This window comes from Tractidigestivibacter sp. (genome assembly GCF_050946515.1).
Lineage (GTDB): Bacteria > Actinomycetota > Coriobacteriia > Coriobacteriales > Atopobiaceae > Tractidigestivibacter.
In genome coordinates this window covers 1-57,099 of the sequence record NZ_JBMNUX010000010.1, presented here as the reverse complement: position 1 = coordinate 57,099, position 57,099 = coordinate 1, and the positions used below count along the sequence as shown (strand labels likewise).

General features: G+C 61.1%; 51 protein-coding genes, 2 tRNA genes and 1 other RNA gene (1 of these 54 only partly in view). 10 read left to right on the top strand and 44 right to left on the bottom strand.

What is annotated here, in order from left to right; all coding sequences use genetic code 11:
- Together ACOYJL_RS07335 and ACOYJL_RS07330 are read right to left on the bottom strand one after the other, a co-directional pair.
- Positions 1–14 carry the 5' portion of a 4-(cytidine 5'-diphospho)-2-C-methyl-D-erythritol kinase gene (locus ACOYJL_RS07335; protein ID WP_433569564.1) on the bottom strand. 832 nt of this gene lie to the left of the window's left edge, so only the first 14 of its 846 coding nucleotides appear in the window; it begins with the start codon at positions 12–14; its stop codon lies beyond the left edge, outside the window.
- Positions 15–68: 54 nt separating this feature from the next.
- The gene (locus tag ACOYJL_RS07330; protein WP_433569563.1) at positions 69–371 is read right to left on the bottom strand and encodes a Veg family protein; all 303 of its coding nucleotides are present in this window, start codon (positions 369–371) and stop codon (positions 69–71) included.
- Positions 372–603: 232 nt separating this feature from the next.
- Between ACOYJL_RS07330 and ACOYJL_RS07325 the strand changes: the two genes are divergently transcribed.
- On the top strand, positions 604–1,680 hold the full coding sequence (locus tag ACOYJL_RS07325) for a M24 family metallopeptidase (RefSeq protein ID WP_433569562.1): 1,077 nt from the start codon (positions 604–606) through the stop codon (positions 1,678–1,680).
- Positions 1,681–1,774: 94 nt separating this feature from the next.
- Here the strand turns inward: ACOYJL_RS07325 and nagB are convergent, their stop codons facing one another.
- The 4 genes from nagB to ACOYJL_RS07305 form a co-directional block, all read right to left on the bottom strand.
- Positions 1,775–2,512, bottom strand: a complete 738-nt coding sequence (nagB, locus tag ACOYJL_RS07320; RefSeq protein ID WP_433569561.1) for a glucosamine-6-phosphate deaminase — start codon at positions 2,510–2,512, stop codon at positions 1,775–1,777.
- A 166-nt stretch (positions 2,513–2,678) separates the two neighbouring features.
- Positions 2,679–3,302 carry an RdgB/HAM1 family non-canonical purine NTP pyrophosphatase gene (gene rdgB, locus ACOYJL_RS07315; protein WP_433569560.1) on the bottom strand — a complete coding sequence of 208 codons (624 nt, stop codon included), beginning with the start codon at positions 3,300–3,302 and terminating at the stop codon, positions 2,679–2,681.
- Between the two features lie 25 nt (positions 3,303–3,327).
- Positions 3,328–4,065, bottom strand: coding sequence for a ribonuclease PH (rph, locus tag ACOYJL_RS07310; protein WP_433569559.1), 738 nt, complete (start codon positions 4,063–4,065; stop codon positions 3,328–3,330).
- Positions 4,066–4,126: 61 nt separating this feature from the next.
- Positions 4,127–4,202 (bottom strand) — tRNA-Val (locus tag ACOYJL_RS07305).
- A 132-nt stretch (positions 4,203–4,334) separates the two neighbouring features.
- Between ACOYJL_RS07305 and ACOYJL_RS07300 the strand changes: the two genes are divergently transcribed.
- Positions 4,335–5,885 (top strand): Mur ligase family protein, encoded by a 1,551-nt coding sequence (locus ACOYJL_RS07300; protein WP_433569558.1) that lies wholly within the window; start codon positions 4,335–4,337, stop codon positions 5,883–5,885.
- A gap of 107 nt (positions 5,886–5,992) precedes the next feature.
- Here ACOYJL_RS07300 and ACOYJL_RS07295 read toward each other — a convergent pair whose 3' ends face one another.
- The 8 genes from ACOYJL_RS07295 to ACOYJL_RS07260 form a co-directional block, all read right to left on the bottom strand.
- Positions 5,993–7,318, bottom strand: coding sequence for a pyrimidine-nucleoside phosphorylase (locus ACOYJL_RS07295; protein ID WP_433569557.1), 1,326 nt, complete (start codon positions 7,316–7,318; stop codon positions 5,993–5,995).
- A complete protein-coding gene (locus ACOYJL_RS07290; protein WP_433569587.1) occupies positions 7,315–7,764 on the bottom strand; it encodes a cytidine deaminase in 450 nt (149 codons plus the stop codon). Before ACOYJL_RS07290 ends, ACOYJL_RS07295 begins: the two co-directional genes overlap by 4 nt.
- Positions 7,765–7,825: 61 nt before the next feature.
- Positions 7,826–8,746 carry an ABC transporter permease gene (locus tag ACOYJL_RS07285; protein WP_433569556.1) on the bottom strand — a complete coding sequence of 307 codons (921 nt, stop codon included), beginning with the start codon at positions 8,744–8,746 and terminating at the stop codon, positions 7,826–7,828.
- Positions 8,736–10,037: an ABC transporter permease gene (locus ACOYJL_RS07280; RefSeq protein ID WP_433569586.1), complete on the bottom strand. Its 1,302-nt coding sequence runs from the start codon at positions 10,035–10,037 to the stop codon at positions 8,736–8,738. Before ACOYJL_RS07280 ends, ACOYJL_RS07285 begins: the two co-directional genes overlap by 11 nt.
- 23 nt (positions 10,038–10,060) lie before the next feature.
- On the bottom strand, positions 10,061–11,590 hold the full coding sequence (locus ACOYJL_RS07275) for an ABC transporter ATP-binding protein (protein ID WP_433569555.1): 1,530 nt from the start codon (positions 11,588–11,590) through the stop codon (positions 10,061–10,063).
- Positions 11,591–11,701: 111 nt separating this feature from the next.
- Complete coding sequence (locus ACOYJL_RS07270) at positions 11,702–12,793, bottom strand: BMP family lipoprotein (protein WP_433569554.1); 1,092 nt, start codon at positions 12,791–12,793, stop codon at positions 11,702–11,704.
- Positions 12,794–12,901: 108 nt separating this feature from the next.
- A complete protein-coding gene (deoD, locus tag ACOYJL_RS07265; RefSeq protein WP_433569553.1) occupies positions 12,902–13,624 on the bottom strand; it encodes a purine-nucleoside phosphorylase in 723 nt (240 codons plus the stop codon).
- Positions 13,625–13,627: 3 nt separating this feature from the next.
- Complete coding sequence (locus tag ACOYJL_RS07260) at positions 13,628–14,818, bottom strand: phosphopentomutase (protein ID WP_433569552.1); 1,191 nt, start codon at positions 14,816–14,818, stop codon at positions 13,628–13,630.
- Between the two features lie 235 nt (positions 14,819–15,053).
- Here ACOYJL_RS07260 and ACOYJL_RS07255 point away from each other — a divergent pair, with 235 nt between their 5' ends.
- The 4 genes from ACOYJL_RS07255 (at position 15,054) to ACOYJL_RS07240 (ending at position 19,439) form a co-directional block, all read left to right on the top strand.
- Positions 15,054–16,166, top strand: coding sequence for a PfkB family carbohydrate kinase (locus ACOYJL_RS07255; protein WP_433569551.1), 1,113 nt, complete (start codon positions 15,054–15,056; stop codon positions 16,164–16,166).
- 161 nt (positions 16,167–16,327) lie between these two features.
- Positions 16,328–17,068 (top strand): Crp/Fnr family transcriptional regulator, encoded by a 741-nt coding sequence (locus tag ACOYJL_RS07250; RefSeq protein ID WP_433569550.1) that lies wholly within the window; start codon positions 16,328–16,330, stop codon positions 17,066–17,068.
- Positions 17,068–18,582, top strand: a complete 1,515-nt coding sequence (locus tag ACOYJL_RS07245) for a YjjI family glycine radical enzyme (RefSeq protein WP_433569549.1) — start codon at positions 17,068–17,070, stop codon at positions 18,580–18,582. The genes ACOYJL_RS07250 and ACOYJL_RS07245 overlap by 1 nt, the downstream gene beginning before the upstream one ends.
- Before the next feature lie 8 nt (positions 18,583–18,590).
- Positions 18,591–19,439, top strand: coding sequence for a YjjW family glycine radical enzyme activase (locus tag ACOYJL_RS07240; RefSeq protein ID WP_433569548.1), 849 nt, complete (start codon positions 18,591–18,593; stop codon positions 19,437–19,439).
- Positions 19,440–19,495: 56 nt separating this feature from the next.
- Here ACOYJL_RS07240 and deoC read toward each other — a convergent pair whose 3' ends face one another.
- The 3 genes from deoC to ACOYJL_RS07225 all read right to left on the bottom strand — a co-directional run bounded on the left by deoC (position 19,496) and on the right by ACOYJL_RS07225 (position 23,774).
- On the bottom strand, positions 19,496–20,137 hold the full coding sequence (gene deoC / locus ACOYJL_RS07235) for a deoxyribose-phosphate aldolase (RefSeq protein WP_433569547.1): 642 nt from the start codon (positions 20,135–20,137) through the stop codon (positions 19,496–19,498).
- 187 nt (positions 20,138–20,324) lie between these two features.
- Positions 20,325–21,551: an iron-containing alcohol dehydrogenase gene (locus ACOYJL_RS07230; protein ID WP_433569546.1), complete on the bottom strand. Its 1,227-nt coding sequence runs from the start codon at positions 21,549–21,551 to the stop codon at positions 20,325–20,327.
- Between the two features lie 360 nt (positions 21,552–21,911).
- A complete protein-coding gene (locus ACOYJL_RS07225) occupies positions 21,912–23,774 on the bottom strand; it encodes a carbon starvation CstA family protein (protein ID WP_433569585.1) in 1,863 nt (620 codons plus the stop codon).
- Positions 23,775–24,217: 443 nt separating this feature from the next.
- On the opposite strand from ACOYJL_RS07225, the gene ACOYJL_RS07220 reads away from it, so the two are divergent.
- The 3 genes from ACOYJL_RS07220 (at position 24,218) to ACOYJL_RS07210 (ending at position 26,417) form a co-directional block, all read left to right on the top strand.
- Entirely contained in the window at positions 24,218–25,279 is a 1,062-nt protein-coding gene (locus ACOYJL_RS07220; protein ID WP_433569545.1) for a response regulator receiver protein, read from the top strand.
- On the top strand, positions 25,276–26,238 hold the full coding sequence (locus ACOYJL_RS07215) for a hypothetical protein (protein WP_433569544.1): 963 nt from the start codon (positions 25,276–25,278) through the stop codon (positions 26,236–26,238). The genes ACOYJL_RS07220 and ACOYJL_RS07215 overlap by 4 nt, the downstream gene beginning before the upstream one ends.
- A 104-nt stretch (positions 26,239–26,342) precedes the next feature.
- Positions 26,343–26,417: transfer RNA gene (locus tag ACOYJL_RS07210), tRNA-Glu, on the top strand.
- A gap of 83 nt (positions 26,418–26,500) precedes the next feature.
- On the opposite strand, the gene tsaE is transcribed toward ACOYJL_RS07210, so the two are convergent.
- From tsaE to ACOYJL_RS07160, 10 genes are all read right to left on the bottom strand, one after another.
- Positions 26,501–26,983 carry a tRNA (adenosine(37)-N6)-threonylcarbamoyltransferase complex ATPase subunit type 1 TsaE gene (gene tsaE / locus ACOYJL_RS07205; protein ID WP_433569543.1) on the bottom strand — a complete coding sequence of 161 codons (483 nt, stop codon included), beginning with the start codon at positions 26,981–26,983 and terminating at the stop codon, positions 26,501–26,503.
- Positions 26,984–26,985: 2 nt separating this feature from the next.
- Positions 26,986–27,603, bottom strand: coding sequence for a uracil-DNA glycosylase (locus ACOYJL_RS07200; RefSeq protein ID WP_433569584.1), 618 nt, complete (start codon positions 27,601–27,603; stop codon positions 26,986–26,988).
- Between the two features lie 43 nt (positions 27,604–27,646).
- Positions 27,647–28,807, bottom strand: a complete 1,161-nt coding sequence (gene alr, locus ACOYJL_RS07195; RefSeq protein WP_433569542.1) for an alanine racemase — start codon at positions 28,805–28,807, stop codon at positions 27,647–27,649.
- Positions 28,808–28,884: 77 nt separating this feature from the next.
- Complete coding sequence (locus ACOYJL_RS07190) at positions 28,885–30,507, bottom strand: NAD(P)H-hydrate dehydratase (protein WP_433569541.1); 1,623 nt, start codon at positions 30,505–30,507, stop codon at positions 28,885–28,887.
- 2 nt (positions 30,508–30,509) lie between these two features.
- Entirely contained in the window at positions 30,510–31,052 is a 543-nt protein-coding gene (gene acpS / locus ACOYJL_RS07185) for a holo-ACP synthase (protein ID WP_433569540.1), read from the bottom strand.
- Positions 31,053–31,056: 4 nt separating this feature from the next.
- Positions 31,057–32,907 (bottom strand): glutamine--fructose-6-phosphate transaminase (isomerizing), encoded by a 1,851-nt coding sequence (glmS, locus tag ACOYJL_RS07180; protein ID WP_433569539.1) that lies wholly within the window; start codon positions 32,905–32,907, stop codon positions 31,057–31,059.
- 123 nt (positions 32,908–33,030) lie between these two features.
- Entirely contained in the window at positions 33,031–34,368 is a 1,338-nt protein-coding gene (glmM, locus tag ACOYJL_RS07175; RefSeq protein WP_433569538.1) for a phosphoglucosamine mutase, read from the bottom strand.
- Positions 34,369–34,614: 246 nt separating this feature from the next.
- Positions 34,615–35,010, bottom strand: coding sequence for a 30S ribosomal protein S9 (gene rpsI / locus ACOYJL_RS07170; RefSeq protein ID WP_433569537.1), 396 nt, complete (start codon positions 35,008–35,010; stop codon positions 34,615–34,617).
- Positions 35,011–35,013: 3 nt separating this feature from the next.
- Complete coding sequence (gene rplM / locus ACOYJL_RS07165) at positions 35,014–35,454, bottom strand: 50S ribosomal protein L13 (RefSeq protein WP_433569536.1); 441 nt, start codon at positions 35,452–35,454, stop codon at positions 35,014–35,016.
- Positions 35,455–35,659: 205 nt separating this feature from the next.
- Positions 35,660–36,556 carry a patatin-like phospholipase family protein gene (locus tag ACOYJL_RS07160; RefSeq protein WP_433569535.1) on the bottom strand — a complete coding sequence of 299 codons (897 nt, stop codon included), beginning with the start codon at positions 36,554–36,556 and terminating at the stop codon, positions 35,660–35,662.
- 121 nt (positions 36,557–36,677) lie between these two features.
- Here ACOYJL_RS07160 and pfkB point away from each other — a divergent pair, with 121 nt between their 5' ends.
- The gene (gene pfkB / locus ACOYJL_RS07155) at positions 36,678–37,607 is read left to right on the top strand and encodes a 1-phosphofructokinase (protein ID WP_433569534.1); all 930 of its coding nucleotides are present in this window, start codon (positions 36,678–36,680) and stop codon (positions 37,605–37,607) included.
- A 74-nt stretch (positions 37,608–37,681) separates the two neighbouring features.
- Here pfkB and ssrA read toward each other — a convergent pair.
- From ssrA to ACOYJL_RS07070, 17 genes are all read right to left on the bottom strand, one after another.
- Positions 37,682–38,053, bottom strand: a transfer-messenger RNA (tmRNA) gene (gene ssrA, locus ACOYJL_RS07150).
- A 100-nt stretch (positions 38,054–38,153) separates the two neighbouring features.
- Positions 38,154–38,840: a YoaK family protein gene (locus ACOYJL_RS07145; protein WP_433569533.1), complete on the bottom strand. Its 687-nt coding sequence runs from the start codon at positions 38,838–38,840 to the stop codon at positions 38,154–38,156.
- 202 nt (positions 38,841–39,042) lie between these two features.
- The gene (locus ACOYJL_RS07140) at positions 39,043–39,186 is read right to left on the bottom strand and encodes a rubredoxin-like domain-containing protein (protein WP_433569532.1); all 144 of its coding nucleotides are present in this window, start codon (positions 39,184–39,186) and stop codon (positions 39,043–39,045) included.
- 87 nt (positions 39,187–39,273) lie between these two features.
- Positions 39,274–39,933 (bottom strand): flavin reductase, encoded by a 660-nt coding sequence (locus tag ACOYJL_RS07135; protein ID WP_433569531.1) that lies wholly within the window; start codon positions 39,931–39,933, stop codon positions 39,274–39,276.
- 63 nt (positions 39,934–39,996) lie between these two features.
- The gene (locus ACOYJL_RS07130) at positions 39,997–40,491 is read right to left on the bottom strand and encodes a VanZ family protein (RefSeq protein WP_433569530.1); all 495 of its coding nucleotides are present in this window, start codon (positions 40,489–40,491) and stop codon (positions 39,997–39,999) included.
- Positions 40,492–40,505: 14 nt separating this feature from the next.
- A complete protein-coding gene (gene smpB, locus ACOYJL_RS07125; RefSeq protein WP_433569529.1) occupies positions 40,506–40,982 on the bottom strand; it encodes an SsrA-binding protein SmpB in 477 nt (158 codons plus the stop codon).
- Positions 40,966–41,832, bottom strand: a complete 867-nt coding sequence (locus ACOYJL_RS07120) for a hypothetical protein (RefSeq protein ID WP_433569528.1) — start codon at positions 41,830–41,832, stop codon at positions 40,966–40,968. The genes smpB and ACOYJL_RS07120 overlap by 17 nt, the downstream gene beginning before the upstream one ends.
- Positions 41,833–41,932: 100 nt before the next feature.
- A complete protein-coding gene (rnr, locus tag ACOYJL_RS07115) occupies positions 41,933–43,981 on the bottom strand; it encodes a ribonuclease R (RefSeq protein ID WP_433569527.1) in 2,049 nt (682 codons plus the stop codon).
- Positions 43,982–44,077: 96 nt separating this feature from the next.
- Positions 44,078–45,004: a permease-like cell division protein FtsX gene (gene ftsX / locus ACOYJL_RS07110; RefSeq protein WP_433569526.1), complete on the bottom strand. Its 927-nt coding sequence runs from the start codon at positions 45,002–45,004 to the stop codon at positions 44,078–44,080.
- The gene (gene ftsE / locus ACOYJL_RS07105; RefSeq protein ID WP_433569525.1) at positions 44,991–45,992 is read right to left on the bottom strand and encodes a cell division ATP-binding protein FtsE; all 1,002 of its coding nucleotides are present in this window, start codon (positions 45,990–45,992) and stop codon (positions 44,991–44,993) included. Before ftsE ends, ftsX begins: the two co-directional genes overlap by 14 nt.
- A gap of 228 nt (positions 45,993–46,220) precedes the next feature.
- On the bottom strand, positions 46,221–47,168 hold the full coding sequence (locus tag ACOYJL_RS07100; RefSeq protein WP_433569524.1) for a transketolase family protein: 948 nt from the start codon (positions 47,166–47,168) through the stop codon (positions 46,221–46,223).
- Positions 47,165–47,995, bottom strand: a complete 831-nt coding sequence (locus ACOYJL_RS07095; RefSeq protein ID WP_433569523.1) for a transketolase — start codon at positions 47,993–47,995, stop codon at positions 47,165–47,167. Before ACOYJL_RS07095 ends, ACOYJL_RS07100 begins: the two co-directional genes overlap by 4 nt.
- A 2-nt stretch (positions 47,996–47,997) precedes the next feature.
- Positions 47,998–48,684 carry a transaldolase family protein gene (locus tag ACOYJL_RS07090; protein WP_433569522.1) on the bottom strand — a complete coding sequence of 229 codons (687 nt, stop codon included), beginning with the start codon at positions 48,682–48,684 and terminating at the stop codon, positions 47,998–48,000.
- A gap of 158 nt (positions 48,685–48,842) precedes the next feature.
- The gene (locus ACOYJL_RS07085; RefSeq protein WP_433569521.1) at positions 48,843–49,718 is read right to left on the bottom strand and encodes a YitT family protein; all 876 of its coding nucleotides are present in this window, start codon (positions 49,716–49,718) and stop codon (positions 48,843–48,845) included.
- Positions 49,715–50,830, bottom strand: coding sequence for a peptide chain release factor 2 (gene prfB, locus ACOYJL_RS07080; RefSeq protein ID WP_433569520.1), 1,116 nt, complete (start codon positions 50,828–50,830; stop codon positions 49,715–49,717). The genes ACOYJL_RS07085 and prfB overlap by 4 nt, the downstream gene beginning before the upstream one ends.
- Positions 50,831–50,832: 2 nt before the next feature.
- Positions 50,833–53,643: a preprotein translocase subunit SecA gene (gene secA / locus ACOYJL_RS07075; protein WP_433569519.1), complete on the bottom strand. Its 2,811-nt coding sequence runs from the start codon at positions 53,641–53,643 to the stop codon at positions 50,833–50,835.
- A 130-nt stretch (positions 53,644–53,773) separates the two neighbouring features.
- Positions 53,774–56,698 (bottom strand): AfsR/SARP family transcriptional regulator, encoded by a 2,925-nt coding sequence (locus ACOYJL_RS07070; RefSeq protein ID WP_433569518.1) that lies wholly within the window; start codon positions 56,696–56,698, stop codon positions 53,774–53,776.
- Positions 56,699–57,099: the final 401 nt, after the last annotated feature.

Below are 57,099 nucleotides of genomic sequence, written 5' to 3'. Positions count from 1 at the left end.
AGGTGAAGATTCACCTTACAGGGCGCACTGACCATCTGTCGACGGGACGCGCACATCCCAGGGCCTTTCTATAAGTCTTCCTCTTCGTCCGTGGAAAAATCGAGCAGGCGCTCTCCGGTGTCGGTATCGTAAAGCTCGACCGTGCCAGTAAGGACGTCGACATACTGATACGACTGACGTGTGGTGCGACCGCGACGCTCCTCAATCTCAATCACGAAGAGTGAGGGATGGGCATGCACAAGGGTCCCCGTGCGCTCGATGATGCGCGAGCGCCCCATGTTTGCACGCACCCTCACGCGCTGGCCCTCAAGCGACTTGAGCTCATCGCGAATGCGGTCAACGCGGTTGACGGGCGGGATGTCGTTCTCCATTTATTTCCCCCAAAGCCCAAAAAGGGCAAACTGCTTCCATTTCACAGCAGCCTATGTTACGACCCAAAACCAGTGGCATTTGAAAATTATTAAGGAAAGCACAACAAGTACATTGAATCAAGCACATTTTTCCGAAAGGAACCGCTAGTTTGCTGAAAGGTGAACTCCAAGGCAGCAGACGTGCCCGCGCGCTAGTATGGGAAAAAAGTCGCAATCCCCGGGGAGGGTGCAGATGAACGAGGACAAAGTATCGAGCGTTCTCAAGAACATGGAGAAGGGCGGCATCGACCAGCTGCTCGTCTCAGACCCTATGTCAATTTTTTATCTGAGCGGATACTACACGCAGCCCTACGAGCGCTTCTTTGCGCTGTACCTGAGCACCGACGGTCGCGCGGTGCTCTTTGCAAACAGGCTCTTTCCCGATGCGTCCGGCTTCTGCCCTGACGTGCGCGTGTTTGACGACACCGACGACCCGGTGCCACTGGTGGCGGAGGTCTGCGACGCTGCCAAGCCCTTGGGCGTTGACAAGACGCTCGCCGCTCGCTGGCTTGTGCCTCTCCAGCAGAAGAAGGCCGCCTCGTCCTTCGTGCTTGGGTCGTTCGCCGTCGACGATGCCCGCTCGGTGAAGACCCCGCAGGAGCAGGAGCTCATGCGCCAGGCCTCCCGAACCAACGACAAGGCCATGGAATGGCTCGCGGCCCAGGTGCACGATGGCGTCACGGAGGAAGAGATTGCGGGCGGGCTTCTCGACGTGTACAAGTCGCTCGGCGCGCAGGACCACTCGTTTACCCCCATCGTGAGCTTTGGCGCGAACGCCGCCGACCCGCACCACTCCCCCGACGGCACCGTCCTCAAGCGTGGGGACGTCGTGCTCTTTGACGTGGGCTGCCGCCAGGACGCGTACTGCTCGGACATGACGCGCTCGTTCTTCTTCGGCGAGCCGAGCGAGCACCAGCGCGCCGTCTACGAGTGCGTCCGCCGCGCAAACGAGGCCGCCGAGGCCATCGTGAGGCCCGGCGTCACGTTTGCCGAGATTGACCGCACCGCGCGCAAGATCATCGAGGACGCCGGCTGGGGCCCCTACTTCAACCACCGCCTTGGCCATCAGATTGGCCTTGAGGACCACGAGCCGGGCGACGTCTCGTCCACGCACGACGAGCCGGTAAAGCCGGGTCAGTGCTTCTCCATCGAGCCGGGCATCTATCTGCCGGGCGACGTGGGCGTGCGCATCGAGGACCTGGTGATTGTGACCGAGGATGGCTGCGAGGTGCTCAACTCCTACCCCAAGGAGCTCACAGTCCTGGGCTAGCCACGCGTTGCGCGCCGCAGAAATGCGCGCAAAGAAACGGCGCCGCCCGCGCAACGCGAGCGGCGCCGTTATTGTTATCGGTTGGCTCGAGAGGCTACTCGGCGGCAGGGCACTTTGAGAGCGCGGCCTCGTCGGCCATCACGATGCAGTTCTGGTGCAGCTGCAGGATGGAAGCGGGGCAGCTGGGGGCGATGGGACCGTAGCACATGTCGTAGACGGCCTGAGCCTTCTCGGGACCGGAGGCAAGGATCAGCACCATGCGGGCGTACATGATGGTCTGGACGCCCATGGTGTAGGCCTGGCGCGGGACGTCCTCCTTCTTCTCGAACAGGCGGCTGTTGGCCTCGATGGTGCTCTCGGTGAGGTCGACGCAGTGCGTGCCCTTGGAGAAGTGGTCGTCGGGCTCGTTGAAGCCGATGTGACCGTTGCGACCGATGCCAAGAAGCTGCAGGTCGGGATAGCCGGCCTCGCGCACGATCTGGTCATAGTGCGAGCAGGCGGCCTGGGCGTCGGGGTTTGCGCCGTCGGGCACGTGGGTATTGGCGAGGTCGATGTTGATCTTGTCGAAGAAGTTCACGCGCATGAAGTAGTGGTAGCTCTGCGGGTCGGAGTGCGTAAGGCCGCGGTACTCGTCCAGGTTGTAGGTGGAGACGTGCGAGAAGTCGCAGTCGCCCTTCTGGTTCCACTCCGCGAGCTGGCTGTAGGTGCCGATGGGCGTGGAGCCCGTGGCAAGGCCAAGCACGCTGTCAGGCTTGAGGATCACCTGGGCAGAGATGATGTTTGCCGCCTTGCGGCTCATATCCTTGTAGTCCTTGGTGCGGATGATCTTCATGAGACGCTCCTCTCTCGGCAGCGCCACGCGGGGCATGTCCTGCCGAACGCTCGCGTCCACCAGGGCGAGGACGCGAAGACGCAGAGACAATAACGACCGCGTCGAGGCCCCTGCCCGTCCACGGCGTTCGGCGCAATGCCGACCCTTTCAGCATGCCACAAACTTGCTAGAGTTGCGCAGCAAGATCTTCGAGCGCATGGAAACGATGGGATATACGGTTCTTCTCGTCGGGCGTGAGCTCTGCCATGGTCTTGCCGGGGGTGTCGTTTGGCCAGAAGAGCGGGTCGTAGCCAAAGCCGTTTGTGCCACGGGGCTCATGGCCGATGGAGCCCTCGCAGCGGCCGTTGCCCACAAGCACCGTCCCGTCAGCGCGCACAAGCACGACGGTCGAGTGGAAGTGAGCCGTACGCTTCTCGTCTGGGACGTCCACCATCTTGCGGATGAGCTTGTCGTTGTTGGCCTTGTCGTCGCCATGGGCACCAGCCCAGCGCGCGCTGTAGACGCCAGGCTCGCCGCCAAGGGCGTCAACCACAAGGCCGGAGTCGTCCGCGACGGCCGCAAAGCCCGTCTCGTCAAGCGCGGCGCGTGCTTTTATCAGGGCGTTTGCCTCAAAGGTGTCGCCGTCTTCCTCGGGGTCGGGAAAGTCTCCCAGCTGGCCTATTGCAACAAAGCGCACCCCCGGCATGCGCGGCCCCAAGATGGCCTCGATCTCGGTCACCTTATGAGGGTTTCCCGTGGCCACGACTACGGTGGACGCGGGGTCAAGCTCGCTCATCTGAATCTGTTGCATGTCACTAGCTCCTATTCGCATGTATCTACGCAGAATAGCCCGTCGCCTCGCGCTGGATGGCGACAAGGCGCTCGATTCCCGCCTGACCCAGGTCGAGAAGCTCGTTCAGCTGCTCGCGGTCAAAGGTGTCGTGCTCGCCTGTGCCCTGAACCTCGACGATGCGGCCGTCGGCGGTGCCCACAAGGTTGAGGTCTACGTCTGCGTGGCTGTCCTCGGGATAGTCAAGGTCGAGCAAGGGCCTTCCGCCCACGACGCCCATCGACACGGCAGCCACCTGCCCCGTTATGGGGAGGCGGCTCAGCCTATCGGCTTCGACCCACTTCCAGAGCGCATCGTAGAGCGCCACCCATCCTCCGGTAACCGAGGCGGTGCGCGTGCCGCCGTCGGCCTGGATAACGTCGCAGTCAATGGTCACGGTAAGCTCGCCCAGCCGGCGCATGTCAACGACGGCGCGAAGGCTCCTTCCCACAAGGCGCTCAATCTCCATCGAGCGACCCTTGCGCCCCTTGTACTCTCGTGCCGACCTGCGGTTTGTTGATGCCGGAAGCATCGCGTACTCGGCGGTCACCCATCCCAGGCGCTGCCCCGAGCGCCACTTGGGGACGCCTTCCTCGATGGTTGCCGAGCAAAGCACGTGCGTGTCGCCAAACTCCGCGAAGCAGGAGCCGTCTGCGTTCTTCATCACGCCGCGCGTGAGCTTGACGGGACGCATCTGGTTTGCCGCGCGCCCGAAGCTTCTCTCTGGGTTCTGCTCGCCTGCCATGGGTTCCTCCAAACTAAAAAAGCGGCCGGCCGGGAACTTCCCAGCCGGCCGCGGCTTTGCATGGTGGGCGATGACGGGTTCGAACCGCCGACCTTGTGCGTGTAAGGCACCTGCGCTAGCCACTGCGCCAATCGCCCAGACGTGGAGAGTTTATCACACGACCGCCAAGCGCGGCCGCGCCACGGCGCTGATGCGGGTTTTCTCGCCAGAAGCGTGTGGGATCTTTCCTGTGCCCAGGCGCCACAGGGTCGGCTGCTATACTGAGGCGCATGAATACAACAACCATCGCCTCGCTTGCCCAGCTTTTGGACCAAAAGGGCTTGCTTGCAGGCACTTCCAACGTAACGGCCGAAAACGGCGAAACCGTCGTGTGCGGGGTCGACTGCGACTCGCGAGTCGCGGCGCCCGGGCACCTCTTCGTGTGCAAGGGGGCGGCCTTCAAGCCGGCGTTTTTGCGCTCTGCGCTTGACGCGGGCTGCGTCGCATACCTATGCGACGCGTCGCGGAAAGACGAGCTCGCGGCTGTTGCCGACGGAGCCCCAGCGCTCGTGGCAAAGGACGCGGGCACGCTTCGCCTTGCCATGGCCCATGCCTCGGCAGAGGGCTGGGGCCACCCCGACCAAGACCTCACGGTCATCGGAATCACGGGGACCAAGGGCAAGTCGACGGTCAGCTATATGCTGCGCGCAATCCTCGACGCCGGACGCCCCAAGAGCCGCGCCGCGGTCATCGGGTCCATCGACACCTACGACGGCCTCATCGACGAGGAGAGCCACAATACCACGCCCGAGTCCCCCGACCTCTGGCGGCACCTTGCCAACGCTCGCGAGAGCGGGCTTGCCTACGTGGACATGGAGGTCTCCAGCCAGGCCCTCAAGTACGACCGCGTGCTCGGGCTGGACCTTGCCGTTGCCTGCTTCTTGAACATCGGGCGCGACCACATCTCGCCAGTCGAGCATCCCAACTTCGAGGACTACTTCGAGAGCAAGCTGCGCATCTTTGACCAGGCGCGCGTTGCTGTTGTGAACCTCGACTCCGACGACGTCGAGCAGATCCTTGGGCGCGCCTCTCGCTGCGAGCGCACCGTGACCTTCTCGGCAAGCGGCAAGAAGGCGGACGTGTGGGCCGACGGCATTGCAAGCTCCTATGGGACCGTCTCGTTCACCGCGCATACGCCCAGCTGGGAAGGTCCCGTCAAGATTGGCATGCCCGGCCTTTTCAACGTGGACAACGCGCTTGCCGCCATCGCCATCTGCGAGGTGCTTGGCATCTCGAGCGAGCAAATCGTCCCCGCGCTGGCCGCAGCGCGCGTCCCCGGTCGCATGGAGCTTCTCGAGAGCCCCGACCCCAAGGTCACCGCCATCGTGGACTACGCGCACAACAAGCTGTCCTACCAGCGCTTCTTCCCCTCAATCAAGCAGGAGTTCCCCGGCTGCCGCATCATCGCCGTCTTTGGCGCGCCCGGGGGAAAGGCCTACGAGCGCCGCACAGAGCTTCCCGAGGTGGCGTCGCAATACGCTGACCACATCATCTATACCGAGGAAGACCCGGCAAACGACCCCGTTGAGGAAATCTGCCAGCAGATGGCCGACGCGACGCCCAAGGGCACCAGCTTTGAGGTGATCCTAGACCGCGAGAAGGCCATACGTCGCGCCGTGGAGCTTGGCTTTACCGGTGAAGGACCCGCGGTGCTCTGCCTTCTTGCCAAGGGCGACGAGACCCGCCAGCACGAGGGCAACGCCTTTGTCCCCTGCCGCACCGATGGAGAGATCTTCCAGGAGGCTGCCAACGCCTGGCATGAGGGCCATCCGCTTTCGTAGCTCCCCCACACCATCCGCCGGGCAGTGCCGCGCATACATGAAAGCGGGTCGAGAGGCTTATGTGCTCTCGACCCGCTCTTTTCATGCTTATAAGAGGCGCAAATCGCCTACGAAAGGCGCTCGACGCCATCGCGCGTGACTCGCGCGTATATGAGCGGCTCCGGATCGGGGCGCTCGTCTCCCAGCTCGACCGCGTCGCGAAGGATTTTCTCTGCGTCGTCCAGGCGCGACTCCTCAGCCGAGTAGAGCGTGGCGAGAAGGTCGCCCTCAATAAACTCGTCGCCCGTCTTGCGCTCCAGCACGATACCCGCAAGCGGATCGATGGAGTCTTCCTTGCGCTCGCGACCGGCGCCGAGCACGGCGGAGGCGATACCCACGCGCTCGGTGTCCATGCGACGCACCCAGCCCGAGCTTGTCGCACGTACTTCTCGCACGCAGGAGTCCGTGCCGAAGAGCTTGGGGTCGCGCACGTAGCGGGCGTCTCCGCCCTGAGCCGCAACCATCTCGGCGAACTTGTCGAGCCCCTTGCCATTCGCAATCTGCTCGCGCGCCGCGGAGCGGCAGGCGCTGACGTCGCCCACGCCAGCAAGCTCGAGCATGCCTGCGGCAAGCTCCACGCACACATCGGTCAGGTCATCCGGGCCCTCGCCCTGAAGCGTGCGAACGGCCTCCTGAACCTCGAGCGCATTGCCAATGCAGTGACCGAGCGGCCTGTCCATGTTGGTGATGAGCGCGGCGGTCGTGCGGCCAACGTTCTCGCCAATCCTCACCATCACTTGCGCGAGCGCGACGGCGTCTTTGGGGGTCTTCATGAACGCGCCGCTGCCGCACTTCACGTCGAGCAGGATCTTGTCAGAGCCCGCGGCAATCTTCTTGCTCATGATGCTCGAGGCAATCAGCGGCAGGGAGTCGACCGTCGCCGTCACGTCGCGAAGGGCGTAGAGCTTCTTGTCGGCAGGCACGAGGTTGCCAGTCTGACCAGCCACGGCGCAGCCCACCGTGCTCACGATGTCAAAGAAGCGCGACTCGTCGATGGCGGTCTGGAAGCCGGGGATGGACTCGAGCTTGTCGAGCGTGCCGCCCGTGTGCCCCAGGCCACGCCCGCTCATCTTGGCAACGCGGACGCCCAGAGATGCAACGATGGGGGCAACGATCAGCGTGGTCTTGTCCCCTACGCCACCTGTGGAGTGCTTGTCCACCTTGACGCCGGGGATAGAGGAGAGGTCTACCATGTCGCCAGAGTGCGCCATGTCGAGCGTCAGGCGCGCGGTCTCGCGCTCGCTCATGCCGCGATAGTAGATGGCCATACAGAACGCGGCGGCCTGGTAGTCGGGAATGCTCCCCTCCACATAGCCCTTCACGAAGAAGTCAATCTCCTCGTCGGTGAGCTCGCGGCCATCGCGCTTGGCCTCGATGATGTCGTACATCCTCATGCGGCACCACCGTCTTTGGCCGCAGGAGCGGGGTGGCCGAGGTCCTCGGGACCGAAGCCCTCCGGCAAGAGCTCGCGCAGCAGCAGAGAGCGGCGCTCGTCGGTGGAGCGCGCAAGCACGATGCGGAAGCTGTCCGGATCGCAGAACTCGCGCATCACCTGGCGGCAGACGCCGCAAGGGGCGCACCAATCGCTGATGGGCTTGCCCTCAGGACCGCCCACCACGGCGATCGTGCTGAAGCTGCGCTCGCCATCATAGATGGCCTTGAAGAAGGCCGTGCGCTCTGCGCAGTTGGATGGCGTATAGGCAGCATTCTCGATGTTGCACCCCTGATACACGCTTCCGTCAGCAGTGAGCAGGGCTGCCCCGACAGCAAAGTGCGAGTAGGGCACGTAGGCATGCTCGCGTGCCTCGATTGCGAGCTCGACGAGACGCTCGTCAGATATTTCCATATATGATGTCTTTCCTCCAAACGAGCCGGGCGCCTAGGCGCCCGGCCAGGTCACACTAGCGACCGCCCTTGACATAGGGGACGCCATCAGCCTTAGGCGCAACGGAGCGTCCGACAAAGAGAACAAGCACGATGACGGTCATCACGTACGGCAGCATCGCGAGAATCTGCGTAGGAACGATCGAGCTTCCGCCAAGCATTACCGTGAGCGCCTGCGTGAAGCCAAAGAGCAAGCAGGCAAGGTAGCTGCCATGCGGGGTCCACTTGCCGAAGATGACTGCGGCAAGCGCGATGAAGCCCTGACCGCTGATGGCGGTCTGTGTGTACTGCGAGATGATTGCCAGCGTCATGCTGGCGCCGCCGAAGCCGGCAAGGACGCCCGAGAGGATGACGCACACATAGCGGGTGCGATAGACGCTAATGCCGAGGGTCTCGGCTGCCTCGGGGTGCTCGCCCACGGAGCGAATGCGCAGGCCCCACTTGGTGCGATAGAGCACAAACCACATGATGATCATGGCAATGAAGCCGAGGAGCACCGTCACGTCGATGTTCAAGTTGGAGAACGGGGTCCCCGCAAAGAGCGTGGTGCCATCGACGAGCTGCGGGAGCGTCGCCACGATTGAAGACATGGCCGCGCCGTCGAACATGCGGCGGCAGGCGAACAGCGCGATTCCGGGCGCCAGAAGGTTGATGGCGACGCCGGAGATGGTCTGGTCGGCCGTGAAGGTGATCGACGCGACGGCATGCAGCAGCGCCACGAGACCGCCCGCAAGGCCAGCGCACAAGAAGCCAATCCAGGGGTTGCCGGTCACGAAGCTGCCGGCCACGCCTGCGAAGGCGCCGACGTTCATCATGCCTTCGATACCGATGTTCGTCACGCCGGAGCGCTCGGAGATGACGCCGCCCAAAGCGCCGAAGACAAGCGGGGTTGAGTACATAAGCGTGATGGAGAGCGCGAGAATGACCCTACTGAGCATCGTCATCAGCTCCCTTCGTATTGTTTGGCCCCTCAGGGCCGCCTTCATCGCCTTCTGGCCCAGCCGCCTTTCCGCTGGCGCTTCCCTTGTCGACGGGCTCAGATGCCGTCTCGCCCTCGGGAGCGCTGATGGTTGCCGCAGTTCCAGCTCCGCCGGTCGCCTGCGCGGCAAGCTTTGCAGCCTGCTCGGCGCGCTGCTCGCGCTTGTGCTCAATGCGCTCGGCGAGCATAGGAACCACGCCGCCCAGTGCCATGCAGAACACGATGGAGCCAATCATGATGTCGATGATCTCTGAGGGGGCGCCCAGCGTCTGCTGAACCGTCTGGCCGCCGTAGATAAGGCCTGCGAACAGAAGCGACGCAGGGATGCAGCCAATCGACGAGCAGCCGGCGATAAAGGCCACAGAGAGTCCGTTGAAGCCGTTGTTCTCGAATGCTGCGAGCGTCGAGATGCCATGGGGCGAGGTGCCCGTGATGGTGAGGGCGCCGCCCAGGCCGCACAGCGCGCCCGAGATCAGCATGCACAGCACGATGTTGCGCTCGACGTTGATGCCTGCAAAGCGCGCAGCATCCTTGTTGAGACCGCAGGCACGCATCTCGTAGCCCATCTTGGTGCGCTTGAGGAGCCAGCTGATGAGAATTGCGCACACGATGGCGACAACGATGCCAAAGTTGAGGTCGGTCTTCAGAAGGACGTCGCGTAGGATTGGCATGTTCTCCATTGCGGCCAGGCCCTCGTCGGAGAACTTCCACTGCGGCAGGACCATCGTGTATCCAGATTCATTGATCGAATAGGTGCCTGTCGTGTTGGGCTCATGGAAGGCGTCGAGCGAGACGACGTAGTTGCAAAGATAGAGGCTGATCCAGTTAAACATGATGCTGGTGATGACCTCGTGGATGCCAAACTTGGCCTTGAGCCAGCCAATGAGGGCTCCCGAAAGGGCACCGGCGATCATGCCAGAGCCCACGACCAAGAGAATCTCGAGCGGAGCGGGCAGGTTAACCGTGATGCCCACCACCGTGGCCACGACGGTGCCCAAGATGTACTGGCCCTCGGCGCCGATGTTAAACAGGCCAACCTTGAACGCGAAGGCGACGGCAATGCCGCAGAACAGAAGCGGAGTTGCCTTGATTACGACGTTTGCAATATAGCGCGGACGCCCGACCATTCCATAGAAAAGGGCTGAAAACGAGGCGCCGGGGTCGTATCCAGCGCTCGCCAGAACGATCGCCGCGATCAAAAAGCCGATGAGAATAGCGATGATTGCCGAGGTAATGGGCTTCTTTAGCACTTTGACCAAGGTACTGCTGCCATTCACTGCTCGCCACCTCCAGCCATAAGAAGACCAATCTTCTCCTCGCTCACTGTCCCCTGCTCGAAGCTTCCGACAATCTGGCCGTGATGGATGACCTTGATGGTGTCAGCCACGTCCATGACCTCGTCGAGCTCAAGAGAGATGAGCAAGATGGCGGCACCGCGGTCGCGCTCGCGGATAAGCGCCTTGTGTACGAACTCGATGGCGCCAACGTCGAGCCCTCGGGTGGGCTGGACGGCCACGAGCAGATCCGGCTGGCTCGAGACCTCGCGAGCGATGATGACCTTCTGCTGGTTTCCGCCAGAAAGGCCACCCGCGGGACTGTCCACGCAGTCAGCGGGACGGATGTCGTATTCCTCAATCAGACCGTTGGCGAAGTCGCGGACCTTAGCGGCGTCGAGCGTGACGCCCTTTCCAAAGGTCTCCTCACCATGGCGCTCGAGAACCGAGTTCTCCGCCACCGTGAAGGGAAGCACGAGACCCAGACGCTGACGGTCGGCGGGAATCGTCGCGACCTTGTGGTCGAGGACGTTTCTAGGCGTGGTGTTCTCGATGTTGTTTCCCCGCACGCTGATTGTTCCAGACTCGACCTTGACAAGGCCATCGAGCGCGTCAACGAACTCGTCCTGACCGTTGCCCTCGATGCCGGCAATGCCGACGATCTCGCCAGCCCTGACGTCAAGGTTGAGCCCACGGACCTGCTCGATGCCACGACGGTCCTTCACGTGCAGGTCCTTCACGGACAGCACGGTCTCGCCGGGCTTTGCAGGGGACTTCTCGACGGTAAGGTTCACGTGACGGCCGACCATCTTGGAGGCAAGCTCCTCCTCAGTGGTCTCGGAGACGTTCACGGTTCCCATATACTTTCCGCGCCTGATGATGGTGCAGACGTCGGCGGACTCCATAATCTCATGCAGCTTGTGCGTAATGATGATGATCGTCTTGCCCTTGGCCACCAGCGCATGCATGATATTGATGAGCTGCTCAATCTCCTGCGGGGTAAGGACAGCGGTGGGCTCGTCGAGAATCAGCGTGTCCGCGCCGCGGTACAGCGCCTTCAGAATCTCGACGCGCTGCTGCATGCCAACGGTAATGTCCTCGATCTTCGCATCAGGGTCGACGTCGAAGCCATACTCCTCGACGATCTTCTCGACCTCTTTCTTGGCGCGTGGCATATCGAGCACGCCAGCCGCTCCGCAGACCTCGTTTCCCAAGATGATGTTCTCGGTGACCGTGAAGTTCTCAACCAGCATGAAGTGCTGGTGGACCATGCCGACGCCATGGGCGATGGCGTCAAGCGGGCTGGACATCTTGACCTTCTCGCCGCCAAGGTACACTTCGCCCTCGTCCGCCTGATACAAACCGTAGAGCACGTTCATCAGCGTGCTCTTGCCCGCGCCGTTCTCACCGAGGATTGCATGGACCGTCTGCTTGCGAACATCGAGGTCAACGCCGTCGAGCGCGCGGAACGAGCCGAACGTCTTCGTGATGCCATGCATCTGCACGGCGTAGTCGGGACTGACCTCCATATACCCACCTCCTTAGTTGTGGGCGAGAGGGACCGCCCCTTCCCGCCGTGGCAGAAATAAAAAGAGAGGGGACGCCCCGCTGCATGCCAGACGTCCCCTCGACAAGCAAAACTAGAGGCTCGCGACGTAGGTGTCGTACTCGTCCTGAGTGCCAGGAACGTCGATGGTGCCATCCTTGATCTGGTCAGCAACCTCCATGGCCTCGTTGTAGACGTCCTCGCCCATGATTGAGTAGTCCTCGGGGATGCCCACGGCGTCCTCGCTCAGACCAAGCTCGATGTCGGAGCCGCCCTCGAGCTCGCCGGAAAGCAGGCGCTTGGAGACATCGACGATGGCCACGTCGACCTTCTTGAGGGCGGAGGTGAGCACGGTGCCCTCGGCAAGGTAGGACTGGTCCATGTCGACGCCGATGGCATAGATGCCAGCGTCCTTGCAGGCGTTGATCACGCCGACGCCGGTGCCGCCAGCAGAGTGGAAGACGATGTCGGCGCCCTCGGAGATCATGCTCTGCGTGATGGAGCTGCCCAGAGCCGAGTCGCTGAAGCTCTCGGCGTACTGGGTGAGGACCTGGACGTTGGTGCCCTTGACGCTATTGGCGTAGGCGACGCCGGCCTTGTAGCCAAACTCGAACAGGCGCAGCGCGTCGCTCTCGATGCCAAGGACGTGGCCAACCGTGCCAGAGGAGGTCACGCATGCCGCAATGTAGCCGACGAGGAAGGAGGACTCCTGCGCGCGGAACGTGAGGCCCGTGATGTTGGACGCGCCGGTGGGGTTGGCGTTGTCCACGATGGCGAACTGGACGTCGGGGTTCACCTTTGCGGCGTTGCCCACGGCGTCGGCCATGGCAAAGCCGATGCCCCAGACGAGGTCAGAGCCATCGTCGACAGCCTTGTCGAGGTTGGTGGCGTAGTCAGACTCCTGCGAAGACTCGAGGTAGCTGACCTCCCAGCCCTCCTCTTCCTGAAGCTGCTGCAGACCTGCCCAAGAGAGCTGGTTGAACGACTGGTCGTTGACGCCGCCGGTATCGGTGACCATCTCGACCTTGTAGCTAGCCGTGGAGCTGTCCGAGCTGTCCGAGCTGTCGGTGGACTCGTCCGAGGACGATCCTCCGCAGCCGACGAGGGTGCCCGCCGCACCGAGCGCGCACGCCCCCGCGACACCCCTCAGAAAGCCGCGACGAGAGAGACTGCTCTGATCTGGCATTTTGTTCCCCTTTCGTTTGCCCGCCCCCTCTGGACGGAGCACGCCAATCCATTGCTCTTCCGTACGTTCTATCAACAGGGGTCTCCAGCCCCATGTTGCCTGTTGCCCTTACGCGTCCTGAGAGACGGCAAGGCCGAGCGCCACCTCCATCATGCGAACGAGGCCCTCCTGGCGCTCTTCCGACGAGAGGTGCTCGTCGGTTACAAGCTGGTCGGTAATCGTCAGAATCGTAAGCGCACGTTTGCCTGCGCGCATAGCGTTAAGATACAGGGCCGCAGACTCCATCTCAACGGCCAGCGCGCCCATGCGGGCCCAGCGCCCATTGACCGTCTCGTCATCATTGTAGAAGGCATCGGACGAGACGACGTTGCCAACCTGCACGGGGTATCCCAAGCGCTCGGCCTGCTCTGCGGCGCCGCGGAGAAGGCCGAAGTCGGCGATTGGCGCCAGCGTGCCCGGCGCGTTGAACTGGTTCGCATAGTTGGAGTCGGTGCAGGCGCCCTGAGCAAGCACGAGGTCGCGCAGCCTAGCGCGCTCCGAAAGGGCCCCAGCCGTGCCAATGCGCACGATTGACTCCACTCCATAGAAGTTGAAGAGCTCGTAGGAGTAGATGCCGATGGAAGGCATGCCCATGCCCGAGCCCATCACAGACATGACGTGCCCCTGGTAGGTGCCCGTATAGCCAAACATGTTGCGCACTGCATTGAAGCGCTTGACGTCAGTCAGGTACGTCTCGGCAAGCTTCTTCGCGCGCAGGGGATCGCCGGGCATCAGCACGAACGGCGCAATCTGGCCCTCAATAGCTTCGTTGTGTGGGGTTGGTACTGACATTTCCTAAGCCTCCAGAATCTCTCTGACGTGAGAAGTTCCAACGCCCAGCGCGGGCGCTCCAAGGTAATCAAGCACCGTTGCCGAGACGTCGGCAAAGGTGGGACGAGTGCCCAGGTTGACGCCGGCACGCACCCGAGGACCAGCCACCAGCCAAGGAACGTACTCGCGAGAGTGGTCGGTGGAGGGGGTAACGGGGTCGCAGCCGTGATCGGCGCAGATCATAAGCAAGTCATCCTCGCGGAGCCCGTCCATGATGCGGGGGAGGTTCTCGTCGAAGTAGCTGAGCGCGCGAGCGTATCCCACGGCGTCGTTTCTGTGGCCATAGACCATGTCGAAGTCAACGAGGTTGGTGAAGCACAGCCCCTCGAAGTCGCGGCTCGTTGCCTCGACGGTGCGCTCGATGCCCTCGGCGTTGCCCGAGGTAAACACGTGGTCGGTCATGCCGCGATGGGCAAAGATGTCATAGATCTTGCCGATGGAAAGGACGTCTTTGCCCTGCTCGCAGAGCACATCAAGCATCGTCTTTCCGGTGGGCTCGAGCGAGAAGTCATGGCGGCGCGGGGTGCGCACAAAGTGCGGCCACTCCCCCGTGAACGGGCGAGCAATCACGCGTGCCACTCCATGCTTGCCCGTCAGGATGCGGCGAGCGATCCGGCAATAGTCATAGAGCTTCTCGGGGGGCACGATGTCCTCGTGGGCGGCAATCTGGAAGACGGAATCCGCGGAGGTATAGACGATGAGGTCGCCGGTCTTGAGGTGCTCGCGGCCGTAGTCCTGGATTACTTGCGTTCCCGAGTAGGGCTTGTTGCAGAGCACGCCACGACCCGTCTGGCGAGAGAACTCGTCAATCACCTCGGCGGGGAAGCCGTCGGGATAGGTGGGGAATCGGTGCGGCGAGATGACGCCGGCCATCTCCCAGTGACCAACCGTGGTGTCCTTGCCAGCAGACGCCTCCTGCAAGCGCGCAAATGCGCCCTTGGGAGAGTCAACGGGCGCCAGAGAGACGTCATAGGGAGACTCAAGCGCTCCCTCGATGTTGAAAAGACCAAGCGAGGCCATGTTGGGAACGTGGAGCTCGCCCGTGGTGGCGCAGGCGCAGAGGGTGTTGCTGCCCTCGTCTCCCCACTCGGCGGCATCGGGCTCTGCCCCAATGCCGAAGCTGTCGAGAACGATCAAGAAAACGCGCCTTCCCATGTGGGCTCCCTTCGGTCGCAAGCGGCGACCCAGAATCTCTGAACTTCGAGCACAGTATCCATGACAGCGGGGGAACAATTGCCGTAATGGGGTCAATCGGTACGTACAATTCGATGAACGGCAATTGTTTAGAAATACTAAACATTGATTTATTCTACTGGGCAGTCCCCGAAATAGAATCATCCATAGGGTGCTTGGGGAGCGAGCGACTCTGAAAAGCGGGAGGTAGACAGGCATGCTCACAGAACGAGAGCGGCAAATTCTTGAATGGATTCGCCAGAACCCGTCAATATCCCAACAGGAGATTGCGCAAAAGGCCGGCATCTCCCGATCGTCGGTCGCCGTGCACATCTCGAATCTCACGCGAAAGGGAGCAATTCTCGGCAGGCAGTATGTGCTTGCCGACAGGCCTTATGTGGTGGTGATTGGCGGCACGAACATGGACGTTTCCGGCAAGCCCTCGCGCGCGCTCTCGCAGCATGACACCTTGCCCGGAACGGTAAACGTCTCTGCTGGAGGAACGGCGCGAAACGTGGCGCATAACCTCGCCCTGCTCGGAAGCGACGTCAAGCTCATAACCGCATTCGGAGACGATGTCCGAGCCAAGGAGCTCTCAGAGCAATGCCGGCAGCTGGGAATAGATGTAAACCATTCCATCACCGTGCCCGGAGCGCCCACGTCTACCTGCCTGTTCATCATGGACGAGCTGGGAGACATGTCCCTTGCCATTGCAGACATGGAGATGCTTGGGGCCCTCACCCCTGCCGTACTCGAGAGCCGGCTCGACTTGATCTCGCATGCAGCGGCATGCTTCGTCGACGCGAATGTCTCTGAGGAGAGCCTGCGCTTCATCGCGGAGAACGTAGAGGTTCCCCTCTTTTGCGACCCCGTTGCCACCACGAAGGCGGGCAAGCTAAGGGGGCTTCTCGGACACTTCCATACGGTCAAGGCGAACCTGCTTGAGGCGCAGGTGCTTGCGGACATGCCCATCGTAGATGACGCAAGCCTCTCCGAGGCCGCTTCGCGCATGCTCGACACGGGCCTTACGCGCGTGATTGTGACGCTTGGAGCGCGAGGGCTCTATTGCGCGGACCGCGAGGGAGAGCTCCGCATGCCGATAATTGATGCGAAGGTGGTCTCGACGACCGGCGCGGGCGACACAATGATGGCAGCCGTGACGTGGGCCTATCTGCAAGGAGAGACGCGGCTGGGGACTTGCGCCGCAGGGCTTGCCGCAGCCGCAATCAGCACCGAGAGCGCCCAGACCGTCAATCCCGACCTCAGCGCACAGAGGGTGCGCGCGCTGATGGAAGGCGCGCGCAAGCTCGAGGGAGGCTTTGCCTGGTAGCGCCTTGCAACAAGACAAGGGAAATCTCTTGACCGCACGCCGTCTGTAGCTCGCCGTTTACCGACAAACAAGACATGGCGTATCAATGAATAGGACATGTGTCCTTTTTTCTCTCGCCCGTTCCCGCCTACCATATGGTCGAAAACGGACACGGGAGAGAGATGGACGTTCTCGGATACATTGACACTCTCGACGAGGGGCCTCGTCGCCGGCTCAAGCCTTGGGCAGGGCGCATACCGGCCGCGCTTCTCAGCCGCTGCAGCCTTGTCAGGCTCAAGCGTGGCGAGCAGCTTGTCCGAGAGCACGACCGCTCCGAGTCTATCTATGTGCTCACCCGCGGTACTGTCGCCTCGACGAGCGGGTTTTTGGATGGCGGCACCTATGTGATTGACGAATTCGCTGCGCCGACCGTCTTTGGCGAGATGGAGGCAATAGGGGCCAGCCCGTTCTACCACAGCTCGCTCACCGCAGCGACGGACGCCGAGCTCATTCGCGCCTCGAATGCCGACTACCTCGAATGGCTCTCCGGAGACCCGGACGCTCTGCTCGCACGTTCTCGCTGGGTTATCCAGCGCATCTCGGGCCAGTCGAGCCACGAGCGCTCGCTGCTTGGCTGGGAGGGTCGCCGGCGCGTGGCGTTCGAGCTCTGCCGGCTCTACGGCGCAAGCCGAGCAGCCGACGACCGATTTGTCGTGCCCTTCACTCGTCGCGAGCTCGCTGAGCGCGTGGGCGTCAGCGCCAAAACGGTGAGCCGCTCTTTGGACTCGCTCGAAGCGGAAGGCATGGTTCGCCTGGAGGGGCGAAAGATCGTGATTGACCGAGAGGCGTATGCGCTTCTCGAGAGGATGCTTAGCGACGGGCTCGACGGGTCCTCGCAACAAGGAGAAAGGAACGCACGCTGATGAAGACCATTGACAACACCCAAGAGTTCTACGACATCTGCACGGCAAGCAACCTCACCTACAAGCAGAAGCTGCTGCATCTGGCCCAGGCGGCCGAGAACAGCATCGACCCGATCGAGCGTCCCAAGGAGGCGGACTACTTCTTCGAGCACGGCGGCATTGACTACATGTGCGAGGGCAACGCCCCTTACCGTCCGCGCTACATCTGCCCCGACTACGGCAAGTTTCTGAAGCAGGGAAGCGAGTTCCTCCGCCTCGAGCCGGCCAAGACGCTTGACGACGCCCTGTGGAACCTTGCCATGATCTATGACAACGTCCCCTCCGTCACGAGCCGCCCGGTCTACGTGGGCCAGCTTGACCGCATGCTCGACCCCTACCTCGACGGTCTGAGCGACGACGAGATCAAGCAGCGCCTCACCCGCTTCCTCAACTACATTGACCGCACCGTGGCAAGCGGCTACTGCCACGCCAACATCGGACCCGAGGAAACACGCGCTGGCCGCCTGCTGATGGAGGTCGAGCAGGAGGTGCAGAACTCCGTTCCTAACTTCACCCTCAAGTACGACCCCGACATCACTCCCGACGACTTCGCGCGCCTGGCCGTGCGCACCACGCTCAAGTGCGCCAACCCCGCCTTTGCCAACGATCGCATCCATCGCGAGACCTATCCTGGCGACTACACGGTCGTGAGCTGCTATAACGTGCTGCCCATGGGCGGCGGCGCCTACTGCCTTGACCGCCTGCTTCTGCCGCACCTGGCCGACATGGCGTCGAGCGTCGACGACTTCATGGACAACATCCTGCCTTCCGCCACAGGCGCGCTGCTCGAGTACATGAACTCCCGCATCCGCTTCCTCGTCGAGAAGTCCAACTTCTTCGAGACGTCCTTCCTCGCCAAGGAGGGGCTCATCAGCCGCGACCGCTTCTGCGCCATGTTTGGCGTGGCAGGCATGAGCGAGTGCGTGAAGAAGCTTCTCAAGCTGGGCGACGACCGCAGCTATGGCACCGACGAGGAGGCCAACGACCTCGCCGACAAGATTATGTGCAAGGTCTATGAGCAGGTCCTCGCCTTCCCGGCGGTCTACTCCGAGGTTGCCGGCAACCGCTTCACCCTGCACGCACAGGCAGGCTTCGCCGATATGCCGGGCGTCACGCCGGGCGTGCGCATCAAGGTTGGCGACGAGCCCGAGGTGTTCTACGACCACATCCGCCACAGCGCACGCATGCACCGCTTCTTCAACGCCGGCGTCTCGGACATCTTCCCCGTCGAGCCCACGGCCGCCTCGAACCCCGACGCCGTCCTCGACGTCGTGAAGGGCGCATTCGCGATTGACGACAAGTACCTCTCGTTCTACTCCTCCGACGGCGACCTCGTCCGCATCACGGGCTTCCTCGTAAAGCGTTCCGAGATGGAGAAGTTCGCACGTGGCGAGGCCGTGCTGGCCGACACCTCGCATGACGGCGAGGGCAACTGGCGCGCCAACCACCTTGCTGACCGCAAGGTTCGCCTGTAGGGAGTGGAGTGATACCAGTGTCCGCTCACGTGCCGATAAACAACATCATCCCGTTCTCGCTCGTGGACGGGCCCGGCGCACGCTGCTCGATCTTCGTGCAGGGCTGCAACCTTCACTGCGCCTACTGCCACAACCCCGAGACCCAAAGGCTCTGCGTTGCCTGCGGGGCATGCGTAAAGTCTTGCCCTGCGGGGGCGCTCTCCCTTGTCGCAGGAGCGGTGGAGTGGGACCCGGTCAAATGCACCAAGTGCGACACCTGCATCAACGTGTGCCAGCACCGGTCCTCTCCGCGCATCCTGCACATGACGGCCGAGGAGGCGTTCGAGCGTGTGCGCGGCTACATGCCCTTCATCCGCGGCGTGACCTGCTCGGGCGGCGAGTGCATGCTCTACCCCGAGTTCCTGACCGAGCTCTTCGAGCGCTGCCGCGAGGTTGGGCTGGGATGCCTGATTGACTCCAACGGCACCATAGACTTCTCGAAGCACGAGTACCTGCTTGGGATATCCGACGGCGTGATGCTCGACCTCAAGTGCTGGGACGACAAGTGGTTCCGGTCGCTCACCGGTACCGACGGCGTCATGGTGCGTCAGAACCTCGCCTATCTTTCCGAGCACGACAAGCTTGTTGAGCTGCGCGTTATTGTCACAAACGACCGAAACGACCCCGAGGACGCCGTGAAGGGAGCCGCCGGGGTGCTTGGCGAGCGCATCGGAAAGACGCGGCTTCGCCTGATGCGCTTTAGGCACTTTGGCGTCCGTGGCGAGATGGAGAACGCCCCCTCCCCCGACGACTCGCGCATGAACGCAATCGAGTCTCTGGCCCATCAGCTTGGCTATGGAACTGTCGTCGTAAGCTGACAAAAACGGCCCCTCGCTCATAAGGCGAGGGGCCGTCGATTTAGAGCCTTAAAGCCTTATCCCTCAACGATCTTGACGCTGGCGCTGCACCCAAGACGGTCGGCGCCAGCGTTTATCATTGCGAGCGCCTCCTCGCGGGTGTGGATGCCTCCTGCGGCCTTCACGCGAGCACGACTTCCCACCGTCTTGCGCATGAGCTCCACGTCGTGAACCGTCGCGCCGCCCGTCGAGAAGCCCGTCGACGTCTTCACGAACGCCGCTCCGGCGGCAACCGCGTCCTCGCAGCCACGCACGATCTGCTCGTCCGTGAGCAGGCAGCATTCCAGAATCACCTTCACGGGATGGCCTGAGGCAGCGCGCACGACGCCCGCGATGTCATCTTTAACGTAGTCGTCGTCCCCATCGATAAGGGCTCCCACGTTCACGACCATATCGATCTCGGAGGTGCCATCAGAGACGGCCTGGGCGGCCTCGGCGGTCTTCGCCGCGCTCGACGCGGCACCCAGAGGAAAGCCGATGCAGGTGGTGACGCCCACACCGGTGCCAGCAAGGCGCTGGGCGGCAAAGGAAGTCCAGCATGAGTTGATGGAGACGGTCGCAAAGTGGTACTTTGCTGCCTCATCGCACAGCCGCGCAAGGTCGGCACGCGTCGCGTTCTGCTTCAGGTTGGTGTGATCGATATAGGCGTTGAGCTCCATAGTGCCTCCAGTGTCTTGCTTCTCTCATAGTGCCATGGCAATGGTACCTGTCACCATGCGACCGCACGAGTCAAAATCGGTCTTTGGTTACTAGCGGAGCGCGCAGCATGGTCGCGCCCCTCCCGGCATAGAAAAAGGCTGGAGTCCTTTTGGGCTCCAGCCTTGATAGCGATAAGCGGGACAGAGCTTAGAAGTTGACCGGCTCGTCGTAGTAGCAGCAGGTGAGGATCTTCTCGAAGTCCTCGGCCTCGGTCTTGCGGGGGTTCTCGGGCGTGCAAGCGTCCTGAACGGCGTTGGCAGCGATGGTCGGGAGCTTGGCCTTGAACTCGGCCTCGGAGACCATGACGGGCTCGTTGTTGGCGTCGGCCTTGATGCCGCCATTGGCGTAGTTCTTGATGCCCTGCGGGATGTTGAGGGTGTCGTTCATGTCGCGGATGAACTGAACGAGGTTCTCGACCAGCTGATCGTTGGTCTCGCCGGGCAGGTGCAGGATCTCCTTGGCCACGTAGGCGTAGCGCTCGTTAGCACGGGAGTCCTTGGCGTTCCACTGGATGGCCTTGCCCAGATACATTGCGTTGGCGCAGCCGTGGATGATGTGGCCGTTCTCGAAGGCGGCGCCGGTCTTGTGGGCCATGGAGTGGACGATGCCGAGCAGACCAGAGGAGAAGGCGATGCCGGCGATGCACTGAGCCTCGTGCATGTGCTGGCGGGCCTCCTTGTCGCCCGTGTAAGACTTGGGCAGCCACTCGGTGATCTCGCGGATGCCATGCAGCGCGTTGGCGTCGGTGAACATAGAGGCGGAGGTGGAGACGTAGGCCTCGAGGCAGTGGGTCAGAGCGTCCATGCCGGTGTGAGCGCAGAGCTTGGCAGGCATGGAGTAGGTGAGCTCAGGGTCGACGATGGCGACATCCGGGGTGATCTCGAAGTCAGCGATCGGGTACTTGATGCCCTTCTGGTAGTCAGTGATGATCGAGAAGGCCGTGACCTCGGTGCCGGTGCCGGAGGTAGAGGAGATGGCGCAGAAGTGAGCCTTCTTGCGCAGCTCAGGGATGCCGAAGACCTTGCACATATCCTCGAAGGTGCAGTCAGGATACTCGTACTTGATCCACATGGCCTTAGCGGCATCGATCGGGGAGCCGCCGCCGATGGCGACAATCCAGTCAGGCTGGAAGTCGAGCATGGCCTGAGCGCCCTTCATGACCGTCTCGACGGAAGGATCGGACTCGACACCCTCGAACAGCTTCACCTCGAAGCCAGCGGACTCAAGGTCAGACTGAACATCCTGCAGGAAACCGCCGCGACGCATGGAGTGACCACCGGAAACGATGATGGCCTTGTGGCCCTTGAGATTCTTGATCTCATGGCGGGCGCCCTCACCAAAGTACACGTCGCGCGGGTTAGTAAAACGTCCCATAACATCCTCCAATTCTGTGGTCGCCACCGATGGCGACAACTGTTGAGGGGTTGGTTGGTCAACCCCTTGATGCCCTCTCAAGGAACGCGATTGCCAGAAGCTTGGGAAAACCTGAGCCCCTGACGAAACCTCGACCACTCTAGCAGAATGAGAAAGTCAATTCCGCTCAAAAAGGACGCCCAATAGGTACCCTTTAGGAAGCGGAGCGGCCTTCCCGTGACCCAACGTTGCACGTACCCGTGTTGTTTGGCGTAAAACTTTCGACATCTTTTCTACACGCTATCATCACATTTTGTTGGCTCGCTAACAAAAAGGCGCCCGGTCAATGCCGGGCGCCAAGAGCAATTTGTTTGAGAAGGACTAGGCGGTCTGCTTTTCGGAGCTAGCCTCTGCGGCGGCTGCGTTCTTCTTGGCCTCAGCTACGTGCTTGCGGCCAAGCTCGGACCACTGGGGCTCCTCGTCGGGAAGCGAGCCGGGCTCCTTGTGGAACAGCTCGCCAAGGCAGCGAGACGCAACGATCAGGCCAAGGATCACGATCAGGATTGCGACGACGAGCTGCAAGCCTTTGGTGGCGATGACGGCAAACGACTGGTCGGCCGCAACGGCGGTCCAGCAGCTGTAGATGCTCATGCCCAGCGAGGTGAAGGTGCAAACCAGAAGGAAGGCAACGGGCACGTAGAGCATCCAGCCCTTGCGGCCAGTGCACTTGCAGAAGACTGCCAGCGTAATCATGGTCATGCCGCCCAAGAGCTGGTTTGACGCGCCGAAGAGCGGCCAGATGTTGAGGTAGCCGCCAAAGCAAAGGGCGATGCCCAGTGCCAGCGTGACCGCAATGGCAAACCATACGTTGGTGACGACCTTGCGTGCGCCTGACTGCTGCGCGGAAGTGGCGGCGGCGTCGTTAGTCTCGTAGAAGAACTCCTGCCAGCAGGTACGACCGATGCGGGCAACGGCATCGACTGAGGTGAGCGCCAGCGCAGAGACGTTCATGGTCATGAAGACTGTTGCGAAGGTGGCGTTGAACCCCATGAGCTCCATGCCGCGGGCAACGCCAGCAGCAAAGATCTGGAACGGAGTGCTAGCGACGCCATTGTTGAGCGCTCCGGTGCCGGAGGTGTTCATGTCGCCGAACATGATGCCGGCGACGACGATAGCGAGCACGCCGACGAAGGACTCGAGCACCATGGCGCCGTAGCCAACCGGCAGCGCGTCAGCCTCGTTGGAGATCTGCTTAGAAGAGGTGCCAGAGGAGACCAGGCTATGGAAGCCGGACAGGGCGCCGCAGGCGACGGAGACGAACAGGGCCGGGAAGATGTAGTTGCCCTTTGCGGCAAGCGCCTCAAGGGTCTCAGAGCTTACGACCATGGGCGCAGTCATCGTGGCCTGACCGTTGACGCCGAGAGCAATGATGCCCAATACCGCGCAGATGATCATTGCAACCATCATGATCGCGGTGAGGAAGTCGCGAGGGGTCTTGAGGGTCTGGATGGGCATGGAGCAGGCAAAGACAAGATAAAGCGTCACGACCGCAATCCAGCCGTATGTGTTGAGGTAGATGGGAAGCGCCATGCCGCCGGCAAACGTGACGGCGATGAGGGCGATGGCGAGCACGAACTTGGAGACGCCTTGCAGGCTCCACTTGCGGCAGGCCCAGCCAAAGAAGATCGCGGCAAAGGTCAGAAGGATGGAGATGGTGCCTGCGCTGCCGCCAGCATAAGACTTGGAAAAGTCGACCGCGCCGTCAGCGCCCGTGGTCGTAGCGAACGTGCCCGCGACCATCGAGACGAAGGCCGCGATGACGATGCAGCAGAACAGCCAGGAGAATGCGAGGAACATATGGCGGCCGGTCTTGCCAATGTACTTCTCGACCAACTGGCCCAAAGACTTGCCGTTGTTCTTGATTGAGGCGTACAAGGCGCCAAAGTCATGAACGGCGCCAAAGAAGATGCCGCCGACAAGAACCCAGAGAAGGACGGGCAGCCAGCCAAACATCATGGCAACGATGGTGCCGGTAACAGGACCCGCGCCGCAGATCGAAGAGAACTGGTGTGCAAACACGGCGAAGCGAGAGCCGGGAGTGAAGTTCTTGTCATCCTCCATGCGGACGGCAGGGGTGAGGGCGTCCTTGTCGATGCCCCACTTATTGGCAAGCCAACGACCGTAGCAGAGGTAGCCAATAATGAGGACCACCGCCGCTATCAATATTACCGTGATTCCATTCATCTTGGTCATACCTCCTTACTGTCGGCGCGTTTGTGGGCTTCTCCCACGCCTTCGCGCTTGTGGGTCGAATAGTAGGTCTAGCTCGGGATTTCGATTTCAAGATTTCTTGGGTGCCTCGTGAACTGAAATTGAATATCTAGCTGATATTTCAGCTTTTCTTTAAAAATGATGTTTTATTATCGAATAGAATTCATGTTTTCGCATATTCAACAAAATATCAGCCGTTATCTGACTGTTAACAGTTTTAGGCACTTTTTGAAACATTTTTAGACCGTCTGCGGCTGCATTCCTACCGCACGCGACAACTGCTATACAAATATACTTTGTCTTACCGTCCGCGCCTCTGAATGCCCCCTCGGGAACCTCAGGGGGCATGAGCGACCCCATCGGGCTACCATGGAAGAAAGCTCGTTGACCGCAGAATCGGCGATAGAGGAGGCGCAGTGTCATTCGACCCAAGACAAGAGGACTACCAGCGCCTTGCGCTGCGCTTCGCCAGCCAGCTTGACGAGCAAAACCCAAGCGATGCCGCGCACGCCTTCTCGGACTTTGGCCGTCGCTACGCTCTGGAGCGAGACAAGCTTCCTCAGACAAATTCCGACCGTGCCTTCCATCTGGTGGTTAAGGCAACTTCTGACATAGACTACGAGCTTCCCTTTGCCAACAGCGAGAACGCGGCAAAACTCGTCACCCATGCAAGCAAGCTGCTTGATGAGGCCATCTCCATCGACCACAACTGCTACGACGCCATCCGCATGAAGGAGTCTCGCCGCGTCGCCGGCTTTGAGCCGTATTTCCAGTTCTTGCTCGCCGGAGCAGAGGATGTGCGCAAAGGCTGCGAGGAACTTCGAAGCAAGGTTGGCACATCGCTCAGCGTCGAGCGGGCCGCGCTTGCCCGCGACATTGCCATGCGCCCCTATCTGCGATGGATGGGCTCGCTGGCAGAAGAGTCCCTTATCTGCGGTCGCAATCGCTTTACCATCAAAGTTGGAGAAAAGCTCCTCGAGGCAGATCCGGCGGATTCCGCTGATGTCCGCTTCACGATGGCCCTTGCATACGCAAAGCTCGAAGACGAAGCGGGGCTCGATGCCTTCATTGCCCGCGAGCGGGCCATAAACCCCCTTAGGTCCTTCGACGACGCATGGACGCAGCTTGCGCGCATTGCCCTTGCCTACAAGCGCCGCGACTTCCCTGCTGCACGCGAGCAGATTCTTCAGCTCGTGACAACCTATAACGGCTTTGCCGCAGCGCTCATCCATCAAGTAGAGATTCCGGATGGGGTTTTCTCGAGGCTTGATGCCACCCCCTATAGCGAGGACGAGCTGCTTTTGGCCCTCTCTGAGGGAACGGTGCTTCTACAAGAGGGCTACGGAGAAAGCGGGCGCGGATCTTTGGGAACTTGGCTGGCGAACACGGCTTCGGAGCTCTATCCCGAGGCTGCTCGCGAGGCCCGCGAGCTCAACACCGTCTTTCCAAACGGACCGCTAGGGGGCGACGCGCAGTGAGGGCGCACGAAGAGCTTATCCTGCGCTGTGCGCAAAAACGCCGCAAGAAGATTGGCGGGCTTTCCGACGAGGGCTTCGAGGAGTTGCTCTTAGCCGTGAGGGAGAACCCCGCAAACTTCATTGATGACCGAGAAGAAGAGGCCTTTGCCCGGCTTGGGGCAGCTCTCGACAGATATCACGCAAGCTGCACGAACGACGACGCGCTTGACGACACCGAGTTCAAGCTGAGGCACGACAAGCGGCTCAAGGCACTCTCAAGCTCCTGCAAAGAGGCGGCAGCGATATCTCCGGAGTGCACTGACGCGCGCCTCTTGATCATTCTTGTAGAAGAGTCCGATTCGGACAAGCGCCTTGACGACATGTACGAGCTTGCCAAGAGTGCCCCAACCGGCGACAACAAGCACCGCCCCGATGCTTGGGATGATGTTTTCGCCCATCCCAGGCTGCGGCTTCGTGACGCCATCGCGCGCGCCCTGGTGGAGAGCTCTCGCTATCGCATGGCGCAACAGACCTGTGAGCAGCTGCTTAGCGACTCCCCTTCCGATGCGCTAGGCGCGCGACGCACGCTCGCCTTGGTCCTAGCCCGCCTCGAAGATGAGGAGGGGCTTAACGACCTCGACGGTCGCTACCCCGACCAAGACAACTTGTGGATCAACTTTGGGCGTGCGATGCTGCTCTACAAGCTCGGGCGCATGTACCCAGCACAGCGCGCTCTGCGCGGATTTGACAAGCTCAGCAGGGGCGGGGCCTACGCGCTGTTGCGCCCGGTATTTGTCGAGCCATACCTCCCCGACCGCCCACAGACAAAGCCCGGCAGCTTTGACGAGGCAATTCAGCTGATGCACGATGCGGAGACCATCATCGACGACACCCCAGGCTTTGTCGACTGGACGCAGGGTCTTGACTGGCTGGTTGCCTCCGCAAAGTCGTTTGGGCGCGAAAGTGGCTATGGCTGGTAGGGCATGCCGGCAGGGCTGCGATGGGTGCTTTGCGTGTTTATCGTCCATGGGCGTTTGCCATTCAATTCTTCGCAGCTAGGCATATCTGATATACTCAGCCCTGCGTCCCCATCGTCTAGCGGTCAGGACATCGCCCTTTCAAGGCGACGACACGAGTTCGAGTCTCGTTGGGGGCACCATTCCGCAAGAAGAGGGCCCGTCCGGCTTTGCCGAGCGGGCCCTTTTCGTTGGCACAGATTGGAATGCGGCGCAGCTTAACGGCCTAGCTCAGTAGCTCGGCGACGATCTTGTCTCCGCGTTCATCGTGAGAGACAAAGCGAACCTCTCGTGGTGGCTCCTCGCCAGGGTCCGCCTTGTCATCAAGACGCGTAACCAGCACGTCGAGACGGGCGTCGCCAATCTGATCGGAGAATTGCTCGCCCCACTCGATCACGCAGACGCCGTCTGTGCCCATCACGTCAAAGAGCCCCGTGTCCTCGAGCTGGTCAGGATCATCAAGTCGGTAGAGGTCAAAGTGGTAGAGCGGCATGCTCGTGCCCTCATAGACCATCTCAATCGTAAACGTTGGGCTCGTGACGTCGCCCTCGACGCCCATGCCAGCGGCAATTCCCTTGGTGAGCTGCGTCTTTCCAGCGCCAAGGTCGCCGGTCAAGACGAGCACGTCGCCCTCTTGCAAGATCTTGCCGAGCTTGCGACCAAGTGAGATAGTCTGGTCCTGCGAGCTTGTCTCAAACGAGGCCTCCATCGCTACTCCTTTCCGGGACCAGCGGGGTTTGCCGCGAGCCACGCGCCGACCATCGTGAGGTCAGATTCAAGCAGCGGTTCCCAATCGGAGTGATAGATGGTCGCTGCTGGGTGAAACGTTGGGCACACGATGAAATGACCCTTCTGATAGAGCTTTCCGCGCAGCGACATCACGCCCTTCTCGGTCTGAAGCACAAATTGCGAGGCAAAGTTGCCCAAGCAGATAAGTACGTCTGGCCAGACAGAGCGAATCTGCTCGCGCAAGAACGGCGAGCACGCTGCAATCTCTTCGGGCTTGGGGTTGCGGTTTGAGGGAGGGCGGCACTTCACCACATTGGCGATGTAGACCTCGTCACGCGTCAAGTTAGCAAGCGAGAGGAGCGAGTCGAGCCTCTTGCCAGCAGCCCCCACAAAGGGAACTCCTTGCAGGTCCTCGTTCTTTCCCGGACCCTCGCCAATGAACATCACGCGCGCGCTGGGGTTACCGACTCCAAAGACCAGATTGGTCCTTGTTTGCCCCAGTGGACAGAGTTGACAATCGCCCATGAGGCTTCGGATTTCCTCAAGCGAGACCTCTTTTGGACGTGGATGTTCGTGACCGGGTATGTGCAGTGCGGGCATCGATCCGTCATCCCCCATTAGGTACGACCGCTGAACACGGCGCCTAGACATAGATCTTCTCTAGTCGCATGCCGAAGTCGCAGACAACCTCGTAGTTGATAGTGGCGCGCAGGGCTGCCATGTCATCGGCGGTAATCTGCTCGTCGCCATCGGCGCCAATCACCGTTACGACATCTCCCTGCGAGACGGGAGAGGCGGGGCGATAGGCACGAGCGTTGTTGACGTCGACGGCAAACATGAACTGGTCCATGCAGATGCGACCGACCTGACGGCAGCGCATGCCGTTCACGAGGACCTCCATGTTGTTGGAGAGCTCGCGCGCAAGGCCGTCCGCGTATCCTATTGGAACGGTTGCCACCTGCATGTTCTTCTTGGGCACGCGCCAGGTGAGCCCATAGCCCACGCCATCCCCCACCTGCGGATAGATGGCGCGCGTCACGCGGCCGCGAACGCTCATGACGGGCTCAAGCTGGATACGCGGAGCAGTGGTCTCAGCAGGCTGCAGGCCGTAGAGGCCAATGCCCACGCGGCACATATCGTAATGGCACTCGGGATGCAGGACCGTGCCAGGGGTGTTGTCGCAGTGGACCAGCCCCGTGGAAAGACCGGCTTCGCGCACCGCCTGCACCGCCTCGTTGAAGCGGTTCAGCTGCAGGGAGAAGTCCCAGTCGTCAATCACGTCGGCGGTTGCGAAGTGCGTGAACATGCCCGCGCACTCAAGGCCGCGGTGGAAGTCTATCGTGCGACGCAGCTCGACGACGTCCTCGCGGCGAACGCCGATGCGCGTCATGCCGGAGTCGATGGCCAGGTGGTAGCGAGCGACTTTGCCCGCAGACGCAGCGCACTCGCCCAGCGCAAGTGCGAAGTCGGCATCATAAACGGACGGCATGAGGTCGTAGTCGACAAGGGTCTTGACGCAGGTCTCCGGAGGCTCGGAAAGAACCAAGATAGGCTCTTGGATGCCGCCTTTGCGCAGCTCAACGCCCTCTTGCACGGTTGCCACGGCAAACTGGTCAGCACCGGCCGAGCGCATGACCGAGGCGCATCGAACAGCGCCGTGGCCATAGGCATCAGCCTTCACAACGCACATCATCTTGACGCCAGGCTCAAGCAGCCCCTTGAATGCGCGCGTATTGCGCCTAAGAGCGGCAAGGTCGACCTCGACCCATGCCCATCGGTCATCGGGACACACTGATCCAGCCATGAAGACCCCCAAGAAATCGGTCATACTCGGCGCGGTCGCGCCCGCGTCAATCCTACGCGTCTTGAAGCCCGCGCGTCTTACGCGACAGGTTCTTCATCATCAGTCGGAAACTCTATGTGCTCAGCAAGGGCGTCCGAAGCAAGACCAAGGCAATCGATTATGTCGGTTGCCATAACGCCACGCGAGCCATAGCGCTGCTCGGCGAGCGCCGCTGCATAGCCGTGAACCTCGCAGGCAAACGCGCAGAGCACGGCAAGCCCGTTGACGCGCCCATAGGTCTGGGCGAGCTCGGAGGCGATTATTCCGGAGAGCACGTCCCCCGACCCCGCCGTTGCAAGCGAGGCGGGGCCAGGCTTTGGAAGCACGGCGCGCTCGACGCTTACGCATGCCGTCGCAGAGCCCTTGGCAACAACGCACAGCTCAGAGCCGCCGTCGGACCAGAGGATGTTGCGAGCTTCTTCAAGCTGCTCGGAGAGAGAGTCAGGCGGATTGTCCTGACGGCCAACGAGCCGCCCAAGCTCGCGGCGGTGCGGAGTCAGAACAAGCGGGGCATTCCTCCGCAGAAGCTCCGGAAAGTCAGGCAGGGCATTGGAGGTTAGGCGAGAAATGCAGTTGAGGCCGTCAGCGTCCACCACGAGCGGGCGGTCGCAAGAGAGCAGAGACGAGACGACCGCGGTGGTTCCGCTTGTCACGGTCATCCCCGGACCGACGAGGACCGACGTGCTCTTCTCCGCCAGCTCGCTCACCGTCTTGCAGGCCTCCTTCGAGATGGTTCCCCCAGAGTCAGAGGGAAGCCCGACAACGGGAATCTCAAGCACGTGCGACTGGATAATGGGCGCAATGGCATCGGGAACGGCGAGCGTGACGTAGCCGGCGCCGGCGCGCGCGGCGGCGCGAGCCGCCATCACGGGAGCGCCTATGAAGCGAGAGGAGCCCCCCACTACCAGTACGGATCCGCGCGTGAACTTGTCCACCGAATTTGACCGTGGGACCATCACGTCAAGATAGTCCTCCAAGTCGGCGCGCCAGGCCACAGGGTCGGCGTCTACCACAATGCGCTCGGTCTGCTCGGCCAGCGGAGCCACGACGATCGAGCCGCATGCATCACGACCCCTGTCAGCAAGAAGGCCCGGCTTGAGGGCAAGCATGGTTACCGTGATATCGGCCATCACGCAGCCACCCGGCGCATGGCCGGTCTGAGCGGAAAGACCGCTGGGAACGTCTACGGAAAGGACGCGGGTTCCGCAGCCGTTGACGCAGTCGATCCAGATGTCAAAGGGGGCGCGGGGCTCGCCATGGAACCCGGTGCCCAGCATGCAGTCGACAACGACGTCGGCCGCAGAGAGAAGACCCTCGAGCTCGTCGCGCGAGGGCCCTACCAGCGTAGACACGCCCGCGCGCACCGCGCGCTGCGCCATCTGGCGGGCAAGGTCGCCCGAGAGCTCATCAGGGTCAATCGGAGTGACGACCTTGACGTTTACGCCGCGAGACTGCAGCGCCTCCGCCGCGACCCAACCGTCTCCGCCATTGTTGCCCATGCCACAGAGAATGGCGACGTTTGCCACGTCGTCACCCATCTCGAGAGCCTCTTGCGCGGCAGCGTATCCTGCGCGGTGCATGAGCTCCGACACGCTAATCCCAACGCGCGTGAGGGCAACCTCAGCACGCTTGATGTCTTCGACGTTGAGAACGGGCTGCATCTTTACTCCTCGCTCGAATCAGCCGGTCTTGCCTGTGCGGCCGGCACCTCTTCAATTATCCCTTCTTGGGCACGATCGAGCTCGTCGAGGATGGATCGTGCCTCTCTAAATGTTTCGGCGAGCTCACGCTCGGGGTCTGGCTTCTCGTTGGCGCGTGGGCGAACCTCGTCGGTCACCGCCACGGCATTGGCCACGGCCACGTCATGCGTGCAGGAAAGGGACAGGGCCACCTCGCGGACGCCCTGCTTGCGAGCCATCTCTGCCGCACCGCCGGAAAGGATCGCGTGAGGCCTTCCGGAACTGTCATAGCTAACCGATATGTTGGAGAAGCTCACGCCATTCGAGAAGCCCGTTCCCAGTGCCTTGGCGACGGCCTCGCGCGCGGCAAAGCACGCCGCGTAATGCTCGGCGGGATGCGGGCGGCTCTCGCAGTAGTCGCGCTCCTCCTGCGTGAAGACGCGCGTCAAAAAGCGGGGGCGGCGGCGCATGACCGCCTCCATCCGCGCAATCTCGAGCATGTCAACTCCAATGCCGGCGAGCGCCATCGGTCTACTCCACCGTCACAGACTTGGCAAGGTTTCTGGGCTTATCCACGTCGCATCCGCGGGAGCGGGCAACGTAGCGCGCAAGGATCTGCAGGTGGATGACCGCAACGATAGGCACGAGAAGCTCGTCGTCAACGGGCGGAATCCACAGAACGTGCTCGCAAAGCGACGCCACCGACTCGTCGCCATCGGTTGCCACGGCCACGCAGGTGGCGCCGCGGGCGATGACCTCTTGGATGTTTGAGACGGTCTTGTCGTGCACGCGGTCCTCCGGCACGATCGCAACAACCGGAAAGCCCGGCTCAAGCAGGGCGATGGGGCCATGCTTCATCTCTCCGGCCGGATAGGCCTCAGCGTGAAGGTAGCTGACCTCCTTGAGTTTGAGAGCGCCCTCGTAGGCCGTCGTGGAGTTTACGCCACGACCGAGGAAGAGCGCGGAGTGCGCACGGCGGAACACCTTTGCAGCCTGCTTGTCCTGCCAAGAGCGAGAAAGCACCGTGCGGACAAGGTCGGGCAGCGTCATCAGGTCGTCGTAGTGACCTTGGACCTCCTGGAGGCTCATCTCGCCCTTTGCCTGGGCAAGGCGCAGCGCAAGAAGCGCGCTGGCGACCATCTGGGCCGTGTAGGCCTTGGTCGAGCAGACGCAGACCTCGGGACCCGCCTGAACGTAGAGAACGCCATCGGACTCGCGCGCGGCAGAGGAGCCGAGCACGTTGGTCACGGCAAAGACCTTGCAGCCCATGCCCTTCATGCGGCGGGCGGCCGTGAGGGTGTCTGCCGTCTCGCCGGACTGGGTGATGATCACGCAGAGCGTGTGGTCGGTGATGAGGACGTCCTGCTCGTAGTTGAACTCTGAGGCGTACTCGCAGACGACAGGGATCTTTGCCCAGGTCTGGATGAACGTCTTGGCAATAAGGCCCACGTGATAGGACGTTCCGCAGGCAATGAGGAAGATGCGGTCGATCGAGGCGAGCTCGTCTTCTGACATCGCCAGCTCGTCGAGCCTGATGCCCTTCTCGCCCATGCGGTCCTTGAGCAGGCGCTCAAGCGCTTCTGGCTGCTCGGCAATCTCCTTCTCCATGAAGTCTGCGTAGCCGCCGAGCGTTGCCGCAGAGGCATCCCAGTCGATGTCAAAGGTTGCAGGATGCTCAACCGGCGAGCCATCAGCGTCAAAGACATCGACCGATCCAGACTTCTTGAGAAGGGCGAGCTGACCGTTGTCAAGCTGAATCACGTGCGAGGTGACGCTAGCAAGCGGCGTCACATCTGAGGCTGCGTAGGCGCCATCTGGCGTAGAGGCCACGACAAGCGGAGAGCCGTTGCGTGCGACGACTATCTGATCGGGAGCATCGGCGCAGACGACGGCGAGCGCCCATGAGCCCTCAAGGCGGCTCACGGCATTGCGAACGGCGGAGACAAGGTCGCCCTTGCAGGGACCTGCCCACGCGTCCTCAATCAGGTGCGCTATGACCTCGGAGTCGGTGTCAGAGGCGAGCGTGTGACCGTTGCGGGTGAGATAGGAACGAATCTCTCGGAAGTTCTCGATGATGCCGTTGTGCACGATGGCGATGCGCCCCGTGCAGTCAAGGTGCGGGTGCGCGTTCTTGTCAGTAGGAGAGCCGTGGGTAGCCCAGCGCGTATGCGCGATTCCCGTAGTGCCGACAAGGTTTGCCGTGGCGCAGCGATCGACCAACGTGGAAACGCGACCGGCGCACTTTACGCCATGCAGAGCCCCATCGGGAGAAAGCACCTCGACGCCAGCGGAATCATAGCCACGGTACTCGAGCGTTTGAAGCCCCTCAAGCAAGTACTTGACGGCCTGATTCTTTCCGGTATAGCCAACGATTCCGCACATAAGAGTCCTCCGAGATCACGACCCGACCAAAGGGCCTGGCCAAATTCGCTTGTTGCAGTTTAGCAGCCCCGCTTGCACAACCCGTGACAAGGAGCACGGGAGGTGCAAGCGGGACGAGTCGCACTAGGCTTGGAATGGCTCGAGCGCCGCCAAAACGATGTTGTCGGCTTCGGCGCAAAGCTTCTCATCCGGAGCCTCGGCAAGCACTCGGACCACCGGCTCCGTGCCAGATGCGCGCACGAGCACGCGACCGTTGCCCTCGAGGAACTTCTCGGCCTGCTCGACGGCGGCTTTGACCTCAGAGGAAGCCATGGCAGCGCTCTTGTCGGAGACGCGCACGTTTACGAGCTGCTGCGGATAGAGCGTGACGGGGCGCGTGAGCTCGGAGAGCTTCTCTCGCTCGGCCAGGAGCACCTCCATGATTCGCAGGCTCGTCATGATGCCATCACCGGTCTTCTCGAGGTCGCCAAAGATGATGTGACCGGACTGCTCGCCGCCCAGGGTGTAGCCGTGCTCCATCATGCAAGCCCAGACGTTCTTGTCCCCCACGGCGGTCTTCTCGTACTTGATGCCAGCGGTGTCGAGCGCCTTGAAGAAGCCGAAGTTGCTCATCACCGTTGGGACGACGGTGTTCTTGGCAAGGCGACCGTGCTTGGCCATATAGGTGCCGCAAACGTAGATGATGAGGTCCCCGTCGACGACGCGGCCGCGCTCGTCGACGGCGATGCAGCGGTCGGCGTCGCCGTCATAGGCAAAGCCGACATCAAGGCCCCTGCGAACGACGAAGTCCTGCAGGCGCTGCACATGGGTGCTGCCACAGTCCACATTGATGTTGAAGCCGTTGGGCGCGTTGTTGATAACGTGGGTCTCGGCGCCCATAGCGTCAAAGACCGGGCGCGCAACGGACGACGCCGCCCCGTTTGCGCAGTCAAGACCGACCTTGATCCCCTGCATAGAGAAGCCGCAGGAAGAGATTAGGTGAGCTATGTAGCGGTTGCGCCCCTGCATGTAATCAACGGTGCAGCCGATGTTGTCTCCTGTGGCGAGAGGCACCTCAAACTTGTCATCGATGTAGTCCTCGACCTGCTCGAGGACATCCTCGTCCATCTTGTAGCCCTCGCGGTTCACGAGCTTGATGCCATTGTCCGTAAAGGGGTTGTGCGATGCGGTGATCATGATGCCGCAGTCAAAGGCGCCATCGATGACCTCGTAGGAAACGCCGGGGGTAGGGATAACGTGCAGCATGTACGCGTCAGCGCCGCTCGAAACAAGACCAGCGACAATGGCAGACTCAAACATATAGCTGGAGCGGCGCGTGTCCTTACCAATGAGCACGCGGGCCTTTGCGCCCTTGCGCGCTCCGTAGTACCAGCCGATGAAGCGACCGATCTTGAAGGCATGGTCAACGTTGAGCCCCTCATTGGCCTTGCCCCTGAAGCCGTCCGTGCCGAAGTATTTCATTTCTGCTCCTAGTGACGATGCTGCGTTTGTGGAATGGAAGAGCTTCTCGAATGATTCTACCAGCACCTCCCGCGTCATTTCGAAAGGCCACGGAAAGGCCCCGCAATATGGGCGAGCGGCGGGATTGCCAAGGCAGGCGCATCAGGCTTGCACCAGGCGGTCAGCGAGTCTCCAAAAAGCCAAGACAACATAAAAAAGGCCCCCGCAAAAGCGGGGACCCTGCACAAGCAATTTGTTCCAGACGGCCTAGCGCTTGGAGAACTGCGGGCGCTTGCGGGCCTTCTTGAAGCCGTACTTCTTACGCTCGACGGCACGAGAGTCGCGGGTAAGGTAGCCAGCCTTCTTGAGCTCGGCGCGATACTCGCCAGCGCTGAGAAGGGCGCGAGCGATGCCAAGGCGCAGAGCGCCGGACTGGCCATTGATGCCGCCGCCATCGCAGTTGGCGTAGACGTCGAAGCTCTCGGCGGTCTCGGTCAGACGAAGGGGTGCAATTGCGTTGTCAACGAGCTGCTGACGGCCGAAGTACTGGGCGGCGTCGCGACCGTTGACGATGACCTTGCCGGTGCCGGGCACGAGGCGGACGCGAGCGACAGCCTCCTTGCGACGGCCGGTGCCGGTGTAAACAGCGGTGTTATCAGCCATCGGTTAAGCCTCCAGATCGATCTTGACGGGGTTCTGAGCTGCATGCGGATGCTCCGGGCCAGCGTAAACCTTGAGCTTGGTGGCCTGCTTGCGGCCAAGGCTGGTCTTGGGGAGCATGCCCTTGATGGCGTGCTCGACGACGCGCTCGGGGTGCTTTGCCATAGCCTCCTTGAAGGACTCGGTCTTGAGGCCACCGAGCCAGCCGGAGTAGCGCCAGTAAGACTTGTGGTCAGCCTTAACGCCGGTCAGGACGACCTTGTCGGCGTTGATGACAATCACGAAGTCGCCGGTGTCGGTGTTGGGGGTGTACTGCGGCTTGTCCTTGCCGCGAAGAATCATCGCGGCCTTGGTGGCGAGACGGCCGAGCGTCATGCCATCGGCGTCGATGAGCACCCACTTGCGCTCGACTTCGCCGGGCTTGGCGAACTGAGTCGACTTCTTCACTTGACTCCTCCTACGAGAATTACGTGCTAACGGCTCCTGGACGAACCGTTGTGCTTGCTTTTTTGTCAGAGATTACGGGGCTCTGTGGAAAAGCCTTAAAAGTATATACCAAGGCTTTCGGACAGAGCCGAAAAAATCCAGCTCATTGAGCCATTCACATTCCCCACACGCGAGTCGAGCCTTGAGACCCAGCTTGTCTGCGCTGCTACTCGCCCGCAAGAAACGACTTTATCTCGTCCAGCCGGCGCACGGCCTGATTGCGCCCTTGAAGGTAGAGGTCAAGGAGCTTGCCGCCCGAGTGCTCGTTGGTGCCCACTTCGACGGGCTTCTCGGGTGCGATTACGATCACCGGGCTCTTCTCGGAGGCCTCGAGCTTGAACAGGCGCTCACGCTTGGCGTTGTAACGCAGATAGCGCGTCGCAAGAGCCTCCTCATAGTAGGGGTAGTCAGAGTAGCGGCGCGAGCGCACGGCAAGCGCCCCCTGTGCGGCGCTCTTCTCATACGTGCGGTCCTGGGTCACCACAACCAACGCGCGCCTTGCTGGCGCATATCCTTCGACCTGTGGGGCGTCGTTGATTCCCAGCGCCACCTCAAAGGGGATGGAGTCCGTCGTGCCGCCATCCAGATACCGGTGCCCGTCAATCTCGACCACGCGCGAGAGCAAGGGAAGCGACGCAGAGGCGCGCACCTTGTCGACGTCGCGGGGGAACTCCTCGCACGGAAGATACGCCGCGGTGCCAAAGACCAGATCGGACGCAACCGCATACATCCGCAGAGGATTGTTGTTGAACGTGGTGTTGTCGCCAGGATCGAGCCTGTTTTGCACCTCGTCGTAGAGAAACTCGCCGCCCGCGATGTTTCCCGTCGTAGCAAGCGACCAAAAGGACATGAACCGCCTGTCGTCACGAAATGCCAGCATGATGCGCATGGTGCGCCCAATCTGGCGGCTCTTGAAGCTGAAGGCGTTGAGCGCTCCCGCCGAGACGCCCCAGACGCTCGAAAAGTCGTAGACGTTATGCTCCATCAGCACGTCGAGGACGCCGGCGGTGAACATGCCGCGAAACCCTCCGCCTTCAAGCACCAGCGCGTTGTCGGAATCCATGGCCCCTCCCCTTTTTCTGTTTGACGAGAACATCGTACCCGCTGCAAAGAGGTCGGGCACACGCGAGCGTCCACAATTAGAATGGACTCAACCTGTAATCCTTGCGGAAGGGATGGAACCGATGATCTATACCGTCACGCTCAACCCCGCTCTGGACAAGACCGTCAAGGTCCCGAATCTGAAAGTCGATGCCGTAAACCGCATCACTGAGCTTCGCAGCGACGCCGGCGGCAAGGGCATCAACGTTTCGAAGGTCATCGCCAAGCTGGGCGGCTCCTCCGAGGCCGTTGCCGTGCTTGCGGGCAACACCGGCAAGTGGATCGAGGAGGCGCTCGCTGACGCCGGAATCCGCATGCTTGCTTACCACGTCGAGGGAGAGACGCGCACCAACCTCAAGGTCATCGACCCCGAAAACGACACCCACACCGATATCAACGAGCCTGGTCCCAAGGTAACCGACGCCATGCTGAACGAGCTTCTCGACCAGCTTGTCGAGCAGGTTCAGAAGGGCGATATCGTGGTGCTCTCCGGCAGCCTTCCCGCTGGCACCGACCGCGCAACGTATGGAACCTGGACCCGCACGCTGCGCGAGACGGGCGCAAAGGTGTATCTGGACGCCGACGGCGACGCGCTTAAGCACGGCCTTGAGGCAAAGCCGTACTTCACCAAGCCGAACGACCACGAGCTCTCCGGCCTTGTCGGTCGCGAGCTGACCGACGTGAAGGAGATTGCGGCCGCAGCCCAGGAGCTTGTCGAGAAGGGCATCGAGAAGGTCCTCATCTCGATGGGCGGCGAGGGCGGCCTTATTGCCACCGCTGATGGCGCTTGGTACGCCGGCCCCGTGAAGGTGCCCGTTGGATCCACCGTGGGCGCTGGCGACTCCGTCGTGGCAGCGATGGCGTATGCGGAGAGCAACGGCATGGGCATCGAGGACACCATGCGCCTGGCCATGGCCACCGGCGCGGCCAACGTTATGCAGTCTGGCACGCAGGCCGCCGAGCGATCCGTCGTCGACTCCCTCATCGATAGGGTCGAGCTCACGAAGCTGTAAGCGCTGCGCCGCGCGTGACAACGCGAGCGAAAAAAGCGCCGTCGAGAGGCTCTCTCGACGGCGCTTGTTACGTATGGTGGAGGTGCGGAGAATCGAACTCCGGTCCAAGGCACATCCCTGACAGGTGTCTCCAGGCTCAGTTGCCGGTTAGATCTCAGACGACGCGCACCCGGTAACCCGCGCTTGTCGTCCCAGCTGGTTCAGTCTTAGCGCGCGGCATACCAACCACGTCCGCGCGAGCGTCTCCCTCAGATGACACCGCACCGGAGCCGGGAGCGCTCTCCGGATTGGCGCGCTGCAAGCTAAAGCTTAAGCAGCGAGAGCCAGCTGAGGCTCGTAAGAATTGTTGTCGTCAATTCAATTTGACGGTTCCCCTGTTTAACGTGGCGAGGAGACCACGGCCTGCTACCCATCTCAGACATACCTTGTCGAAACCAGTCACCCCCGAGATGAAGTGGGGCCAATGCCACCATGCGAATATCAAAGTGCTTGCAAGCGCTAGCGCCTGCGGATAGATAGTATACCCCGTTTGCGCAACGCCATGCGCTACCAGCTCAAAGCCGACAAGCGGCGGCGCTTCTCACGGTCCACGAACATGACGAGGCAGGCCACAGCGAGAAGGGCCGGGCTCGCCAAGATGGCATGGAGACCAAAAGCTCCAATCAGCCTGGCGCCGATTATGGCGCCAATAACAAAGCACACGATGACGCCGTAATAAAGGCACGCCCCCTCAAGGCGGTCGCGCTCATGCGTGTGAAGGTAGGTTACCAAATCCTGCGTTCCGCTGCGCAGGTTGCCGATGCACATGGTGGTTGCAAACGCCCGCCCATGGAGCTTCCTGAACGACTGCACCTGAATGCCGCAGGCAAAAGACGTGATGCTATTGGCGAGAAGGTCAAGCTCCGGAGGCATCAGGGCAACCACGCACAGCAGGGCGATCTCTGCCAGCAGCGAAAGCTGCCGCCAGTGGAGCCTTGTGCCATGAAAGCGCAGCTTGAAGAGGTGGGCGAGCGCGATGCCGCCAGCGAAGAAAAGCACGGGCAGGGCGTAATTGATAGCACGGCCCCAGTTTCCATCGGCCAGATTTACGCCCAAAAGGAGCATGTTCCCCGTCTGCGCGTTCGCGAACACCTTGCCTCGGGCAAGGTAGGAATACGCGTCCATCATCCCTCCTGACAGGGCGAGAAACACGGCAAGCTCGATGGACTCCGACGACTGACGCGCACGCTGCATAGGACTCCTCTCGAACGGCTGCAGCCCCGTCATTCTACGGCGCGCCGGTCGCGCGCACGCAAGACTCCACCAAGCCGCCACGCGAATGTTGCAAGGCGGAAAAGACGCCCTAAAGGCCGCGGAACCCGCGCGCACGCAAAAAGCGGGCGGACGGCCGCAGCCATCCGCCCGCTCGCACGCTTGATGCGTTTGCCTACGCGCGCTAGTCCTCAACCAGCTCAAACATGTCAGGGCCAACGCCGCAGGTCGGGCAAACAAAGTCCTCGGGGAGCTCGGGGGTGTCAACGGTAACCTCGTAGCCGCAGACGGTGCAGCGGAACGTATAGGTCTTCTTCTCTTCAGCCATGATTAGTTCCTCTCTCTTGGTCTAACAGTACGTCCGTAACAAATGCTACCTGTCAGGTTACATCAACGTGCAAGCGATGGAAGCGCGTTAGTCAACCTTGACAAAGTTGTCGCGACCAACGCCGCAGAGCGGGCAACGGAAGTCCTCAGGAAGCTCTTCCTCGTCCGTCTCGTAGATGTAGCCGCAGATAGCGCAACGGAAGTGGTGCTTGGCACCTGGTTTGGGCGTCTCGGAAGGATCTGCGCCCTCGATGTAGGAAGAGGCCTTGGGCGGCGTCTTGCCCTTGAGGACGCTGTGGTAGTACGCATAGGTCATGGGCTCGTCGTCGCTGGTGCGCTCGGCGTCGGTGACCTCGCCGATAAACATGAGGTGCGTGCCAAGATCAATCGTGTTCACGACGGCCGCAGTGATGACCGAGCAGGTGTTGACCGGCGTATAGGGGTCGAACAGGCTCGAGGTCTTGGTCTCGATGCCATCAAACTTGTCGAAGTCTGCGGAACTCCTGAAGCCAAAGCGCCCTATGTAGGGCATGTCAGCCTTCTTGGATACGACAGTCAGCGTAAAGTGCTCTGCCGACTTGATGACCTCGGTGGTGTGATTCTGCTTGTTGACCGTAATCGCAACCTGAAGCGGGTCGCCCGTCACCTGAATTGCCGTATTGATCAGGCATGCTCCGACGTTCTCGCCATCAGTTGCCGACACGACGTAAAGCCCATATGAGAAACTGAACATTGCCTTTGCGTCCATGGCTCCCCTTTCTTTGGTTTACCGCATGGTCGTGATATACCCCAACCCTAGACTTGCGGTCCATCAACTGCGCAAGCGTTTCTTGAAGTGGCGCAGAAGAATCGTCCCGACGGCAATTCCCGCGGCAGCCCCGCACATGTCCAAAAGCGAATCGAAAAATGACGAGCAGCGCCCGGGGGTAAAGATTTGAATGGACTCGTCCACAAGGGGGACGACGATGCAGATTGCAAGTATCGGCCAGAACGCGCGCCAAGCCGCGTGGCCTCCCGAAATCAAGGCGCAGTCAAGTCGCGACCGAAACACGCGCACGCACAGAAGGCCAAGAACGAGATGCTCGCTGAAGTGACCTACCTTCCTGACCACAAAGTTCATCGTACTGGCATCGGTCACGCCAAGCATGCGAAAGGCAGGCTCAAAGAGCGCCACGAAGCGCAGGCTCTCGATTGACGAGTCTGGCCCAGACACCAGGGAATGACCCCAGATGAAGCAGACCCACAGGGCGAGAATGACGCGCCATGCGGCATCTGAGCTAATCGTTTTCGCATCACGAGACCCCATGCGACGCCCCGCGGCTAGCGGTTGCGCTCCTTGAGGGCGCGTCGGATCTCTCGATCGACATCACGGCGTGCCATATCCTCGCGCTTGTCATAGAGCTTCTTGCCTCGACCGAGGCCAATGCAGAGCTTCACGCGGTTATGCTCGTCAAAGTAGAGCTCCAACGGGACGAGGGCCACTCCCTTTGTGCGTAGCTTGCCATCCAGATAGTCAATCTGCCCGCGATGCAAGAGCAGCCTGCGCTTGCGGTCGGGGTCAACGTTCCACACGCCGCTCATCGAGTAGGGATGAATGTGCACGCCGTGCAGCCATACCTCCCCGTTGCGAATCAGGCAGAATGCGTCGGTAATCTGGGCAGCGCGTTCGCGAAGGCTTTTCACCTCGGCGCCCGTAAGCTCAATGCCCGCCTCAAACGTCTCGTCAATGAAGTACTCATGACGTGCGGAGCGGTTCTTTGCGATAGTCTTCTTCTCGCGTTTATTTGTCGCTGGCATCTGAGTCACCCCGGGCAATCTCAGCGTCTGTCTCGCGGATAAGCTTGAGTAGCGCCATGGCAGCAGGCTCTCCCACAAGGTCGCGAGCGCGAATGGTAAGCGTCGTCGCCAGGTTGTTATCGCCCGCAGCGGCATAGTCCTCTGCGCACATGAGCAGGCAGATTGCCACTTCGGCGTTTGCGCCGTCAGGCAGCCCCTCGTCGGCGAGCAGGCGCGTCGTCTGCTCATCGGTCACCTTGTCAGGGTCGCAGTCGGTACCAGCAGCCTGGTCAAGCGCGGCCTTGAGCGAGGAATCGTCCACGTCCAGGCGCCGAGCGGCACGAAGTGCGGCAGCGGCCGTCTTGGGCTTGCCCGACTCCTGGAAGTAGCCGGCAAAGTTGAGGAAGGCGCGAGCCAGATAGCGCGCGTCGCTCGCCCGCTCGAAGCAGCTGTAGGTAAGCGCAAGGTACTCGTCGTTGTCTCCGGCATTGCGATAGAGCTCGGCAAGGTTCAGGCGATAGCTGCAGTCCATGGGGTTCCAGCGGACGGCGCTCTTGAGCGCGGCCATGGCACTGTCATAGTCATCCGTGCGAACGCAGGCAAGCGCAAGGTCGGCGTACATGCGGTCGAGAGGCTCGTCCACATTGTGGAGCGTGCGAGGGTCGTCCTCCACGCGACGGTAGCAAAGGCGCTCGAACATCGTAGGGAAGCTGAACCACTGGTCAGTATCGGTGGTGTGGCAGTTCTCGTCGACGTACTCTTCGGCGTCCTCGGCAAGGTGCGAGAGGAGCTCGACGGCGTCCTCGTTCTGCCCCTCCACAAGGAGCCCCTCGGCTCGCATCAGCTCGTCAGATAGCGTTGATGATTCCATATTCTCTCCTTGACCGCCGCAAGCGGTCGTTGGCGTCATTATGTGTCCTAGCAAAGTCTTCCCATTATCGCGCGCATCGAGCGTGAAGACGACCAATCGCCTAGCGCGCGGCCGGATGGGGGCCAGCGAGAGCAAAGTCGATGCGGCCGCGAGCAATGTCAGTGCCTGTGACCTCAACGGCAACGCGGCGACCCAAGCGCCAAACCTGACCAGACTCCTCACCAGTCAGGGTCATGCGGGCCTCATCATAGCTAAACCACTCTGCCCCAAGCTCGCGCGTGGGCAATAGCCCTTCGGCGCAGGTGTCGTCCAGCATCACAAAGAGGCCGTAGCGCTCGCAGCCAACGACGATGCCCGAGAAGCTCTGCCCCACCTTGTCGGCATAGAGCTCGGCCATCTTGACGTCTTCGGAAGCCTGCGATGCCGCGTCTGCCACACGCTCCATATGTGAGCAGGTGGAGCACAGCTGCGGCAGCTGCTTGGCAACGAGCGTCTGCTCACGGTCGTTCAGCCGTCCCGCGAGAAGCGCCTTGAGAGCACGGTGCACGAGGATGTCAGGATAACGCCTAATGGGAGAGGTGAAGTGGCAGTAGGCACTTGCCCCCAGCGCATAATGCCCTTGGTTTTGGGGCAGGTAGACGGCACGCCTTTGGGCACGCAGCAAAAGCGCACTGGCGAGGTGCTCTCCGCTCGTTCCGCGGGCGCTCTCAAGTACGCCGCGAATGGCCGCGGGGTCTCCGGCTACAAGCGCGTCCCGCTGGGCCGTGGTCTTGATGAGCCCCAGCTCAGAGAGGGGCAGCACGGTCGAGCGCAAGTCGTCGGGAGAGGGGCGCTCGTGCACGCGGTACGCGCATGGCACCTCTCGGTCGGCAAGCATCTTAGCCACGCTCTCGTTGGCAAGGAGCATGGCCTCCTCCACCAAGCCGGTTGCCCGCGTACGCCGACGCACCGAAACGCCGGTGGGGCGCCCCTTCTCGTCGAGCGTCACCTTCGCCTCCACGGTATCAAAGTCAATGGCGCCGCGGTTGGATCGCACGCGCTCGCGCAGAGCGCGAATCTCGTCGAGAGCCACGAGCGAGGCCGTGACGTCCGCGCGGCAGCGTTCATCGCAGTTCAAGCTCGTGGCAGACGCCCCCTCGAGAAAGGCTTCGACTTCGTCGTAGTTAAGCCTGGCCGACGAGCGGATGGCGGAGGGCATAGCCTCTGCCGAGACAACCTCGCCAGCACCGTCCAGCACAATGCGCACGCTCATGGCCAGGCGATCCTCGCCCGGACGCAGCGAGCACACGTCGCACGAGAGCTTTTCGGGAAGCATGGGCAGCACGCGGTCGACGAGGTAGACCGAGCAGGTTCGCCGTTTGGCCTCGTTGTCGATGGGGGTGTCCCACGGCACGTAGTGGGTCACGTCAGCGATATGGACCCATAGCTCAAAGCCGTCGCTCTTCTCGCCAGAGAGCTTTTTCGCAAAGACCGCATCGTCGAAGTCGCGAGCATCGACGGGGTCAATCGTGACGCAGGGCTGAGAGCGGAGATCGCAGCGATGGCTGTTATCGGCAAGCTCTTTGGACACGTTCGCCTGAATCCCATCAGCCTGCTTGAGCACGGCTGGAGAGAATTCCGTCGCGAGGCCATAAGACGCAATGACTGACTCAATGTTGAGGTCAAGGTCATCGGAGGAGCCGAGCCTCTTGTCGATGCTCACGACCGCCGAGCTGCGTCTTGTCGGGTACTCGGCGATGCGCGCCACCACGACGTCTCCCACGCCCACTCCAAGCCGCGTCGGCGAGTCATCCTCAGGCACGACAAAAAAGTCACGACCGAGACGTGAGTCGAGCGGGACCACAACGCCCAGAGGACCAGCCACGTCGAAGCGGCCAACGAACGTGGTTACGGCACGCTGGAGAACTGACTGCACGACAGCGACCTTCTCCCCACCGTGAGCGGGGAAAACGTAGGCCTGCACCTCATCTCCGTTCATGGCCTCGTGGACGCCATTGCGCGAGACGCGAAAGGTCCCCTCTGCTGTTTCCACCACCGCGACGCCAGGGCGAGATATGCGCAGGGTGCCAGCGAGCACGGCGCGACGCTGCGACGACCCTTTGCCGCCCGAGCGCCTCTTGTTGCCTCTGTGCGGGCGCTTTCTGCCCATTTCGTCCCCCTTCTTTAGAGCGTTCGTTGCAGAAAAGGGGCGGCACGGCGATTGCCGTACCGCCCCTATTATCCAACTCTACAGGCTCAGGGTCGGCTAGACCTTGAGGTAGCGCCTCATGGCAATGGCGGAGCTGAGCATGCCGATCACAATGCCCAACAGAATCAAAAAGCCAAACAGCGCGTACTCGAACGTAGGCGCCACATAAAACGTCAGGAACTGGAGGCTGTTCGAAAGCCTAGGCAGGACGTAGCTCATGCCCGCAGCAAGAGCTATGACGGCCAGAATCGCTCCGATAAGGGCCTCAAGCGTGCCTTCCATCATAAACGGCCCTCGTATGAAGCTGTTTGATGCGCCGACGAGCCTCATGATGGCAATCTCGCGACGACGAGCGGAGATGGCCAGGCGAATCGTGTTATTGATGAAGACAAAGGCAACGAAGGTGAGCAGAACCACGAGCACGATGGCGACGATGCGAATGATGTTCGTAACGCTGAAGAGCTTCTCGACCGTGTCGCGACCATACTGCACGTCAGAGGAGGGGTCGTCTGGCGTATCGCAGACGCTCTGGAAGGTCTCGTCCTCAATCAAGCGCTGGGCGGTGGACTCAACCTGCGAAGAGTCATAGAGCTTGATCACGATAGACGCAGGAATGGGGTTCTCCCCATCAAGCGCGACCACGGCGTCTTCGGCGTTGCGCTGAGACATCGAGGAGCGGTACTGTTCAAGGTTCTCGTCCTTGCTGCGATACTCAACAGACTGGACGTTGTCCCAGCTCTTGATCTCTTCCTCAAGGGCCTCGACGGTGGCCTGATCGGCGTCATCGGACAAGAACGCCTGGATGGTGACCTTGTCCTCGACGGTGCCAACCATGTTGTTGACGACCTCGGAGGCAATCGCAAACACGCCGATGATGAACAGCGACAAGAAAATAGTGACGACGGCGCCGAGCACAGTCGACCAGTTGCGCTTGAAGTGATGGCCGCACTCGCGAAGAGAATAGGTGAAGTTAGAGGGCACCATAGTATCCGTAGCCTCCCCTCTCCTGGTCGCGGACCACGTGACCAGCCTCCAGCGCGATAACGCGCTTGCGCATGGAGTCGACCATCTCGCGGTCATGGGTAGCCATCACAACGGTGGTTCCCTCACGGTTGATTCGGTCCAGCAGCTTCATGATGCCCAGCGAGATGGCCGGGTCGAGGTTGCCGGTGGGCTCGTCGCAAATAAGAAGCGGCGGGCGGTTGACCATTGCGCGCGCCACAGAGACGCGCTGCTGCTCTCCGCCGGAGAGCTGGTCAGGATAGTTGTCCTGCTTCTCGGCAAGTCCGACAAGGCGTAGCACCTCAGGAACCTGGGCGCGGATGACGGCGCGAGGCTTGCCAATGCACTCGAGGGCAAACGCGACGTTTTCGTAGACAGTCTTGTCGGGGAGAAGCTTGAAGTCCTGATAGACGGTGCCAATCTGGCGACGCAGGTACGGGACCTTGCTGTTGCGCATCTTCGTGAGGTCCTGGCCGGCGACTAGAACCTGGCCGGAGGTTGCCTTGAGCTCGCGCGTTACAAGGCGAAGGAAGGACGACTTGCCGGAGCCAGAGTGACCGACGATAAAGACGAACTCGCCGGGATAGATGTCAACGCTCACGTTCTCCAGAGCGGGCTTGTTGGGCTGCGCGGGATAGATGAGCGTGACGTCCTTGAACTCGATGGTCGGCGTACCCGTATGCGGCGTTGTCGGAGCGGGCTCCTCGTTCTTCAGAGATTCGTAGACGCTTTGATAGGGACGGTCCTGGGTGGTATCGTCAGCAGGCTCTGACGCCGTGACAACGTGGACTTCCTCAAGGGGACGGTCCTCTTCTGTCGTTGTCTGATCAGTTGCCTGATCGTCTGGCGTAGTTAGCTGCTCGGCTGTGTCGCTAGGGGCGACTTCCACCTCAGGCACTTGCGTGGCATCCAGATTGGGAAGGTTGTTCTCGCCATCCGGCTGCCCACTGGTGCGAAAGTGGCTGGCCACTGGAACTCCTTTTCCGATTCAGTAGTGCGATTGAGTGCAGTTACTCGAATTATAGTAGCAAAGCCAGGCACCAGTTGACGAATGCCCACAATAAGGGAACATAAAGCTGACTATATCGAAATCACGCTACCAAGAGGGGCAGACCCGTAGTGGAGCCTGCCCCTCTTGCGTGCTGTCGCCCTTGGCGGTCGGCACCGCATGGGTACCGCAGCCCAAGCGCTTTTTCACTTAGCCTTGGACAAACGAACGAATCTGCTTGGCCACGCCTGCGCCATCAAGGCCGTACTTGGCAAGGAGCTCGAGCGCGGGACCAGACTCGCCGAAGACGTCGTTTACGCCCACGCGGCGAACCGGGGTGGGCTGCTTCTCGGCGAGCGCCTCGCACACCGCTCCGCCCAAGCCACCGATGATGGAATGCTCCTCGACGGTCACCACGCGACCCGTCTTTGCCGCGGACTGGCAGATGATGTCCGCGTCGAGCGGCTTGATCGTGTGGATGTCGATGACCTCGCAGGAGATGCCCTCTCCGGCAAGGGCGTCAGCGGCGTCGAGCGCAGCGGCTACCTCGATGCCGGTGGCAACTACGGTCACGTCGGAGCCCTCGCGCAGAAGGACGCCGCGGCCAAGCTCAAAGTGGTAGTCCGGGCGGTCGTTGATTACGGGGACGGCGAGGCGACCCAGCCTGACATAGAAGGGACCGTCGGTTTCGTAGGCCGCGCGAATGGCGGCGCAGGCCTCAACGTCGTCAGCGGGGCTCACCACGGTCATGCCAGGAATCGTGCGCATGAGGGCGATGTCCTCGCAGCACTGGTGCGTGGCGCCGTCCTCGCCCACCGAGATGCCGGCGTGCGTGGCGCAGACCTTTACATTGAGGTGAGGATAGCCGATGGAGTTCCTGACCTGCTCGAAGGCGCGCCCGGCGGCGAACATCGCGAAGCTGCTGGCAAAAACGGGGTGCCCCGTCGTGGCGATGCCGGCGGCAACGCCCATCATGTTGGCCTCAGCGATGCCACAGTCATAGAAGCGGTCTGGGCGAACCTTGGCGAACTTGCCGGTCCTCGTAGACGCCGCAAGGTCCGCGTCGAGCACCACGAAGTCGTCGTGGCCCTCCTCGGCAAGCGCAATCAGAGTCTTGCCATAGCTGTCGCGCGTGGCGACCTTCTTGACGTCGCTCACAGGGCCTCACCCGCCTTCCCGAGCTCGGCCATGGCCTGCTCGTACTGCTCGTCGTTGGGGGCCTTGCCGTGCCAGCCCACCTGGTTCTCCATGAACGAGACGCCCTTGCCCTTCACCGTCTCGCAGACGATCGCGGTCGGGGCGCCCTTGGTGGCGCGCGCCTCGGCGAAGGCGGCGCGCAGCTGGGCGAAGTCGTGGCCGTCGGCGACCTCAACCACGTGGAACTTGAAGGCGCGGAACTTGTCCGCGATGGGCATCGCCGAGTTGACCTCCTCGATGGGGCCGTCTATCTGCAGGCCGTTGTGGTCGACGACGACGCAGAGGTTGTCGAGGGCGCGGTTGCCGGCGAGCATCGCCGCCTCCCAGACCTCGCCCTCCTCGCACTCTCCGTCGCCGAGCAGGGCGTAGGTGCGCCAGGCGTCGCCGAACGTCTTCGCCGAGAGCGCCATGCCCACCGCGGCGGAGACGCCCTGCCCGAGCGAGCCGGTGCTCATGTCCACGCCCGGGGTGTCCCTCATGTTGGGGTGGCCCTGCAGGCGGCTCCCGACGTGGCGGAGCGTCTCCAGCTCGCCTTTGGGGAAGTAGCCGCGCTCGGCGAGAACCGCGTAGAGCGCGGGGGCCGCATGGCCCTTCGAGAGCACGAGGCGGTCGCGGTCTGCCTTCCTGGGGTGCGCGGGGTCGACGTCCATCTCCTCGAAGTACAGGTAGGTGAGGATGTCGGCCGCGCCGAGCGAGCCGCCCGGGTGGCCGGACTTGGCCGCGTGGACTGCGGTGACGACGCCCTTGCGGACCTCGTTGGCAATCCTCTTGAGCTCTTCGTCGGTCATTCCTACTCCTTTCCGGTGACCTTGGCCCAGTCCTTGGCGAAGCCCTCCAGGCCGCGGTCGGTCAGCGGGTGGTGCACGCACTTCTTCAGCGCGGCGAAGGGCACGGTGGCGATGTCGGCGCCCATGAGGGCCGCCTCGGTCACGTGATGCGGGCTGCGCACGGAGGCGGTGATGATCTCGGGGCCGCCCTCCTCGTCCCAATAGCCGTAGCTGTAGTTCTTCACGGCGGTCACGATGGTGTCGAGCTGGTCAAGGCCGTCGTCGGCAATGTCATCGTAGCGGCCGACGAAGGGGCTGATGTAGCGGGCTCCGGCGCGCGCCGCGAGAAGGGCCTGAGGGGCAGAGAAGACGAGGGTCATGTTGACCTTGATGCCCTCGGAGACGAGCTTGTGCGTGGCGGGAAGCGAAGCCTCGCAAATCGGGAGCTTCACGACGATGTTGGGGGCCAAAGACGCCAGGCGCTCGCCCTCGGCGATCATGCCCTCGGTGGTCTCGGCGGTCGACTCTGCGGAGACGGGAACGTCGGGGCCGACGATCTGGCAGATCTTGACCATGTGGGGCTCGAAGTCGGCGAGCTTGCCGCCCGTGCGAGCGTACAGGCTCGGGTTGGTGGTGACTCCCGACAGGATGCCCCAGCTCTGCGCCTCTCTGATTTCGTCCAAGTCAGCCGTGTCGATGAAGAACTTCATGTGCGCTCCTTCTGTTGAGGACCTTTTCACGTGCTTCTTCTCATGGTACGAGCCAAACGGAGTGTTCGGCGACAATAAATCTTGTTGTGACAAGAACGAGCCGCCAGCGGCAGATAAGTGATGGTTTTGTGTATAAGAGCAGGAATAAAACGTATTATCTAGCTGTCAATCCGCTTGAATCCCTCGCCAAAGGCCTCGTGGATTTCGGAAATGACCACGATTGCGTCTGGATCCTCCTCTGCGACGATGTCCTTTAGCTGCGCGGTCTCGGAACGCCCAAGGACGCAGAAGAGCACCGGCCGACGCTCTCCGCTCCACATGCCCTTCGCCTCAAACTCTGTGCAGCCACGGTCAAGCTCACGCATGATCTTGCGAGCGATTTCTTCGTGATGCGTCGAGATGACGTAGGCGGCGCGCTGAGTGCTGGGGCCGTCCACCACCGCGTCTAGGACCCTGCCCGAAATGTAGAGAGCCACAGTTGCGTAGAGAGCCTGTTCAATCGAGAAGACGCAGATGGACGCAGCGATGATGCAGGCATCGACGGCAATCATCGAGGATCCCATGGGGATTCCCGTTTTTCTCGCGATGAACTGGGCAATGATGTCTGTGCCACCCGTGTTTCCGCCAACGCGAAACACCAGCCCCAAGCCAAACCCTGTCACGACCCCGCCCCACAGGCAGCAAAGCAGAAGATCGTTCTCGCCAATGGGTGGCAGAACGGGCTCGAGAGCGTCAACGGCGAAACCCAAGACGATGATTCCGAGCAGGGTCTTTGCCGCATAGCGCTTGTCGCCCGTTCTGATTACGGGTATCAGCAGAAGGACGTTCATTACGATCGTTTGTATGCCGACGGGAAGGTCAATGCCAAAGAGCAGCCCAACCTCGCGAATTACCATGGCAAGACCCGTCACGCCACCCGCGGCAAGACCGGTTCTTGCCTCGAAGACGTCAAAGCCCACGGCAAAGATGATGCAGCCAAGCACGATCATCGCCCCGTCGCGAGCCGCTCGAACCCAACGCGGGGCAATTCTCATGATTGCGCTCCTCCTCCAACCGCCCAGCGATGGTACCCCGTGATGAACTTGTCGAGGTCGCCATCGGAAAGCACGGAGTCGACATTGCTCGTCTCGATGCCCGTGCGCAGATCCTTTACAAGCTGGTAGGGATACAGGACGTAGCTTCTGATCTGGTTCCCGAAGCCAATCTCGTGCTTTGGGCCGCGCAGCTCATCGAGCTCCGCCTCACGCTTGGCAAGCTCCTGCTCGTACAGGCGGCTGCGCAAGATCTTCATCGCGAAAGCCTTGTTCTGGAGTTGGCTGCGCTCGTTTTGGCAGGTGACAACCGTTCCCGTAGGAATGTGGGTGATGCGCACGGCAGAGTCTGTGGTGTTGACGCCCTGCCCGCCATGGCCGGTTGAATGGTAGACGTCAATGCGCAAATCCTTGGGATCAATGTTGACCTCGACCTCGTCTGGAAGCACGGGCAAGACCTCGACGCCGGCGAAGCTCGTCTGGCGGCGCTTCTTCTCGTCGGTGGGCGAGATACGCACCAGGCGATGCACCCCTTGCTCGGCGCGGAGCATCCCGTAGGCGTTCTTGCCGCTGACGGTGAAAGTAGCGCGATCGATGCCGATGACCTCGGCGACTGGCGCGTCGTTGACGGTAACCGACCAGCCGCGACGATCGCAGTAGCGCAGATACATATGAAAGAGCATGTCGGCCCAGTCCTGAGCCTCAAGGCCGCCCTGACCGGGCGTCACGGTAACGATGGCGTCGCCATGGTCAAGGTCATCGGTAAACCAGCTGGACAGCTCGAGCTCAGAGAGGTCGTGCTCGAGAGAGGCTGCAAGGTCGGCAGACTCGGAAAGAAGGTCTTCGTCTGCGGTCTCGGTGCCAAGCTCATAGGCGGCGCGGGCGTCATCAAGCTTCGAGCGCGCGGCGTCGACGCCGTTCACGTCGTCCTTAACCGAAGCGAGCTTGGCCATTGTGGCCTTGGCCGCTTCGGCATCGTCCCAAAAGCCCGGGGCCGCGCTCTTCTCCTCAAGCTCCGCTACCGTTCCGCGCTTTTCCTCGACATGCAAATATCCCTCTACTTCGGCGAGCCTTTTCCCAAGCCCGTCGAGCGTTGACTCGTCAATGTCTGCCATGGCTACCGGTTCCTGCCGTGGCAGTTCTTGAACTTCTTTCCGCTACCGCAAGGGCAGGGATCGTTGCGTCCCACGCCCACAAACGGGTCAGGGTCGTCGGCCTTACGATACGTGCGCGGCTTCGAAGCGCCGGGATTATTGCCCTGAGGCGACTCCTGGGAGCGACCAGCGCCACGACGCGGCGCCTGCGGCCTTCGGCCTCCCTGGTCGCCGTCGACCTCGGCAGGCCCCGAATAGCGAGCGCCCTTGAGCTCTGCCGCCAAGTCGGCATCCTCGTCTTTAGGGGTCTTGGGGTTCTCTGCTGCGGGCTTTACGGCAATCTCGATGCGCAGAATCGTACGGAGGAAGTCCTCATACATCGTGTTGACTAGCTCGGTGAATGCGGCATAAGCCTCGGTCTTGTACTCGGCGAGCGGGTCGCGCTGGCCATAGCCACGCAGACCAATGCCAGTCTTGAGGTAGTCCATCTCCTGCAGGTACGACATCCAACGCGTATCGATGACTCGAAGCATGACCTGCGTCGAGAGCTCCTTCATGACCCTGTCGGTCAGACGCTCAGCCTTCTCGTTGTAGCAGCGCATGACGTATTCGTCGGCCTTGTCGACGATTTCGTCCTGCTCATCGTCCACGCTGAACTCGGGGGCGTCCTTGCGACCGGTAAGGTCACGCAGCCACTTTGTAAGGTCCTCGAGTGCCCACTGCTCGTGATCGTCAATCTCGGGGGAGCAATACTCATCCGCCTTACGCTGGATGGTCTCGCGAGTGACCTCCTCGATGTGGCTCATGAGGTCCTTGCCATCCAGAATCTTGTTGCGCTCCTCATAGATGACCTGGCGCTGCTTGTTCATGACATCGTCGTAGTCAAGGACGTTCTTACGCATGGCGAAGTTGACTTCCTCGACCTTGAGCTGGGCGCCCTCGACGGCACGCGTAACGATCTTTGCCTGGATGGGCATGTCAGCAGGCATGTCGTAATGCTTCATGAGCTCGGCGATCTTATCCATCCTGTCACCGCCGAACAGGCGCATGAGGTCATCCTCAAGCGAGAGGTAAAACTGCGTCTCGCCGGGATCGCCCTGACGACCAGAGCGGCCACGCAGCTGATTGTCGATACGACGGCTCTCATGGCGCTCGGTGCCGATGACGGCAAGACCGCCGGCGGCAATCACATGCTCGCGCTCCCTCTCGCAGATGGCCTTGGCCTTGTCGAGCGCGGCCTTCTTCTGCTCCTCGGTGGGCAGCAGCGGCTCCTCCCCCTCTTTCGCAGGAGCATAGAAGCCTTGCTCGCGAAGCATGTCCTCTGCCATGACTTCGGGGTTGCCACCCAGAAGGATATCCGTACCACGGCCTGCCATGTTCGTAGCGATGGTGACGGCGCCCTCGCGACCGGCTTGCGCGACAATCTGTGCCTCCCGCTCATGGTACTTGGCGTTGAGCACGTTGTGCTTGATGCCGCGCTTATCCAGGATACGAGAGAGTCGCTCGGAGTTCTCAATCGAGACGGTGCCCACAAGGCAAGGCTGACCCTTCGCATGACGGCGCTCGACGTCATCTGCGACGGCCTTGAACTTGTAGTCGATGGTGCGGTACACGAGGTCGTCGTGATCCACACGGATAACGGGCTTGTTAGGAGGAATGACCTGAACGGGAATGTGGTAGACCTCGCGGAACTCCGCGTCCTCGGTCAGGGCGGTGCCGGTCATGCCGGCGAGCTTGTCATACATCAAGAAGTAGTTCTGAAGCGTGATGGTTGCGAGCGTCTGATTCTCCTCGCGAATCTGCACGCCTTCTTTGGCCTCTATTGCCTGGTGCAGACCCTCGGAGTAACGCCTGCCCTCCATGATTCGACCTGTGAACTCGTCGACGATCTTGACTTCCCCATCCACGACCACATACTGCTGGTCACGGTGGAACATGTACTCGGCCTTCAGCGCCTGCTGGAGATGGTTCACAAGCTGTCCAGACGGGTCGGAATAGATGTCATCGATTCCCAGCTTATGCTCAATTTTCACAAGACCGGTGTCGGTGGCAGCAATCGTGTGCTTGGCCTCGTCCATCTCGAAATCGACATCGGGGGTCAGACCGCGCACCGCGCGAGCGAAGTCCTTGTAGGTGCTCGCGGACTTGGTGCCAGCGCCAGAGATGATCAGCGGCGTCCTGGCCTCGTCGATAAGAATAGAGTCGACCTCGTCGACTATGGCATAGTTGTGACCACGCTGCACACGCAGATTCGGGCGTGTAACCATATTGTCGCGCAGATAGTCAAATCCGAACTCGGAGTTCGTGCCATACGTGATATCAGCCTGGTAGGCAGGCTTCTTGAGGTTCAGGCGCATGCCATTCTGAAGAAGACCGACGGAAAGCCCCATGAAGCGATAGATCTGACCCATCCACTCCGAGTCGCGCTTTGCGAGGTAGTCATTCACCGTAACAATGTGGACGCCCTTGCCCGGAATTGCGTTCAGATACGCAGCGAGCGTTGCAACGAGCGTCTTGCCTTCGCCGGTCTTCATCTCGGCGATGGTGCCACGATGCAGCGCGATACCGCCAATGATCTGGACATCAAAATGGCGCATGCCCGTCGTGCGGAGAGAAGCCTCCCTGACGGCGGCGAAAGCCTCAGGAAGAAGGTCATCAAGCGTCTCGCCATTGGCGTAACGCTCGCGGAACTCCGGCGTCATCGCCTTGAGCTCCTCGTCGCTCATCGCGTGGAATCGGGGCTCGAGCTCATTTACATGATTTGTGATCTTCTCGTATTCCTTGAGCTCCTTGTTAGAGCCTATGGAGAGAAGCTTAGAGAGAAAGTTCGGCATACCCATCCTCAGTGACCTTACGGCACGAAAGGGCCGTACATATATATCCTTTTTCACTTTACCCGTAGAAGGGGAGTCGCCTTCGCCACAGCCAGCGTCTCACAAAAAGCACCGGGAATATTCCTAGACGCTATTCGTTCGTCGGGCTCTCCTGTGAGTTCTCGCCCTGCCTTGCCGCATCGGGCTCGCCTGGCTTCAGCGGCTCGGGGCCGTCTGGCTGCTGGAAGATTCTTGGCTTTCGCCCCACTGATGGCTTCTGAAGCTCCAAGCTGCGGAGCGCATAACGATGATAGCGCTGTTCTGCCTCGTAGCCCCTGCCGCTTGCTTTGAGTGCATTCACCAGCGCCATGATGGCGTCCTCTCGATACTCGTCCACCGAAGTGGCGCTGTCTGCGAGCCTAGCGGCAACTCGATTGCGACCAAGCCTTGTGGCCGCCTCAGCCCCTGCGACCATCACGTCTGCATAAAGGCTGCGAAGCTCCTCTCGACGCGCCGCGACATAGCCTGAAGCGTCAACCGACGGAACAAAAAGATCGCCCGAATAGAGGTCTTCGGCCGTACGCGCGAGCTCCATCGTTCGCTCGTCATTGCCCTCTGCATCGAGCGCGTTTCTCGCCACGCGCTCAAAAAGCCAGACATCGCAGCCCACAACGTCGGAGCTAAGGGCAATGCGCCGCTCTTGCTTGCTCGACAGGAAGACCTCTACATCAGTCGATACGCTCTCTATTGCCAAGCGAATCGCATGAGTTGCCTGGTACACTCTCGAGCGCGAGGAATCGTAATCCTTGTTGGGCCAAAGTTGGTCCATCACCGAATACCTCGTGGCACCCATAGCCGGCTGCACCGCAAGGTACACCAGAAGCGAGCGCGCAGAGCGACGATCAAGAAGGCGGCTGTCGATTGGCTGCCCATCAACGAGCAGCTCGAATCCTCCAAGGAGGTTGAGCTGAACGGGCCTTTCGGCGTCACGGGAGAATCCAGGCAGATAGAGCACCTTTTCTGCGCTCTCAACGCTGACTGACCTTATTCCAAGAGCGCTGGTCCCGCTCTCGTCCTGCCCTCGATTCCCCCTCTTCTCGGGCATGCGCTTTTTCGGGGCGGCATCCAGGCTCCCCTCGTCAAGCTTTGCCGCCCGCCTCCAGTGCGACGGCAAAGCCTCAAGAAATCTCTGCGAGAAATAGCCCCTGCCCCGAGCAAGAATCCTCAACAGCCACACCTCATCGAGAGGAACAGGCTCGTTCGAAAAGTCGAGCATCGTCGTTGTGCCGTCGCTCTGCGCAAGTATGCATGAGGAAAAATCCGCCACGCTCTTGAGCCCCCGCGGAGGCTCTCCTTCAAAGGACAGCGAATCGAGGGAGCGGTCAGAAAGCAGAACGCCCACAATAGCATCGATGAGCTGGGTCACTTGTGAAATGTATTGCAGGCCGGAGCGTGAGGAAAAGGCTGCGATTGAGGGAGCCCTGTTCTCCACTCGCGCGTATTCGCCCTGGGAGAAGTCCACAAGAAGCCCCAGGGTCATCGCCGCAGCGCGAATGAGGAGGTTTCCGCTTTGCTCTCCCCCAAGTGCGACGCTCTCAATAAGCGCCACATCCGGAGTGCCCTTCAGCGCTCCGGAAAAGGCTTCAAACAACAGCAGCGTCTTGTTAATTCCTTTGTATTGGGCACTCGCCAGAAACTTCCTGTCCCTTTCTGACAAGCCGCATCCGTCTCCCTCGTAGTCACCCATTAGCAAGCGCGCAAAGTCGCAGTCAAACCGCAGGAGCACGTCGCACAGCGATGGCTCCACCTCTTCGGTCGCATAGGGAAGAGCTAGTCGATACGCATCGGAAATTCGCCCGTCGCGAAGAAGGGCAACAGCGTCAATGTGCACCGCCAGCTCTTCAGAGATGCGGTCGGCCGATCGGGCCCTTTCGGAGACATCGAGCTTCCCTCCGCGCAATGCGAGTCTGCAATCATCGAGAAGCTCGCAATGGGAGCCATAGCTGCTCTCGGAATCAGCCGTTCGCGCATTGTTGTGACCACGCCAGCTGGTGTCCCCAAGCGCTTCCAAAGAATCGGCGACAAGAGATGCGTCGCTTGGGCTAATTGCGCCGGAGGCCAGGTCGATGCTCAAAGCATACTTTACGAGAGGCGCTTCTCCTACGTTGATGAACTGAAAGGCATATTCAGCAGCAAGATCAAGCGCATCAGTTGATTTGTAGAGGGAAACGACGATTGCCGCTCGCTTATAATCTCCACGCCATGCGAGAAGTTGCGCCGAAGCCTCAAATACGTCCCCGAAGTCATGGGTCAGCGGAACAATGGCGTTGGCGCAAGAGGCAAAGACCTGATTATCAGAGATGCCCACGCATTGGAAAGTCCTGCTTGTCCTTGATGCTCCAAAAAATGGGTCATCGAAGCACAAGTCAAGGTCTTCTTGGTCCGGACTGCGAACGACATCGGCAACATCGCTCAGTCGACCAGACCCCAGCAATATCATGCCAAGGCGCGCCTCAACCTCACGATCAAGCAAGGTGCGGCGAAGAGACGTGACCACTAAATGAGCGACCGCATCGCTATATGAGGTGCCAACAGAGACGAGGCTGCCAGCTCCATGGCAAAGCGCGACGTCCCCAAGACCCAAAACCGGCTTTACAAGTGAGGGGATACCACCCGAAAGTTCGCGCAACGCATAGCGCGGATCGCTCGGAGAGAGGGCCAAAATCCTAGGATCCAAAAGGTCGTTTGAGTTCAAAAAGATAGCTGACCCGAGAGCGTCAGCAAGCTGTATAGCCTCAGGAAGAAGGGTTACGAGAATCTTGCAGCCACTCTCAACCATGCGGTGAATTGCATTGACCTCACGCTCGACAGCGCACTCATCAGCAGGCGGAACATACTGAAGGGTAACGAAGACCTCTCTTCCAGCAGAAGACTCTATTGAAAAATCTCTGGCGGCGCGAACGACCTTCCGCGCAGCGGCATCAGGCGAAAGACCATCGAACTTGACGTTGTGGCAGCAGGCAAGCCGTTGGTGACCAACAGTGCTGAAATAGAGAAGCGCATCAGCCGCACCCATACAAGGCTCTGCGCATATCACGAGGAGCCTATAGGGAGAGGCAGGAGAAAGAAAGGCCTCGAGTTGTCGCGGTATGCAACTATACCGTCGAGAAGACCCAGAAATGTCCGGATTTGTTGATGAAACTGCAGCGGAAGACATAGCGACCCCCTTATCAGTCGTCAAAGGTCAAAACGACCGACCGGGGGATATCGGCCACCAAATAACTCTTGGTGGAGGAACCATAACTCCGCATGCAAGAAAGCGGAACGAAAAAGTCTAAAAAAGGTTGAGAAGTGATATGGCTGCCCAAATTCAGACACGTTTGAAGCCGAGCTAACGAAAGCCCTAGGATGTGCCGAAAGGCACGGAAGGGCTATTGCCATGAGCAAGACGACGAGAAGGAAGTACGACCCCAAGTT

Excerpts from the sequence above, each read along its gene's own strand:
- glmS (WP_433569539.1), bottom strand. The coding sequence starts at position 32,907 with ATGTGCGGAATCGTTGGCTATACCGGAAAGAATCAGGCCGTCAAGTAC.
- ACOYJL_RS07090 (WP_433569522.1), bottom strand. The coding sequence starts at position 48,684 with ATGAAGTTCTTCATCGACACGGCTGACTTGGACGAAATCAGAGAGGCG.
- ftsX (WP_433569526.1), bottom strand. The coding sequence starts at position 45,004 with ATGGTGCCCTCTAACTTCACCTATTCTCTTCGCGAGTGCGGCCATCAC.
- rph (WP_433569559.1), bottom strand. The coding sequence starts at position 4,065 with ATGGCAGGCGAGCAGAACCCAGAGAGAAGCTTCGGGCGCGCGGCAAAC.
- alr (WP_433569542.1), bottom strand. The coding sequence starts at position 28,807 with ATGGCTGGATCAGTGTGTCCCGATGACCGATGGGCATGGGTCGAGGTC.
- rnr (WP_433569527.1), bottom strand. The coding sequence starts at position 43,981 with ATGGGCAGAAAGCGCCCGCACAGAGGCAACAAGAGGCGCTCGGGCGGC.
- ACOYJL_RS07190 (WP_433569541.1), bottom strand. The coding sequence starts at position 30,507 with ATGCAGCCCGTTCTCAACGTCGAAGACATCAAGCGTGCTGAGGTTGCC.
- acpS (WP_433569540.1), bottom strand. The coding sequence starts at position 31,052 with ATGGCGCTCGCCGGCATTGGAGTTGACATGCTCGAGATTGCGCGGATG.
- ACOYJL_RS07070 (WP_433569518.1), bottom strand. The coding sequence starts at position 56,698 with ATGGGTGCGGCTGATGCGCTTCTCTATTTCAGCACTGTTGGTCACCAA.
- ACOYJL_RS07250 (WP_433569550.1), top strand. The coding sequence starts at position 16,328 with ATGGACGTTCTCGGATACATTGACACTCTCGACGAGGGGCCTCGTCGC.
- rpsI (WP_433569537.1), bottom strand. The coding sequence starts at position 35,010 with ATGGCTGATAACACCGCTGTTTACACCGGCACCGGCCGTCGCAAGGAG.
- ACOYJL_RS07275 (WP_433569555.1), bottom strand. The coding sequence starts at position 11,590 with ATGGAGGTCAGTCCCGACTACGCCGTGCAGATGCATGGCATCACGAAG.
- ACOYJL_RS07325 (WP_433569562.1), top strand. The coding sequence starts at position 604 with ATGAACGAGGACAAAGTATCGAGCGTTCTCAAGAACATGGAGAAGGGC.
- ACOYJL_RS07255 (WP_433569551.1), top strand. The coding sequence starts at position 15,054 with ATGCTCACAGAACGAGAGCGGCAAATTCTTGAATGGATTCGCCAGAAC.
- ACOYJL_RS07245 (WP_433569549.1), top strand. The coding sequence starts at position 17,068 with ATGAAGACCATTGACAACACCCAAGAGTTCTACGACATCTGCACGGCA.
- deoD (WP_433569553.1), bottom strand. The coding sequence starts at position 13,624 with ATGTCAGTACCAACCCCACACAACGAAGCTATTGAGGGCCAGATTGCG.
- glmM (WP_433569538.1), bottom strand. The coding sequence starts at position 34,368 with ATGAAATACTTCGGCACGGACGGCTTCAGGGGCAAGGCCAATGAGGGG.
- ACOYJL_RS07120 (WP_433569528.1), bottom strand. The coding sequence starts at position 41,832 with ATGGAATCATCAACGCTATCTGACGAGCTGATGCGAGCCGAGGGGCTC.
- secA (WP_433569519.1), bottom strand. The coding sequence starts at position 53,643 with ATGCCGAACTTTCTCTCTAAGCTTCTCTCCATAGGCTCTAACAAGGAG.
- ACOYJL_RS07300 (WP_433569558.1), top strand. The coding sequence starts at position 4,335 with ATGAATACAACAACCATCGCCTCGCTTGCCCAGCTTTTGGACCAAAAG.
- ACOYJL_RS07200 (WP_433569584.1), bottom strand. The coding sequence starts at position 27,603 with ATGCCCGCACTGCACATACCCGGTCACGAACATCCACGTCCAAAAGAG.
- nagB (WP_433569561.1), bottom strand. The coding sequence starts at position 2,512 with ATGAAGATCATCCGCACCAAGGACTACAAGGATATGAGCCGCAAGGCG.
- ACOYJL_RS07285 (WP_433569556.1), bottom strand. The coding sequence starts at position 8,746 with ATGCTCAGTAGGGTCATTCTCGCGCTCTCCATCACGCTTATGTACTCA.
- prfB (WP_433569520.1), bottom strand. The coding sequence starts at position 50,830 with ATGGCAGACATTGACGAGTCAACGCTCGACGGGCTTGGGAAAAGGCTC.
- ACOYJL_RS07225 (WP_433569585.1), bottom strand. The coding sequence starts at position 23,774 with ATGAATGGAATCACGGTAATATTGATAGCGGCGGTGGTCCTCATTATT.
- rdgB (WP_433569560.1), bottom strand. The coding sequence starts at position 3,302 with ATGCAACAGATTCAGATGAGCGAGCTTGACCCCGCGTCCACCGTAGTC.
- ACOYJL_RS07260 (WP_433569552.1), bottom strand. The coding sequence starts at position 14,818 with ATGGGAAGGCGCGTTTTCTTGATCGTTCTCGACAGCTTCGGCATTGGG.
- ACOYJL_RS07095 (WP_433569523.1), bottom strand. The coding sequence starts at position 47,995 with ATGACCGACGAAGAGCTCAAGAGGATTGCCAACGAGGTCCGCAAGGGC.
- ACOYJL_RS07130 (WP_433569530.1), bottom strand. The coding sequence starts at position 40,491 with ATGGGGTCTCGTGATGCGAAAACGATTAGCTCAGATGCCGCATGGCGC.
- pfkB (WP_433569534.1), top strand. The coding sequence starts at position 36,678 with ATGATCTATACCGTCACGCTCAACCCCGCTCTGGACAAGACCGTCAAG.
- ACOYJL_RS07270 (WP_433569554.1), bottom strand. The coding sequence starts at position 12,793 with ATGCCAGATCAGAGCAGTCTCTCTCGTCGCGGCTTTCTGAGGGGTGTC.
- ACOYJL_RS07135 (WP_433569531.1), bottom strand. The coding sequence starts at position 39,933 with ATGGACGCAAAGGCAATGTTCAGTTTCTCATATGGGCTTTACGTCGTG.
- tsaE (WP_433569543.1), bottom strand. The coding sequence starts at position 26,983 with ATGGAGGCCTCGTTTGAGACAAGCTCGCAGGACCAGACTATCTCACTT.
- ACOYJL_RS07160 (WP_433569535.1), bottom strand. The coding sequence starts at position 36,556 with ATGGATTCCGACAACGCGCTGGTGCTTGAAGGCGGAGGGTTTCGCGGC.
- ACOYJL_RS07295 (WP_433569557.1), bottom strand. The coding sequence starts at position 7,318 with ATGAGGATGTACGACATCATCGAGGCCAAGCGCGATGGCCGCGAGCTC.
- ACOYJL_RS07140 (WP_433569532.1), bottom strand. The coding sequence starts at position 39,186 with ATGGCTGAAGAGAAGAAGACCTATACGTTCCGCTGCACCGTCTGCGGC.
- deoC (WP_433569547.1), bottom strand. The coding sequence starts at position 20,137 with ATGGAGCTCAACGCCTATATCGATCACACCAACCTGAAGCAGAACGCG.
- ACOYJL_RS07145 (WP_433569533.1), bottom strand. The coding sequence starts at position 38,840 with ATGCAGCGTGCGCGTCAGTCGTCGGAGTCCATCGAGCTTGCCGTGTTT.
- smpB (WP_433569529.1), bottom strand. The coding sequence starts at position 40,982 with ATGCCAGCGACAAATAAACGCGAGAAGAAGACTATCGCAAAGAACCGC.
- ACOYJL_RS07330 (WP_433569563.1), bottom strand. The coding sequence starts at position 371 with ATGGAGAACGACATCCCGCCCGTCAACCGCGTTGACCGCATTCGCGAT.
- ACOYJL_RS07085 (WP_433569521.1), bottom strand. The coding sequence starts at position 49,718 with ATGAGAATTGCCCCGCGTTGGGTTCGAGCGGCTCGCGACGGGGCGATG.
- ACOYJL_RS07230 (WP_433569546.1), bottom strand. The coding sequence starts at position 21,551 with ATGGGACGTTTTACTAACCCGCGCGACGTGTACTTTGGTGAGGGCGCC.